This is a genomic window from Streptomyces sp. BK022 (genome assembly GCF_004217355.1).
Taxonomy (GTDB): Bacteria; Actinomycetota; Actinomycetes; order Streptomycetales; family Streptomycetaceae; genus Streptomyces; species Streptomyces griseoluteus.
Genome location: NZ_SHKU01000002.1, coordinates 1,082,420 through 1,140,090 on the forward strand (window position 1 = coordinate 1,082,420; position 57,671 = coordinate 1,140,090).

51 protein-coding genes, 2 pseudogenes and 1 riboswitch (2 of these 54 running past the window's edge) are annotated in these 57,671 nt (G+C 71.0%); of the genes and pseudogenes, 35 read left to right on the plus strand and 18 right to left on the minus strand.

Features of this window, described 5'->3' with window-relative positions:
- Together EV284_RS11070 and EV284_RS11075 are read left to right on the plus strand one after the other, a co-directional pair.
- A protein-coding gene (locus EV284_RS11070; protein ID WP_130332730.1) for a phosphatidate cytidylyltransferase crosses the window boundary here: on the plus strand, nt 1-1,021 show its 3' portion. It extends 20 nt beyond the left edge of the window; the window shows 1,021 of its 1,041 coding nt (coding positions 21-1,041); the start codon falls outside the window, past its left edge; the stop codon is at nt 1,019-1,021.
- A 411-nt stretch (nt 1,022-1,432) separates the two neighbouring features.
- On the plus strand, nt 1,433-1,861 hold the full coding sequence (locus EV284_RS11075) for a hypothetical protein (RefSeq protein ID WP_130332732.1): 429 nt from the start codon (nt 1,433-1,435) through the stop codon (nt 1,859-1,861).
- A 655-nt stretch (nt 1,862-2,516) separates the two neighbouring features.
- Here EV284_RS11075 and EV284_RS11085 read toward each other — a convergent pair.
- Nucleotides 2,517-2,879, minus strand: a pseudogene (locus tag EV284_RS11085) (tyrosine-type recombinase/integrase); the annotation flags it as partial.
- Between the two features lie 282 nt (nt 2,880-3,161).
- Between EV284_RS11085 and EV284_RS11090 the strand changes: the two are divergent.
- Nucleotides 3,162-3,539 (plus strand): hypothetical protein, encoded by a 378-nt coding sequence (locus EV284_RS11090; protein WP_242625637.1) that lies wholly within the window; start codon nt 3,162-3,164, stop codon nt 3,537-3,539.
- 919 nt (nt 3,540-4,458) lie between these two features.
- Here the strand turns inward: EV284_RS11090 and EV284_RS11095 are convergent.
- Nucleotides 4,459-4,680, minus strand: coding sequence for a hypothetical protein (locus tag EV284_RS11095; protein ID WP_130332737.1), 222 nt, complete (start codon nt 4,678-4,680; stop codon nt 4,459-4,461).
- Between the two features lie 159 nt (nt 4,681-4,839).
- Between EV284_RS11095 and rlmN the strand changes: the two genes are divergently transcribed.
- From rlmN to EV284_RS11115, 4 genes are all read left to right on the plus strand, one after another.
- Entirely contained in the window at nt 4,840-5,946 is a 1,107-nt protein-coding gene (rlmN, locus tag EV284_RS11100; protein ID WP_086693790.1) for a 23S rRNA (adenine(2503)-C(2))-methyltransferase RlmN, read from the plus strand.
- Nucleotides 5,947-5,988: 42 nt separating this feature from the next.
- Nucleotides 5,989-6,096, plus strand: a riboswitch (TPP riboswitch).
- Nucleotides 6,097-6,175: 79 nt separating this feature from the next.
- A complete protein-coding gene (locus EV284_RS11105; RefSeq protein WP_130332739.1) occupies nt 6,176-7,249 on the plus strand; it encodes a thiamine ABC transporter substrate-binding protein in 1,074 nt (357 codons plus the stop codon).
- A gap of 50 nt (nt 7,250-7,299) precedes the next feature.
- The gene (locus EV284_RS11110; RefSeq protein WP_130332741.1) at nt 7,300-8,901 is read left to right on the plus strand and encodes an iron ABC transporter permease; all 1,602 of its coding nucleotides are present in this window, start codon (nt 7,300-7,302) and stop codon (nt 8,899-8,901) included.
- Nucleotides 8,901-9,923, plus strand: a complete 1,023-nt coding sequence (locus EV284_RS11115; RefSeq protein ID WP_130332743.1) for an ABC transporter ATP-binding protein — start codon at nt 8,901-8,903, stop codon at nt 9,921-9,923. The genes EV284_RS11110 and EV284_RS11115 overlap by 1 nt, the downstream gene beginning before the upstream one ends.
- Nucleotides 9,924-9,997: 74 nt before the next feature.
- On the opposite strand, the gene EV284_RS11120 is transcribed toward EV284_RS11115, so the two are convergent.
- From EV284_RS11120 to EV284_RS11155, 8 genes are all read right to left on the minus strand, one after another.
- Nucleotides 9,998-10,693, minus strand: coding sequence for an LAETG motif-containing sortase-dependent surface protein (locus EV284_RS11120; protein WP_165425501.1), 696 nt, complete (start codon nt 10,691-10,693; stop codon nt 9,998-10,000).
- Between the two features lie 146 nt (nt 10,694-10,839).
- On the minus strand, nt 10,840-11,967 hold the full coding sequence (locus EV284_RS11125) for an LOG family protein (protein ID WP_130332745.1): 1,128 nt from the start codon (nt 11,965-11,967) through the stop codon (nt 10,840-10,842).
- A gap of 46 nt (nt 11,968-12,013) precedes the next feature.
- Entirely contained in the window at nt 12,014-12,571 is a 558-nt protein-coding gene (locus EV284_RS11130) for an AAA family ATPase (protein WP_130332747.1), read from the minus strand.
- A 10-nt stretch (nt 12,572-12,581) separates the two neighbouring features.
- Entirely contained in the window at nt 12,582-12,989 is a 408-nt protein-coding gene (locus EV284_RS11135) for a VOC family protein (protein WP_130332749.1), read from the minus strand.
- A gap of 105 nt (nt 12,990-13,094) precedes the next feature.
- Nucleotides 13,095-14,351 carry a hypothetical protein gene (locus tag EV284_RS11140; RefSeq protein WP_130332751.1) on the minus strand — a complete coding sequence of 419 codons (1,257 nt, stop codon included), beginning with the start codon at nt 14,349-14,351 and terminating at the stop codon, nt 13,095-13,097.
- The gene (locus EV284_RS11145) at nt 14,333-15,073 is read right to left on the minus strand and encodes an ATP-binding cassette domain-containing protein (RefSeq protein WP_130332753.1); all 741 of its coding nucleotides are present in this window, start codon (nt 15,071-15,073) and stop codon (nt 14,333-14,335) included. The genes EV284_RS11140 and EV284_RS11145 overlap by 19 nt, the downstream gene beginning before the upstream one ends.
- Nucleotides 15,074-15,253: 180 nt before the next feature.
- A complete protein-coding gene (locus tag EV284_RS11150) occupies nt 15,254-16,618 on the minus strand; it encodes an aspartate aminotransferase family protein (RefSeq protein ID WP_130332755.1) in 1,365 nt (454 codons plus the stop codon).
- Nucleotides 16,619-16,620: 2 nt separating this feature from the next.
- On the minus strand, nt 16,621-17,139 hold the full coding sequence (locus tag EV284_RS11155; RefSeq protein ID WP_165425502.1) for an Lrp/AsnC family transcriptional regulator: 519 nt from the start codon (nt 17,137-17,139) through the stop codon (nt 16,621-16,623).
- Nucleotides 17,140-17,345: 206 nt separating this feature from the next.
- Here EV284_RS11155 and EV284_RS11160 point away from each other — a divergent pair, with 206 nt between their 5' ends.
- From EV284_RS11160 to EV284_RS11195, 8 genes are all read left to right on the plus strand, one after another.
- Nucleotides 17,346-18,794: a gamma-aminobutyraldehyde dehydrogenase gene (locus EV284_RS11160; RefSeq protein WP_130332759.1), complete on the plus strand. Its 1,449-nt coding sequence runs from the start codon at nt 17,346-17,348 to the stop codon at nt 18,792-18,794.
- Nucleotides 18,795-18,849: 55 nt separating this feature from the next.
- On the plus strand, nt 18,850-20,043 hold the full coding sequence (locus EV284_RS11165; protein ID WP_130332761.1) for an extracellular solute-binding protein: 1,194 nt from the start codon (nt 18,850-18,852) through the stop codon (nt 20,041-20,043).
- Nucleotides 20,044-20,145: 102 nt separating this feature from the next.
- Nucleotides 20,146-20,766, plus strand: coding sequence for a DUF6308 family protein (locus tag EV284_RS11170; protein ID WP_242625638.1), 621 nt, complete (start codon nt 20,146-20,148; stop codon nt 20,764-20,766).
- A complete protein-coding gene (locus EV284_RS11175; RefSeq protein ID WP_130332765.1) occupies nt 20,763-21,206 on the plus strand; it encodes a helix-turn-helix transcriptional regulator in 444 nt (147 codons plus the stop codon). The genes EV284_RS11170 and EV284_RS11175 overlap by 4 nt, the downstream gene beginning before the upstream one ends.
- Before the next feature lie 10 nt (nt 21,207-21,216).
- On the plus strand, nt 21,217-21,627 hold the full coding sequence (locus EV284_RS11180) for a VOC family protein (protein WP_130332767.1): 411 nt from the start codon (nt 21,217-21,219) through the stop codon (nt 21,625-21,627).
- Between the two features lie 49 nt (nt 21,628-21,676).
- On the plus strand, nt 21,677-24,043 hold the full coding sequence (locus tag EV284_RS11185; RefSeq protein WP_130332769.1) for an excinuclease ABC subunit UvrA: 2,367 nt from the start codon (nt 21,677-21,679) through the stop codon (nt 24,041-24,043).
- 130 nt (nt 24,044-24,173) lie between these two features.
- On the plus strand, nt 24,174-24,623 hold the full coding sequence (locus tag EV284_RS11190) for a helix-turn-helix domain-containing protein (protein ID WP_130332771.1): 450 nt from the start codon (nt 24,174-24,176) through the stop codon (nt 24,621-24,623).
- A gap of 57 nt (nt 24,624-24,680) precedes the next feature.
- Nucleotides 24,681-25,235 carry a PIN domain-containing protein gene (locus EV284_RS11195; protein ID WP_207228996.1) on the plus strand — a complete coding sequence of 185 codons (555 nt, stop codon included), beginning with the start codon at nt 24,681-24,683 and terminating at the stop codon, nt 25,233-25,235.
- A 36-nt stretch (nt 25,236-25,271) separates the two neighbouring features.
- Here EV284_RS11195 and EV284_RS11200 read toward each other — a convergent pair whose 3' ends face one another.
- Together EV284_RS11200 and EV284_RS11205 are read right to left on the minus strand one after the other, a co-directional pair.
- On the minus strand, nt 25,272-25,961 hold the full coding sequence (locus EV284_RS11200; protein WP_130332773.1) for a glycerophosphodiester phosphodiesterase: 690 nt from the start codon (nt 25,959-25,961) through the stop codon (nt 25,272-25,274).
- A 36-nt stretch (nt 25,962-25,997) separates the two neighbouring features.
- The gene (locus EV284_RS11205) at nt 25,998-27,047 is read right to left on the minus strand and encodes an adenosine deaminase (protein ID WP_130332775.1); all 1,050 of its coding nucleotides are present in this window, start codon (nt 27,045-27,047) and stop codon (nt 25,998-26,000) included.
- Nucleotides 27,048-27,194: 147 nt separating this feature from the next.
- On the opposite strand from EV284_RS11205, the gene EV284_RS11210 reads away from it, so the two are divergent.
- Nucleotides 27,195-27,950 (plus strand): DUF4190 domain-containing protein, encoded by a 756-nt coding sequence (locus EV284_RS11210; protein ID WP_242625639.1) that lies wholly within the window; start codon nt 27,195-27,197, stop codon nt 27,948-27,950.
- Here EV284_RS11210 and EV284_RS11215 read toward each other — a convergent pair.
- Nucleotides 27,936-28,499 (minus strand): NADAR family protein, encoded by a 564-nt coding sequence (locus tag EV284_RS11215; RefSeq protein WP_130332777.1) that lies wholly within the window; start codon nt 28,497-28,499, stop codon nt 27,936-27,938. The two genes, EV284_RS11210 and EV284_RS11215, sit on opposite strands and share 15 nt — an antisense overlap.
- 207 nt (nt 28,500-28,706) lie before the next feature.
- Between EV284_RS11215 and EV284_RS11220 the strand changes: the two genes are divergently transcribed.
- The 8 genes from EV284_RS11220 (at nt 28,707) to EV284_RS11255 (ending at nt 38,368) form a co-directional block, all read left to right on the plus strand.
- A complete protein-coding gene (locus EV284_RS11220) occupies nt 28,707-30,245 on the plus strand; it encodes a gamma-aminobutyraldehyde dehydrogenase (protein ID WP_130332779.1) in 1,539 nt (512 codons plus the stop codon).
- Nucleotides 30,246-30,279: 34 nt separating this feature from the next.
- A complete protein-coding gene (locus EV284_RS11225) occupies nt 30,280-31,527 on the plus strand; it encodes a spermidine/putrescine ABC transporter substrate-binding protein (protein ID WP_130332781.1) in 1,248 nt (415 codons plus the stop codon).
- 5 nt (nt 31,528-31,532) lie between these two features.
- Entirely contained in the window at nt 31,533-32,684 is a 1,152-nt protein-coding gene (locus tag EV284_RS11230) for an ABC transporter ATP-binding protein (RefSeq protein WP_207228997.1), read from the plus strand.
- Nucleotides 32,684-33,610, plus strand: coding sequence for an ABC transporter permease (locus EV284_RS11235; RefSeq protein WP_130332785.1), 927 nt, complete (start codon nt 32,684-32,686; stop codon nt 33,608-33,610). Before EV284_RS11230 ends, EV284_RS11235 begins: the two co-directional genes overlap by 1 nt.
- A 1-nt stretch (nt 33,611) precedes the next feature.
- Nucleotides 33,612-34,412 (plus strand): ABC transporter permease, encoded by an 801-nt coding sequence (locus EV284_RS11240; protein ID WP_130332787.1) that lies wholly within the window; start codon nt 33,612-33,614, stop codon nt 34,410-34,412.
- 22 nt (nt 34,413-34,434) lie between these two features.
- Nucleotides 34,435-35,865, plus strand: coding sequence for an FAD-dependent oxidoreductase (locus EV284_RS11245; protein WP_130332789.1), 1,431 nt, complete (start codon nt 34,435-34,437; stop codon nt 35,863-35,865).
- A 125-nt stretch (nt 35,866-35,990) separates the two neighbouring features.
- On the plus strand, nt 35,991-36,452 hold the full coding sequence (locus EV284_RS11250; RefSeq protein ID WP_130332791.1) for a hypothetical protein: 462 nt from the start codon (nt 35,991-35,993) through the stop codon (nt 36,450-36,452).
- A gap of 152 nt (nt 36,453-36,604) precedes the next feature.
- Nucleotides 36,605-38,368: a glycoside hydrolase family 18 protein gene (locus tag EV284_RS11255; protein WP_242625640.1), complete on the plus strand. Its 1,764-nt coding sequence runs from the start codon at nt 36,605-36,607 to the stop codon at nt 38,366-38,368.
- On the opposite strand, the pseudogene EV284_RS11260 reads toward EV284_RS11255, so the two are convergent.
- Nucleotides 38,310-38,981: pseudogene (locus tag EV284_RS11260) on the minus strand (phosphatase PAP2 family protein); the annotation flags it as partial. The gene EV284_RS11255 and the pseudogene EV284_RS11260 overlap by 59 nt on opposite strands.
- Before the next feature lie 399 nt (nt 38,982-39,380).
- Nucleotides 39,381-40,715, minus strand: a complete 1,335-nt coding sequence (gene gabT / locus EV284_RS11265) for a 4-aminobutyrate--2-oxoglutarate transaminase (protein WP_130332795.1) — start codon at nt 40,713-40,715, stop codon at nt 39,381-39,383.
- Between the two features lie 246 nt (nt 40,716-40,961).
- Between gabT and EV284_RS11270 the strand changes: the two genes are divergently transcribed.
- From EV284_RS11270 to EV284_RS11285, 4 genes are all read left to right on the plus strand, one after another.
- On the plus strand, nt 40,962-43,088 hold the full coding sequence (locus EV284_RS11270) for an ATP-binding protein (RefSeq protein WP_130332797.1): 2,127 nt from the start codon (nt 40,962-40,964) through the stop codon (nt 43,086-43,088).
- A gap of 121 nt (nt 43,089-43,209) precedes the next feature.
- Nucleotides 43,210-44,793, plus strand: a complete 1,584-nt coding sequence (locus tag EV284_RS11275; RefSeq protein WP_130332799.1) for a PucR family transcriptional regulator — start codon at nt 43,210-43,212, stop codon at nt 44,791-44,793.
- 138 nt (nt 44,794-44,931) lie between these two features.
- Nucleotides 44,932-46,377, plus strand: a complete 1,446-nt coding sequence (locus EV284_RS11280; protein WP_130332801.1) for an aldehyde dehydrogenase family protein — start codon at nt 44,932-44,934, stop codon at nt 46,375-46,377.
- 255 nt (nt 46,378-46,632) lie between these two features.
- Nucleotides 46,633-47,499, plus strand: coding sequence for a formate/nitrite transporter family protein (locus tag EV284_RS11285; RefSeq protein ID WP_242625641.1), 867 nt, complete (start codon nt 46,633-46,635; stop codon nt 47,497-47,499).
- A gap of 66 nt (nt 47,500-47,565) precedes the next feature.
- On the opposite strand, the gene EV284_RS11290 is transcribed toward EV284_RS11285, so the two are convergent.
- Nucleotides 47,566-47,934, minus strand: a complete 369-nt coding sequence (locus EV284_RS11290; RefSeq protein ID WP_130332805.1) for a hypothetical protein — start codon at nt 47,932-47,934, stop codon at nt 47,566-47,568.
- A gap of 10 nt (nt 47,935-47,944) precedes the next feature.
- Entirely contained in the window at nt 47,945-48,373 is a 429-nt protein-coding gene (locus tag EV284_RS11295) for a hypothetical protein (protein ID WP_130332807.1), read from the minus strand.
- Between the two features lie 222 nt (nt 48,374-48,595).
- On the opposite strand from EV284_RS11295, the gene EV284_RS11300 reads away from it, so the two are divergent.
- Complete coding sequence (locus EV284_RS11300; RefSeq protein WP_130332809.1) at nt 48,596-50,533, plus strand: acyl-CoA dehydrogenase family protein; 1,938 nt, start codon at nt 48,596-48,598, stop codon at nt 50,531-50,533.
- Between the two features lie 3 nt (nt 50,534-50,536).
- Here the strand turns inward: EV284_RS11300 and EV284_RS11305 are convergent, their stop codons facing one another.
- Nucleotides 50,537-50,995 (minus strand): lamin tail domain-containing protein, encoded by a 459-nt coding sequence (locus EV284_RS11305; protein WP_130332811.1) that lies wholly within the window; start codon nt 50,993-50,995, stop codon nt 50,537-50,539.
- A gap of 199 nt (nt 50,996-51,194) precedes the next feature.
- On the opposite strand from EV284_RS11305, the gene dxr reads away from it, so the two are divergent.
- From dxr to EV284_RS11335, 6 genes are all read left to right on the plus strand, one after another.
- A complete protein-coding gene (dxr, locus tag EV284_RS11310; RefSeq protein ID WP_130332813.1) occupies nt 51,195-52,463 on the plus strand; it encodes a 1-deoxy-D-xylulose-5-phosphate reductoisomerase in 1,269 nt (422 codons plus the stop codon).
- Nucleotides 52,460-53,764 carry a site-2 protease family protein gene (locus tag EV284_RS11315; RefSeq protein ID WP_130332815.1) on the plus strand — a complete coding sequence of 435 codons (1,305 nt, stop codon included), beginning with the start codon at nt 52,460-52,462 and terminating at the stop codon, nt 53,762-53,764. The genes dxr and EV284_RS11315 overlap by 4 nt, the downstream gene beginning before the upstream one ends.
- Nucleotides 53,765-53,937: 173 nt before the next feature.
- Nucleotides 53,938-55,095, plus strand: coding sequence for a flavodoxin-dependent (E)-4-hydroxy-3-methylbut-2-enyl-diphosphate synthase (ispG, locus tag EV284_RS11320; RefSeq protein ID WP_130332817.1), 1,158 nt, complete (start codon nt 53,938-53,940; stop codon nt 55,093-55,095).
- A 195-nt stretch (nt 55,096-55,290) separates the two neighbouring features.
- The gene (locus EV284_RS11325) at nt 55,291-56,139 is read left to right on the plus strand and encodes a GNAT family N-acetyltransferase (protein ID WP_130332819.1); all 849 of its coding nucleotides are present in this window, start codon (nt 55,291-55,293) and stop codon (nt 56,137-56,139) included.
- A gap of 34 nt (nt 56,140-56,173) precedes the next feature.
- Nucleotides 56,174-56,704 (plus strand): GNAT family N-acetyltransferase, encoded by a 531-nt coding sequence (locus tag EV284_RS11330; protein ID WP_130332821.1) that lies wholly within the window; start codon nt 56,174-56,176, stop codon nt 56,702-56,704.
- A 75-nt stretch (nt 56,705-56,779) separates the two neighbouring features.
- Nucleotides 56,780-57,671 carry the 5' portion of a proline--tRNA ligase gene (locus tag EV284_RS11335; RefSeq protein ID WP_130332823.1) on the plus strand. 812 nt of this gene lie beyond the right edge of the window, so the window shows 892 of its 1,704 coding nt (coding positions 1-892); its start codon is at nt 56,780-56,782; its stop codon lies beyond the right edge, outside the window.

Genomic DNA, 57,671 nt, shown 5'->3' on the forward strand with positions numbered 1-57,671 from the left:
GGCGTCGCCGCAGGCGGGGCAGGCCGGGTACTGGGGGCCCACCGCGGGTGGGCCTGTCCAGGGGGCTGTCACGGCGGGTCCCGCATACGATGCGCCCGAGGCGCCGCAGACTCGCCCCATGCCCAGCGTGCCCGACGTACCCGCGTATGGCGGAGACCAGGACGACGACCCGATGCCCGACGCCCCTCAGCCGGTGCCCGTGCCGAAGAAGACCGCGGGCCGTGACCTGAGCGCGGCCATAGGCGTCGGCGTGGGGCTCGGCGTGGTCATCATCGCCTCGCTCTTCGTCGTCAAGGCCGTCTTCGTCGGTGTGGTCGCCGTCGCGGTGGCCGTCGGTCTGTGGGAGCTGACCAGCCGGCTCCAGGAGCGCAAGGGGATCAAGGCACCCCTGGTGCCGCTCGCGGTGGGCGGTGCGGCCATGGTCGTCGCCGGGTACGCGCGCGGCGCCGAGGGCGCCTGGGTCGCCATGGCGTTCACCGCGCTGGCCGTCCTGGTCTGGCGGATGACCCAGCCGCCGGAGGGTTACCTCAAGGACGTCACGGCCGGTGTCTTCGCCGCGTTCTACGTGCCGTTCCTGGCGACCTTCGTGGCGATGATGCTCACCGCCGACGACGGTGCCTGGCGGGTGCTGACGTTCCTGCTCCTCACCGTGGTCAGCGACACCGGCGCGTACGCGGTCGGCTGGCGCTTCGGCAAGCACAAGCTCGCTCCGCGCATCAGCCCCGGCAAGACCCGTGAGGGCCTTATGGGCGCGGTCGCCTTCGCCATGGTCGCGGGCGCGCTGTGCATGCAGTTCCTGATCGACGACGGCGCCTGGTGGGAGGGCCTGGTCCTCGGCCTCGCGGTCGCGTGCAGCGCCACGCTGGGCGACCTCGGCGAGTCCATGATCAAGCGCGACCTCGGGATCAAGGACATGGGCACCCTCCTCCCCGGCCACGGAGGAATCATGGACCGCCTGGACTCCTTGCTGCCGACGGCGCCGGTGGTATGGCTGCTTCTGGTGGCGTTCGTGGGGTCCTGACCCCGTCTTACGGCCCCCTGGGCCCCGCTCTCCCTCCGAGAGCGGGGCCCAGTGCGCTGTCCGCCCACTCCGGCTGCCGCTCCAGAGGTGCTGCCTCGCGGACGCCCGGTACCGAGCACCGGGACACCGGGCAGCTCAGTCCTCGCCCACCTGCAACAGCACCACCGTGATGTCGTTGCCGACGGCGAACTCCGTCCACGCCGGGCGTCTGCGCGGGCCCGCAGGGCCTCAGCCACCGACGGCGGCAGGCGTACCCCGCTCCTCGGTGCTGCCCAACGGCCGGCGGAAGCCTCGCGAGCCCGAGCGGCCGGGGATCGGCCGGCACGGGGTGGACATTGACCCGCCGGTACAACCAGAGCCGCCCGCGGAAACGGAGTAGGCACGCGGCGCAGGGGAAGGCAGCATGGCTGCGTGAGCCAGGAGCAAAGGGCAGGCGGATCGACGGCAGCACTCCGCGACGCCGAGTCGGAGTCATGGTCTTGCAGAGCTGCCGCAGGCAGGCAGCTTGCGGCGATCGCAGGCCAAGAAGAAGTCGCTCCGGTCCTTGAACGGCTTCTGCTGGACCCTCACGACACTGCAGTCACGCAAGAAACAGCGGAGGCACTGCTGCAACGACGGGACCTTGTTGGTCTGGGCACCGTTCTTGCGGCGCTGTCACGGGCTGAGGCGTGGTGGACCGCTGACCAGCTCGACGGCGAGGTGTTCAACTATCAAAGCTGGATGATCGCCGATGGCAGGCGGGACCAGTTCGTGCAGCAACTGGAAGCACTCGCAGCCGACGAGGACGCCGGCGTCCGCGGGGAGGCTTTGCGGTTCCTCGGGAAGGAGTCGATCGGCTGACACCAGCAGCCGGGAACAGTGTCGATCGGCGCCGGACCTCAGCGGACGATCGGTCCAAGCCCACCATGCCCAAGCCCGGAGAACTTGCAGTAGCCGGGCAGCAACAGGCCCTCTACCGGCGCGTTTGGCGTGGACAGAGGTCCTGCTGTGGGTTCACTGGGCCGTCTCTGGGCCGTGGGCCGCTCCTAAAAGGGTGCCCGACGGGTCGGCACAGTCCCTGCGACTCTTCCGGATGCGCGCGCGTGGGAACGCCCCGCAGCGCGTGGCTGCGGGGCGCCCATCGCAACAGGCCCTAGTGGGGTTTAGTCGACTGTCTGCCCGTCGTACTTACCGCCCCTGCAGGTCGGGAGCACGGGCGTCGACCGATCGATCGTTCCGCCGCCGTCCGTGCACTCACCTGGGGTGACGCTGCTGACGCTGCTGGCGGTGGCGGTGGTGGCGGCGCCTGTGAGGCCCACTCCGGCGAGGGCTGCCGTGGTGATGACGGCGGCGAGGCTTCGTCGAATGCGCATTTGGTTCGCCTTTCACAGATTATCTCTGTTGGGACACCAATCAGCCTGATATTCACCCATGTGGGTGGCATATCGTGTTGGGCCATTCGGGTGACGGTGCTGGCGGATGCGGGGCCGGTGACGCGACCACCTAGGACCCGGTCTTAGACCGTTCGTGGCGGGTCGGCGAGAAGTACGGCGTCCACAGCTTTGCGGGTGCGTTCCTGGCTGCTCGGCATCAGATGCACGTACACCCGCAGGGTCAACCCTGGGTCGGAGTGGCCCAGGTACTCGCTCACGGCCTTGGTGCTCTCGTCGGCGTCCAGGAGCACCGAGGCGTAGAAGTGCCTCAGGGCATGCATGCCGTGCTCACGAGCGGACTGGTGCTTGCCGTCCGTCCCGGCTTCCGGGATCAAGCCAGCCGCCGCGAGTGCGGGCTTCCACTCCTGGATGTTGAAGTTGCTGCGCCAGACGAGTCCGCTTGCGGTGTCGGTGAAGAGGAGGCGGGCCTAGACCTTCGGCCCATCTGAGGTTCGGTGATGTCGGAGCCGTCGCCGAACGCCTTCACGGGGCGGACGTCAAGCCGGCTGCGCTCCGCTCCCGCCGGGCGCGCTTTCTGCTCCGCTGCGGGCGCCGCTCCTGCCTTCGGCCCGCGCCATGAACCACGCCCGCTCCACGGTGTGTGGGTCGACGGCGGACGGGATGGGAGCTGGGATAGGTGGTGGGGTGCGGGTTGGGTGCCGGGTGTACGCGAGTATGACGGCAGGCTCAAGGCTGACAGAAGGGTGGGACCCGTGCAGATAGCGGGAGTGGACTTGTACGTCAATCATCCGATCATGGCCTTGGGGTCCCCAGACTGGATTCGTGACGACCTGGAGTTGGGGGGCGTCCCCGCCGCGTCTTCCGATACTCATGTCATTGTCCGTGTACGAGCACAGACTGTTCTGATCAAGGTGCGGCTGTTCCAGGACTATGGCGAGGGGATTGCCCCTGATCCGTCGTTCACCACGGTCTTTGACGGATCGCTCTACTTGGCAGACCGGCGGTTCGTGATCGGGGATGTGCTCGGAGAGAGCCGATTCGTCAAGTACATCGGGGGACCGCAACGGTGGCGAGTGCGGGTGGCAGTGGACGATCCGAAGGGGTACGCGCGTGCTGCTGACGTGGTTCTTTCCGCCGAGGAGTAGAGCCGCAGGCGCTGTCAAGCCTGCGTGCAACGGCTGACACCAGCGGCTGACACCAACAAGCGCCAACAGCAGCGATCGGTGCCGGACCTCAGTGGACGACCGGCACAGGCGCAGGACCGGTTGACCGACGTCGCCGATCCCCTGTGATCGACCTGATAGGGATGAGGCCAGAGTTCACAGCCTCCGTTCGGGGCGGGCACGGTCGGCAACGCATGAACGACGCCCCACCAGCCGGCCCCAGTCAGACTCCACTGACTCCGGGTCAATGGCGCCCCATATCAGAGACTTTCACGCATTACGGCCTGGAGGTCCGTACGCGCTTCGTGGAACTGATCAAGAGCTTCGATGTATTCCACAGAGGCCAGGGAGAGGTCCGGCCTCGTATCGAGCAGATCTCGCCACTGACGCAAGAGTCGGTACACGCGATCCGACTTCTCCTTGACTGCTGGCGGTGCCTGCAGATTGATCTCATAGCGCCGCGTGAGCACCGAGGAGTCTCGAAAGGCATCCAAAGCAGCCTGGTAGCGAACAGTCGGGTCAGTCTCCCGCAGGATGATCAGTCGTAGGGAAGACGAACTCTCGGTCAGGGCCGTGAGGTATTGGTGTAGAGATCTCGTCGTAAATCCTGGACACGACTCGCATGATCACGGCGGTACCGCACGCGATCGACAAGCAGGGTAGCGCCGATGCCCAGCATGGCGCCGATAACCGCGCTGATCTGTGTCCCCCAGTTCACGAGCGGCGCCGTAGTGCTACCGGATCGCTCAGGGAACCCCGCAAGGTGGAACGCGGGCTGCACCACCGCTGATTCAAGGGCTGGAGTGGTGGTCAGCGACCGTGCGGTACAGCACAGGATCGCTCGGGAGGCCCGAATCGCCGGAACTGCGAGCGGCAGCAACAGCTTCTGGGAACATCCTGATCATGTGAACGGCGACAGTCCCTTGCTCTCCAGATGGGCGAGCAACGAGTCAAGGCATGCGTCTGCCGTGGCCAGGTCGGCACGGAAGAACGAATCCTCGCCGAGTGGCCCACCGCTGACAATGACCATCCAGGCCGTCCGCCGTTCAATCATGCGGTCACCGTCGACCTTGAAGACGGTCGTGACTCCGCGCTCGGCCAGCCACTCCATCAGCTCCAGCATGTCCACTCGCACCCCTCCGGAGAGATCGTCTCGTTCCTGCAGCACGCATTCCTGGGCCGTCCGAGGCCGTCCAACGCCGACAGACGCCACCCACGGGTGACCACCCCCACCCCGCTCCGGCCTGGGCACCCCGAGTCGATCTGAGACACTGGTACCACCATGCCCAAGCCCGGAGAACTCACTTTCGTTGCCCCCCGCGGAGCCAAGAAGCCGCCGCGGCATCTCGCTGATCTTTCGCCCGCCGAGCGGAAGGACGCTGTCGCGGAGGCGGGGGAGAAGCCGTTTCGTGCCAAGCAGCTCTCGCAGCACTACTTCGCGCGGTACGCGCACGACCCCGAGCAGTGGACGGACATCCCGGCCGGCTCGCGGGAGAAGCTGCGGGAGGCGCTGTTCCCGGAGCTGATGTCGGTGGTCCGGCATCTGGCCACGGACCAGGGCACCACCCGTAAGACGCTGTGGCGGCTGTTCGACGGCACGCTCGTGGAGTCGGTGCTGATGCGGTACCCGGACCGGGTCACCATGTGCATCAGCAGCCAGGCCGGGTGCGGGATGAACTGCCCGTTCTGCGCGACCGGGCAGGCGGGCCTCGACCGGAACCTGTCCACCGCCGAGATCGTGCACCAGATCGTGGACGGCATGCGGGCGCTGAGGGACGGCGAGGTGCCCGGCGGCCCCGCGCGGCTCTCCAACATCGTCTTCATGGGCATGGGCGAGCCGCTCGCCAACTACAAGCGGGTCGTGGGGGCCATCCGGGCGCTCACCGACCCCGCCCCCGACGGCCTCGGGCTGTCCCAGCGCGGTATCACCGTGTCGACCGTCGGCCTCGTCCCCGCCATCCACCGCTTCGCCGACGAGGGCTTCAAGTGCCGGCTGGCGATCTCGCTGCACGCCCCCGACGACGAGCTGCGCGACACCCTCGTCCCCGTGAACACGCGGTGGAAGGTGCGCGAGGTGCTGGACGCCGGGTTCGAGTACGCGGAGAAGTCCGGCCGCCGGCTGTCCATCGAGTACGCCCTGATCCGGGACATCAACGACCAGGCGTGGCGCGGTGACCGGCTCGGCCGGATGCTCAAGGGCAGGCCCGTGCACGTCAACCTGATCCCGCTCAACCCCACCCCCGGCTCCAAGTGGACCGCCTCCCGTCCCGAGGACGAGAAGGCGTTCGTGGAGGCCATCGCCGCGCACGGCGTGCCGGTGACCGTCCGGGACACCCGCGGTCAGGAGATCGACGGGGCGTGTGGCCAGCTCGCGGCCACCGAGCGGTAACCTGGGCCGGTCAGTACAACGTCATACCAGTCATACATCTGCATATTCCGACAGGGGAGCGCCACAGCGCTGAGAGTGCGGCAACCAGGCCGCAGACCCTCTGAACCTCGCCCAGGTCATTCTGGGTAGGAAGTTCGGTCATCACTCAAGCTGTTGTGCCCTGCCCGGCCTCCCGCGCGGAGTCCGGGCAGGGCCGCGTCTCTTCCTGGCCCACCCAGGAGGACCACCAGTGCACACCAAGACCTTCGTGGCCGCGGCGGCCGGCCTCGGCCTGCTCACGCTCTCCGCGTGCGGGTCCGCCGACACCAAGGGGGCCGCGGACACCAAGACCGTGACCCTCGTCAGCCACGACTCGTGGGCCGCGTCGAAGAACGTGATCGCGGACTTCGAGAAGCAGTCCGGCTACAAAGTGCGCGTCCTCAAGGACGGCGACGCCGGGCAGGCCGTCAACAAGGCGATCCTCACCAAGGACAACCCGCAGGGCGACGTCTTCTTCGGCGTCGACAACACCCTGCTCTCCCGCGCCCTCGACAACGGCCTCTTCCAGCCGTACGCCGCCAAGGGCCTCGGGCAGGTCGACCCCGCCTTCCAGCTCGACGCGGCGGGGCACCGCGTCACCCCGGTCGACCAAGGCGACATCTGCGTCAACTACGACAAGGCCTACTTCACCGAGCACAAGCTGAAGCCGCCGCGCACCTTCGCCGACCTCGCGGACCCGAAATACAAGAACCTCCTGGTCACCGAGAACGCCGCCACCTCCTCGCCCGGCCTCGGCTTCCTGCTCGGCAGCGCGGCCGGATACGGCGACAAGGGCTGGGAGGGGTACTGGAAGAAGCTGAAGGCCAACGGCGTCAAGGTCGTCGACGGCTGGGAGCAGGCGTACTACCAGGAGTTCTCCGGCTCCTCCGAGGGCAGGAAGGCGGGCGGCGACCGGCCGCTCGTCGTGTCGTACGCCTCCTCGCCGCCCGCCGAGGTGATCTACGCCAAGAAGAAGCCGAAGACCGCCCCGACGGGTGTCTCGGACGGCACCTGCTTCCGGCAGGTCGAGTTCGCCGGCCTGCTGGACCACGCGAAGAACCCCGCGGGCGGCAAGGCGTTCCTCGACTTCCTGCTGTCGAAGCAGTTCCAGCAGGACATGCCGCTGAACATGTTCGTGTACCCCGTGATCAAGGACGCGAAGGTGCCCGCCGAGTTCACCGAGTACGGGCCCGCCGTCAAGAACCCGGCGACCATGGCGCCCCGGAAGATCGCCGCCAACCGCGACCAGTGGGTCAGCTCGTGGACGTCACTCGTTCTGAAGTAGCGCGAGCAGCCGGACGGCGAGGCCGCGGGAGCGCGGCGCGGCTGGGGCTCATGGCCCTGCCCGTCGCGTTCTTCGCGCTGTTCTTCGCCTGGCCCGTCGCCGCGATCACGGCGCGCGGGCTCAAGGCCGACGGCACCTGGCACCTCGGGCGGTTCGCCGAGGTGCTGGGCCGCTCCGACATCCGGCACGTGCTCTGGTTCACCACCTGGCAGGCCCTCGCCTCCACCGCGCTGACCCTGCTGATCGCGCTGCCCGCCGCCTGGGTCTTCGCCCGGCTGGAGTTCCCCGGCAAGCAGGCGCTGCGGGCCGTGGTCACCGTGCCGTTCGTGCTGCCCACGGTGGTCGTCGGCACCGCGTTCCTCGCCCTGGTCGGCCACGGCGGACTGCTGGACGAGCTGTGGGGCGTCCGCCTGGACACCACGGTGTGGGCGATCCTCCTCGCGCACGTCTTCTTCAACTACGCCGTCGTGGTCCGCACCGTCGGCGGGCTCTGGGGACAGCTCGACCCCCGGCAGGAGGAGGCCGCCCGGATGCTCGGCGCCTCCCCGCTGCGCGCCTGGCGCCAGGTGACCCTGCCCGCGCTGGCCCCCGCGGTGGCCGCCGCCGCGCTGATGGTCTTCCTGTTCACCTTCACCTCCTTCGGCGTGGTCCAGATCCTCGGCGGGCCCACCTTCTCCACCCTGGAGGTGGAGATCTACCGCCAGACCTCCGAGGTCTTCGACCTGACCACGGCCGCCGTCCTCACCCTGGTGCAGTTCGCCGCGGTGGGCGCGATCCTCGCCGTGCACGCCTGGACGGTACGGCGCCGGGAGACCGCGCTGCGCCTGGTCGACGCCTCCGGCACCGCCCGCCGTCCGCGCGGCGCCGGCCAGTGGGCGCTGCTCGGCGGGGTGCTCGCCACCGTCGCGGTGCTGCTGGTGCTGCCGCTCGGCGTGCTGGTGCGCCGCTCGCTGGACGCGCCGGGCCTCGGCTACTACCGGGCACTGACCGACGCCGACGGCGGTACGTTCCTGGTGGCGCCGCTGCACGCGGTGTGGACCTCGCTGGAGTACGCGGTCGCCGCCACCGGTATCGCCCTGGTGGTCGGTGCCCTGGCCGCCGCGGCACTGGCCCGCAGGGACGCGGGCCGGCTGATGCGCGGGTTCGACGCGCTGTTGATGCTGCCGCTCGGCGTCTCCGCCGTGACGGTCGGCTTCGGCTTCCTGATCGCGCTGGACGAGCCGCCGCTGGACCTGCGCCAGTCCTGGTTCCTGGTCCCGCTCGCCCAGGCGCTGGTCGGCGCCCCCTTCGTCGTACGGACCATGCTGCCGGTGCTGCGGGCGGTGGACACCCGGCTCAGGGAGGCGGCGGCGGTGCTCGGGGCGTCGCCCTGGCGGGTGTGGCGGGAGGTCGATCTTCCGCTGGTGCGGCGGGCGTTGCTGATCGCGGCGGGGTTCGCGTTCGCGGTGTCGCTCGGCGAGTTCGGGGCGACCGTGTTCATCGCCCGGCCGGACAACCCCACGCTGCCGGTCGCGGTGGCCCGGCTGCTGAGCCGGCCGGGGGAGCTGAACTATGGCCAGGCGATGGCCCTTTCCACGATTCTCATGGTGGTCTGCGCGGCCGCGCTGCTCCTGCTGGAGCGGCTGCGCACCGACCGGACGGGGGAGTTCTGATGCTGCTGAGCCTGAAGGAGGCGACCGTCCGTCTCGGCGGGCGGCCGGTGCTCGATGCGGTGAACCTCGGTGTCGCCGAGCACGAGGTGGTGTGCGTGCTCGGGCCCAGCGGCAGCGGCAAGTCGACGCTGCTGCGGAGCGTGGCCGGCCTCCAGCCCCTGTCCTCGGGGCGGGTGCTGCTCGACGGGCGGGACCAGACGGGGGTGCCCGCGCACCGGCGCGGGGTCGGGCTGATGTTCCAGGACCACCAGCTCTTCCCGCAGCGGGACGTGGGCGGCAACGTCGCCTTCGGGCTCCGCATGCACGGCATGCCCAAGGAACAACGGGAGTCGCGGGTAAGGGAGTTGCTGGAGCTGGTCGGGCTGCCCGGCGCGGCCCGGCGGGCGGTGGCCGGGCTGTCGGGCGGGGAGCAGCAGCGGGTCGCCCTCGCGCGGGCGCTCGCGCCCCGGCCGAGGCTGCTGATGCTGGACGAGCCGCTCGGGCAGTTGGACCGCTCGCTGCGGGAGCGGCTGGTGGTCGAACTCCGGGAGCTCTTCAGCCGGCTCGGCACCACCGTGCTCGCCGTCACCCACGATCAGGGCGAGGCGTTCGCGCTGGCCGACCGGGTGGTGGTGATGCGGGACGGGGGGATCGCGCAGTCCGGGACCCCGCTGGAGGTGTGGCGCAGGCCGGCCGACGCGTTCGTGGCCCGCTTCCTCGGCTTCGAGAACGTGGTACCGGCGCGTGTGACCGGGGCGGCCGCCGACACCCCCTGGGGCAAGCTGCCCGTGCCCGAGGGGTCACCGCAGGGCGCCGGTGAGCTGCTGGTCCGGCCCGCCGGGGTGCGGCTCGTGGGCGTCGGGGAGGGACTCGCCTGCACGGTGACCGCCCGCACCTTCAAGGGCACCCATGTGGCGCTCCGGCTCCAGCCCCGCGACGGCGGCCCGCACCTGGAGGCGGCCTGCCCGCTGCGCGACGCGCCCGGGACCGGCGCCGAGGTCGGGGTGGAGTTCGACGCGGCGGAGACCGTCGTCCTCGGCTGACCCGCGCACAAGGCAGCGGCCCGCCCCCGTACGAGAGGGGGACGGGCCGCTGTCGTGCTGGGTGGGCGAAGACGTCAGCTGCCGGTCTTCGCGCCACGGCGGCGCATGCCGAAGTACACCGCGCCACCGCCGACGACGACGAGGGCACCGGCGACACCGGCGATCAGGCCGGTGTTGGAGTTCGCACCGGTCTCGGCGAGGTTCGAGTCACCGATCGCCGCGGACGGCGCGTTGCTCGGAGCCTCGGACGCCGGAGCGGCGGCGCTGCTCTCGCTCGCGGACGGGGCGGCGCTGCCCTCGGCCGGGGCCGACGCGGACGGAGCGGCGGACTCGGAGGCGGGCGTGGTGGGGGAGGGGGACTCCTCCTTCTTGCACGCGGTCGCCGGAGCCGTCAGGTTGGGCTCGATGTTCTTGTTGTCGATGAAGCGGGGCACGTTGACGTTGACGCGGTAGACCGCGCCGGGCGCCCAGTCCTCGTCGAAGACGATCGTGGCGCCCTCCTTGGTGCCGGTCACCACCTGCTCGCCGATCTTCTTCTCGTCGGCGCCGTTGTTCTCCAGGAACACCGAGACGGTGGCCTTCTGGCCGGAGAAGTCGCGGTCGGTGACGGTGATCTGGCCCTTCTCACCCTTGCACGTGGCCTCGGCCTTGAACTCGCCGATGTTGCAGGCGAGAGCCTGACCGGAGACACCCAGGACCAGGGCGGCCGACGCGGAGGCCAGGCCCAGGATGCGCACGGAGCGGCGCGCGTTACGGCGGGATATGGACAAGTCATGTCCTTTGCTGAGTGCAGAACTGCGGGGGGTTGAAGGGGAGTTGGAGCGGAGCCCCAGCGTCCCCACAAGACACACAGGTTTATAAGCGCGCCATAAGCGTGTCAATGCGTAAGCAGTCAACGGGCGTTGACTTTACCTTCTTATTGCTCGGCGAGACGTTTCAACGCGTCGGAAGCCAGCTCGATCCGGCCAACCAGGGCGATACGGGACTCCATCGGCCGTTCCCGTGCCAACGCCCGCAGCAGGGGCCAGGTGGGGAGCTTCTCGGTCCAGTGCTCCTCGTCCACCAGCACCATGGGCGTCGGATTGCCGCGCGAGCCGTAGTAGTTGGGCGTGGCGTTGTCGAAGATCTCCTGCACCGTCCCCGCCGCGCCCGGCAGGAACACCACCCCGGCGTTGGAGCGGGCCAGAAGGCCGTCCTCACGCGTGGCGTTGGCGAAGTACTTGCCGAGGTGGGAGGCGAACGCGTTGGGCGGCTCGTGCCCGTAGAACCAGGTCGGGATGCCCACCGACCCGCCCCCGCCCGGCCAGCGTTCCCGCACCTCGAAGGCGGCCCGCGCCCAGTCCGTCACGGACGGGGTGAAGGAGGGTGCCTTGGCCAGAATCCGCAGGGCCTCGGTCAGCATCCCCTCCTCGAAGGGTGCCGCGTACGCCCCGAGGTTGGCCGCCTCCATCGCGCCCGGACCGCCTCCGGTCGCCACCGTGAAGCCGGCGCGGGCCAGTTCGCGGCCGAGCCGGGCCGCGCCCGCGTACTCCTCGGTGCCGCGGGCCATCGCGTGGCCGCCCATGACGCCCACCACCCGTGCGCCGGTGAGGAGTTCGTCCAGCGCGTCGGAGACGGAGTCGTCGTGGACCGCGCGCAGCATCGAGGCGAGGATGTCGCCGTCCGACTTGGTCCGCTGGAACCACGCGTACGCCAGCGCGTCCGGCGTCGCCTCGTATCCGTCGGCCAGCGAGGCGAACAGCTCCTCGGGGGTGTAGACGAAGCCGCGGTACGGGTCGAAGGGCAGGCCCGGCACCGGAGGGAACACCAGGGCGCCCCGGGCGGTGAGGTGCGCGGACGCGCCGAGGTGCATGGGGCACCCGAGGAAGACGGCGCCCGTGGTGTCCAGCCTCAGCAGGTCCTCCGTACGGCCGGTCAGGTCGACGGCCTGCACGCGGAACCCCGCGAGGGTGCCGTGCGCGGCGACGACGGCGTCGAACTCCGCCAGCGACTCGATCTCGTGGTCCGGGGCGACCTCTTCGGGCCGGGCGGGTATCGGAGGCATCCGCACATGCTAGTGCGGCCCCGCCTCACCTCCCGGCCCCGCCTCGTCACGCGACACGGTGCCGGGCCCGTAGCCGGGTGAAGGCGGTCGGGGTCGGCCGGTGGGGGAGGAAGTCGCGGATGCGCTCGGCGCAGGCGCGGGGGGACTCGGCCCCGGTGTCGCACTCCAGGTCGTAGTCGCCGTGGGCGTGGACGAGGTCGTACTGGAGGGCGGCGAGGCCCGGCTCCCGGTCGCCGCGGGCCCGCTCGCGCCGCTCCAGCTCCTCCAGCGGGCAGTGGACGCCCACGAAGAGCACGTCCTCGGGGCGCAGTACGGTCAGGCAGTCGGTCAGCCGCCACGGCTCGCTGAGCACGTGGTCCACCACCAGGTCGTTACCCACCTCCGCCATGGCCGCGACCGAGCGGTGGAAGCCGAGCCGGGTCCGGCGCAGCGCGGCATCGAACTCCTTCTGCGACAGCTCCCGTCGGGCCCGCATCGCGTTGAAGGCGTCCACCGAGAGGTGGGAGTACACGCCGTCGTCCAGGAGACCGAGCAGCTCGCGCGCGATGCTCGACTTCCCGGAACTCGACGTGCCGTTGAGAAAGATGATCCGGCCGGGTGTCATGCGGGCATGATCAGCCCTGGACCGCGGCGGGGTCCATCCACATGACCTCCCAGGTGTGGCCGTCCAGGTCGTCGAAGGCGCGGCCGTACATGAAGCCGTGGTCCTGCGTCGCCCCGTGCGCGGTGCCGCCCGCCGCGATGGCCTTCTCCACCAGCTCGTCCACCTTCTCCCGGCTCTCCGCGCTCAGACAGAGCAGGGTCTCGCTGGAGGTGCGGGAGTCCACGATCTTCTTCTGGGTGAACTGGGCGTAGTGCGCCGGCGAGAGGAACATCGCCACGATGGTGTCGCTGATCATCACGCTGACCACTTCGTCCGTGCTGAACTGCTCGTTGATGCCGTAACCCAGGTCGCTGTAGAACTTCCGGGTGGCGGGCACGTCGGCGGTGACCAGGTTCACGAAGATCATCTGCTGGTACATCGGTTCTCCCCTGCTACAAGTGCGCGAGCTGCGTTCGCCGGTATAGACGACGGGCCGCCGGAAAACTCATCGGCGGCCCGCGGACTTTCCTTCTTCGCTCGTCCCTCAGCGCGTCGGCGGCAGTGCCGACAGGTAGGCGATCAGCAGGGTGAGCGGGACGAACAGGGTGATCAGCGCGGCGGCCCGCAGGGCGGCGGAGCCCCGCAGCATGGTGGCCGGGGCACCGAGGCGGAGCAGCGCGGCGGTGGTGCCGGCGCGGTTCTGGCGGGTCTCGACGGCGGCGGTCAGCAGCGTGGCCAGTGTGCAGCCGCCGACCACCAGGGTGGCCACGGTCGACAACGGGCCGAAGGCGGCGGCCGGCTGGTCGTACAAGGCGGTCGTGGCGAGCGCCGCCGACGTCACCGCGCAGACCACCCCCAGCGGGCGTCCGATCCGGGTGGCCTCCGACATCAGCACCCGCCCCGCCAGCAGCCGCAGCGCGCCGGGCTGCGCCGACTGGAGCACCCGCCCGCACAGGTAGGTGAGGCCCGGCGCGGCCAGGACCAGTCCGAGCGCGGTGAGCAGCCAGCCGCCCAGTACCGCCGCGCCCTCCACGGGCAGCGCCAGCACGGACGCCGGGGCGGCCCGGTTCGCGTACGCCTGCACGGCGAGGCCCGCCGCCAGCGCGGCGACACCCCAGGGAAAGCCCGCCGGTGCCTCGCGGGGCGGCGGCGCGACGGTCAGTACGTCCGACCACCCTTCGGCCCCGGCCTCCACCGGAGCTTCGGCCGAAGCGGGTGCCTCCGCCTTGTGCAGGACGGCGTGCCAGCGGGCGCCGATGGACGCCGTGCCCTTCGAGGCGGGCCGGCGCGGGTCCCGGGGGCGCAGGCTGAGCGCCACCGCGGCCGACGCGGCGAGCGGCAGCAGCGCCAGCAGCGTCAGCGCGGCCGGTACCGGAAGCGGCCGGCCGGCCGCGAGGAACTGCGCGCCCTTCCCGTCGATGGGCAGCCCCGACAGGTCGCCGCGCAGGTGCAGGAAGAACAGCAGGGCGACCAGTGAGCCCAGCGTGCAGGCGAGCAGCGTGGTCAGCGCGGAGACCGCCATCAGCCGGCCCGGCCCGAGTCCCACCGCCGACAGCCCCGGCCGGGGCCGGGTGCCGGGGTCGGTACGGGCCACCGCGAGCGCCAGGTAGACCGTCGCGGCGAGCGGCACCACGCACCAGGCCAGGCGCAGCGCGGCCGCGCCCGGTGTCTGGGGGTGGCCCATCGCGTAGCCGAGGGAACCGAGCAGCAGGAAGCCGGTGCCCGCCGAGGCGGCCGCCACCAGCAGGCGGCGCAACTGGACGGCGGGCCGGGCCGCGCGGGTCAGACGGAGAGCGAGCACGCCGCCCGGCCTTCCGTGTCCGGGGAGTCGGGGAGGTGCACGGTCTTCACCCGGCGCCCGTCCAGCAGCGAGACCGAGCGGTCGGCGAGCGCCGCCGTCTCCGGGTCGTGGGTGGCGAGCACCACCGTGATGCCGTGCGAGCGGGCCGCCGTGGTCAGCGTGCGCAGGACGTGCCCCCGGTCGGCGCGGTGCAGCGGCGCGGTCGGCTCGTCGGCGAACAGCACGGTCGGTCCGGGGGCCAGCGCGCGGGCGATGGCGACGCGCTGCCGCTCCGCCTGGAGCAGTTCGTGCGGGCGCTTCCGCGACTTGTCACCCACGTCCAGCCGCTCCAGCCACTCCATCGCGGCCACCTTGGCGCGGCGGCGGCCGGTGCCGCGCAGCATCAGCGGCAGCGCCGCGTTCTCCCAGACGTTCAGCTCCGGCACGAGCGCCGGGGCCGGGTCGATCCAGCCGAACCGGTCGCGGCGCAGCTTCTCGCGGGCCATCGGGCCGAGGGTGTGCACGGGGGAGCTGTTGAACCACACCTCGCCCCCGTCCACCCGGACCTGCCCGGACAGGCAGCGCAGCAGGGTCGTCTTGCCGCTGCCGCGCGGGCCGCCGACCGCGAGGATCTCGCTCTCCCGGACGCCCAGCGAGATGCCGGCGATGCCGGGGGAGCCGTCGGGATGCTTGAAGTGCAGGGAGCGTGCCCACAGCACGTCGTTGTCCGGCGGAGCCTCCATGGCGTACACCTCGGTTCTGATCCGTTTTCCCGTGTCCTGTGCCCTGTTCGGGGGAACGAAGACCGGGCCGATCGGTCACTGGGCACGCTAGGCAGGCACCGAGGGGGAGGCGGTACAGCACACGGCCCCGGGCCGCCGTTCTCACTCGAACGGGCGGAGCCGGGGCCGGGGCGGCGGGGGTCAGAGCTTGGCCCACGCCTCCGTCAGGGTCGCGCGCAGGATCTGCTCGATCTCGTCGAACGTCTCCTGGTTGGCGATCAGCGGCGGGGCCAGCTGGATCACCGGGTCACCGCGGTCGTCGGCACGGCAGTACAGGCCGTTCTCGAACAGGGCCTTGGAGAGGAAGCCGTACAGGACGCGCTCGATCTCGTCGGCGTCGAAGGACTCCTTGGTGTTCTTGTCCTTCACCAGCTCGATGCCGTAGAAGAAGCCGTTGCCGCGTACGTCGCCGACGATCGGCAGGTCGTGCAGCTTCTGCAGGGTGCGCAGGAAGGCGCCCTCGTTGTCCAGGACGTGCTGGTTCAGGCCCTCGCGCTCGAACAGGTCGAGGTTGGCGAGGCCGACCGCGGCGGAGACCGGGTGGCCGCCGAAGGTGTAGCCGTGCAGGAAGACGTTGTCGCCGCGGTAGAACGGCTCGGCGATCCGGTCGGACACGACGGTCGCGCCGATCGGGGAGTAGCCCGAGGTCATGCCCTTGGCGCAGGTGATGATGTCGGGGACGTAGCCGAACTTGTCGCAGGCGAACATCGTGCCCAGGCGGCCGAAGGCGCAGATGACCTCGTCCGAGACGAGCAGCACGTCGTACTGGTCGCAGATCTCGCGCACCCGCTGGAAGTAGCCGGGCGGCGGCGGGAAGCAGCCGCCGGCGTTCTGCACCGGCTCCACGAAGACCGCGGCGACCGTGTCCGGGCCCTCGAAGAGGATCTGCTGCTCGATCTGGTCGGCGGCCCAGCGGCCGAACGCCTCCGGGTCCTCACCGTGGATCGGGGCGCGGTAGATGTTGGTGTTCGCCACCTTGTGCGCGCCCGGCACCAGCGGCTCGAAGGGCGCCTTCAGCGCGGGCAGGCCGGTGATGGACAGGGCGCCCTGCGGGGTGCCGTGGTAGGCCAGCGAGCGGGATATCACCTTGTGCTTGGCGGGCTTGCCGACCAGCTTGAAGTACTGCTTGGCCAGCTTCCACGCGGTCTCCACGGCCTCGCCGCCGCCGGTGGTGAAGAAGACCTTGTTGAGGTCGCCGGGGGCGTAGCCGGCCAGCCGTTCGGCCAGCTCGATCGCCTTCGGGTGGGCGTAGGACCACACCGGGAAGAAGGCCAGTTCCTGCGCCTGCTTCAGCGCGGTCTCGGCCAGCTCGACCCGGCCGTGCCCGGCCTGGACCACGAACAGGCCCGCCAGGCCGTCGAGGTAGCGCTTGCCCTTGTCGTCGAAGACGTGGGTGCCCTCGCCCCGCACGATGGTGGGGACGGGCGAGTTCTCGTAGGACGACATGCGGGTGAAGTGCATCCACAGGTGGTCGTACGCGGTGCGGCTGAGGTCCTTCTGCGTCACGGTTATCGGGTTCCCCACATGTAGGTCTGCTTCTTGAGCTTGAGATAGACGAAGCTCTCGGTGGAGCGGACGCCGGGCAGGGCCCGGATACGCCGGTTGATCACGTCCAGCAGGTGGTCGTCGTCCTCGCAGACGATCTCGGCGAGGACGTCGAAGGAGCCTGCGGTCATCACCACGTACTCGACCTCCGACATGGCGCTCAGCGCGTCCGCGACGCCGTCCACATCGCCCTCGACGTGCACCCCGACCATCGCCTGGCGGCGGAAGCCCACGGTGAGCGGGTCGGTGACCGCCACGATCTGCATCACGCCCTGGTCGAGCAGCTTCTGCACCCGCTGGCGCACCGCCGCCTCGGAGAGGCCGACCGCCTTGCCGATCGCGGCGTAGGGCCTGCGGCCGTCCTCCTGGAGCTGCTCGATGATGGCGAGGGAGACGGCGTCCAACTGCGGAGGGCCGCTCCTGGACTCGCGGGCGGAGTCCCTGTGTTCTGTGCTTCGACTGGCCACGCCCTCACTGTGCACGACACCTCGACAGTTTCGCAAGGTTCGATCGATGAAATTCGTTGTTTACGAGCGTGCAGTGTGCGGATTTCGCAGGACGGGTGGGAGTGGGGGTGTTGAAAACGTGGGTCTCCCGACTAGGGTTGGCTTGTCTCAGCCACCGGACAGCCGTGCGCCTTCCGGGGCGGGGACAGCTCGAACCCTCGAACCAGATCAGGAGGCCGGCAGTGAGCACCGAGCCGCGTGGGCTGCGCAAACTCCGGAACTATGTCGCCGGTGAGTTCCGGGACGCCGCCGACGGACGGACCACCGAGGTGGTCAACCCCGCCACCGGTGAGGTGTACGCGACCGCGCCGCTGTCCGGGCAGGCGGACGTGGACGCCGCCATGGACGCCGCCGCCAAGGCGTTCCCGGCGTGGCGCGACAGCACCCCCGCCGAGCGGCAGAAGGCCCTGCTGAAGATCGCCGACGCGTTCGAGGAGCGGGCCGAGGAACTCATCGCGGCCGAGGTGGAGAACACGGGCAAGCCCGTCGGGCTCACCCGCTCCGAGGAGATCCCGCCGATGGTCGACCAGATCCGCTTCTTCGCGGGCGCGGCCCGGATGCTGGAGGGGCGCTCGGCCGGCGAGTACATGGACGGCCTGACCTCGATCATCCGCCGCGAGCCGATCGGCGTCTGCGCGCAGGTCGCGCCGTGGAACTACCCGATGATGATGGCCGTGTGGAAGTTCGCCCCGGCGCTCGCCGCGGGCAACACGGTCGTCCTCAAGCCCTCGGACACCACCCCGGCCTCCACCGTCCTCATCGCGGAGATCATCGGCTCGGTCCTGCCGGCCGGTGTCTTCAACGTCATCTGCGGCGACCGCGACACCGGCCGCATGATGGTCGAGCACCCGACCCCGGCGATGGCCTCCATCACCGGCTCGGTGCGCGCGGGCATGTCGGTCGCCGAGTCGGCCTCCAAGGACCTCAAGCGGGTCCACCTGGAGCTGGGCGGCAAGGCGCCGGTCGTCGTCTTCGAGGACACCGACATCCCCAAGGCCGTCGAGGACATCTCGGTGGCGGGATTCTTCAACGCCGGCCAGGACTGCACGGCCGCGACGCGTGTCCTCGTCCAGGAGTCCATCCACGACGAGTTCGTGGCCGCGCTCGCCAAGGCCGCGTCCGAGACGAAGACCGGCCAGCCGGACGACGAGGACGTGCTCTACGGCCCGCTGAACAACCCGAACCAGCTCAAGCAGGTCGCCGGCTTCATCGAGCGGCTGCCCGCGCACGCCAAGGTCGAGTCGGGCGGCCACCAGGTCGGTGACAAGGGGTACTTCTACGCCCCGACCGTGGTCTCCGGCCTGAAGCAGGACGACGAGATCATCCAGAACGAGGTGTTCGGGCCGGTCATCACCGTCCAGTCCTTCACCGACGAGGACCAGGCCGTCGAGTGGGCCAACGGCGTCGACTACGCGCTGGCCTCCTCGGTGTGGACCAAGGACCACGGGCGCGCCATGCGCATGTCCAAGAAGCTGGACTTCGGCTGCGTGTGGATCAACACCCACATCCCGCTGGTCGCGGAGATGCCGCACGGCGGCTTCAAGAAGTCGGGCTACGGCAAGGACCTGTCGGCCTACGGGTTCGACGACTACACGCGGATCAAGCACGTCATGACGTCGCTGGACTCCTGACCCCCCTTGCCGGGTCGGATTGTCCCCGCGGGGGACGGGGCGGCACACTTTCGGGGTGCTTCACACCTCTGTTCGTGGTTCCGCCCCCTCCCGCCGGTCCGTCCTGCGGGCCCTCGGGGGCACCGCCGCGCTCGGCGCGCTCGCCGGGTGCGGGGTGCCCTCGGCATACGTCCGTCCCGGTGACCGCTCCGCCCCCGACCGGTCCGCCACCGACCACCGGCTGACCTGGTCGAACTGGCCGCTGTACATCGACACCGATGACGACGACGCGAACAGGCGGCCCACGCTCGACGCTTTCGAGAAGCGCACCGGGATCTCCGTCGACTACGTCGAGGAGATCAACGACAACGACGAGTTCTTCGGCAAGATCAGCCCCGCCCTGATGAACCACCGGCCCACCGGCCGGGACCTGATCGTCATCAGCGACTGGATGTGCGCGCGGTACGTCCGCCTCGGCTGGGTCCAGCGGATGGACCGGGCCGGGCAGCCGAACGTCGAGAAGTATCTGGACCCGCTGCTGCGCCGGCCCGCCTTCGACCCGGGCCGCATGTTCACCGTCCCCTGGCAGTCCGGGATCACCGGCATCGCGTACGACCGCCGCCGGCTCGGCCGCGAGATCCGGCACGTGAAGGACCTCTGGGCGAGCGACCTCAAGGGCCGGGTGACGCTGCTGTCCGGGCTCGACGAGGCGTTCGCGCTGCTGATGCAGGGCGACGGCGTGGACATCACCCGCTGGACGGCGGCCGACTTCCACACCATGTGCGACGAGGTGGAACGCCAGGTCCGCCGGGGCCAGATCCGCCGCTTCACCGGCAACGACTACACCAAGGACCTGGTCAGCGGCGACGTCCTCGCCTGCCAGGCGTACTCGGGCGACGTCATCCAGCTCCAGGCCGACAACCCGCACATCCGCTTCGTCGTCCCCGAGGAGGGCGCCGAGCTCTGGTCGGACTCCCTGATGATCCCCGACCGCGCCGCCCACAAGGCCGACGCCGAGCGCCTGATCGACTACTACTACACCCCCTCGGTTGCCGCCGAACTCGCCACCTGGGTCAACTACGTCTGCCCGGTCCCGGCAGCCCGGCGCATCCTCGCCGACAGCCCCGACCGGGAGACGGCCGCCCTCGCCGCGAACCCCCTGATCTTCCCCGACGGCCCGATGCGCGAGCGCCTCGCCATAGCCCGCGACATCAAGCCGACGGAACGGCCGGAGTTCGCGCGGCGGTGGAACTCGATCGCGGGGTTGTAGGGGTCTAGGGTTTCTCCCCAGCGATCAGGGGGGCTGGACATGTCGGGGCAGTCGTCGCCTCTTGGCGGCATAGTGCGGGGTCACCTGGGTTCCGAGCGGGCTGTGACCAGTCTGCGGAGCTACTTCGGGCTGGGGAGCGAGGCGGCTTATACCGGCGCTCGGTTCGAGCACCTGGGGGGTGGGGGTGATCGGGTCGGGGTCGCGGACGTGGTGACCGCCGAGGATCTGGTCGCGGTGCAGATGCTGTCGGTCACGGTGCCTGCCCAGGTCTCCCTGGACCTGCTGGAAGGGCCTCCGGGCCGGGCGCTGAGCGAGCTGCTCAGCCGTATCCCGGCGGATGCCGACATGGTCGAGGTCGATGCCGCGCAACTGGACACCGGCTCGGCTGCTGATCAGGCATGGAGACTCCTGCGTCGCGCGGACGGCGTCGGCTGGGTCAAGGCGGGCAAGCTGCTGGCCCGCAAGCGGCCCCGGCTGATCCCCGTCTATGACAACGTCGTGAAGTGCCTGCTGGGCTGGCCGCCGCACTTCTGGCTCCCCCTCCACACCGCCCTGCGAGCCGACGACCACGCCCTGCACCACACCCTCCTCGACCTGCGAAAACGTGCCGGGGTTCCCGAGACGGTCAGCGCTCTCCGGGTCTGCGACATCGTCCTCTGGATGGCGCACGCGAAAGATCACAAGGCCGGCCGCTGTGCCGCCCGTGGCACGCTGTCGGTATGACCAGCTCACCCGGTGACCCGCGCCGCCTGCGGGAGCTCAGGCTGTTGCGGCGGGTGCGGGACCGGATCGACCGGGAGTACGCGCGGCCGCTGGACGTGGAGGCGTTGGCTCGCGGGGTGCACATGTCGGCCGGGCATCTGAGCCGGCAGTTCCGGGCCGCGTACGGGGAGTCGCCGTACAGCTATCTCATGACGCGGCGGATCGAGCGGGCGATGGCCCTGCTGCGGCGGGGGGACCTGAGTGTGACCGAGGTGTGCTTCGAGGTCGGGTGCTCGTCGCTCGGGACGTTCAGTACGCGGTTCAGCGAGCTGGTCGGGATGGCGCCGAGCGTGTACCGGACCGAGGCGGCGCGGGCGACGGAAGGGCTGCCGACCTGCGTGGTCAAGGTGGTGACCAGACCGGTCAGGAATCGAGAAGCGCGGGTCCCGGGCCACGGCTAGCGTGACGGCCATGGACATCAGCATTCACGCCAGCTTCCTTCCGCAGGACGACCCGGAGGCGGCCCTCGCCTTCTACCGGGACACCCTCGGCTTCGAGCTGCGCAACGACGTGGGCCACAACAACCTGCGCTGGCTCACCGTGGGCCCCAAGGGCCAGCCGGACACGAACATCGTGCTGAGCCCGCCCGCCATGGACCCCGGCATCACCGACGAAGAGCGGCGCGTCATCGCGGAGATGATGGCCAAGGGCACCTACGCCAGCATGGTGCTGGCCACCCCGGACCTGGACGGTACCTTCGACCGGCTGGTGGCGGCCGGCGCCGACATCGTCCAGGAGCCCGCCGACCAGCCGTACGGCATCCGGGACTGCGCGGTACGGGACCCCGCGGGCAACATGCTCCGCATCCAGGAGCACCGCTGAGCCTGCCCGGCGCACGGCAGGAAAGCCAGTACGTGAAGAGGGAGACGGGATGACCAAGGGCGCGGACGTGCACGCCGCCGACAGCCACGAGATGATCCGGGTCCACGGCGCGCGGGTGAACAACCTGAAGGACGTCAGCGTCGAGATCCCCAAGCGCCGGCTGACGGTGTTCACCGGCGTCTCCGGCTCCGGCAAGAGCTCGCTGGTGTTCGGCACCATCGCCGCCGAGTCGCAGCGGCTGATCAACGAGACGTACAGCGCGTTCGTCCAGGGCTTCATGCCGACGCTCGCCCGGCCCGAGGTGGACGTCCTCGACGGGCTGACCACCGCGATCATCGTGGACCAGCAGCGCCTGGGCGCCGACCCCCGCTCCACCGTCGGCACCGCCACCGACGCCAACGCGATGCTGCGCATCCTGTTCAGCCGGCTCGCCGCCCCGCACCTCGGCCCACCCAGCGCGTACGCCTTCAACGTCGCGTCGGTACAGGCCAGCGGCGCGATCAAGGTCGACAAGGGGGCGCGCAGGGCGGAGAAGGTCACCTTCAGCCGCACCGGCGGGATGTGCCCGCGCTGCGAGGGCCGGGGCGCGGTCACCGACATCGACCTCACCCAGCTCTACGACGACACCAAGTCGCTGCGCGAGGGCGCGCTCACCATCCCCGGTTACAGCGTGGACGGCTGGTACGGCCGTATCTACACCGGCTGCGGCTTCTTCGACCCGGACAAGCCGATCGCCAAGTTCACCAAGCGGGAGCTGCACGACCTGCTCCACAAGGAGCCCACCAAGATCAAGGTGGAGGGTGTCAACCTCACGTACGAGGGCCTGATCCCGAAGATCCAGAAGTCGTTCCTCGCCAAGGACGTCGACTCGCTCCAGCCGCACATCCGCGCCTTCGTGGAGCGGGCCGTCACCTTCACCGTCTGCCCCGACTGCGCGGGCACCCGGCTGAGCGAGGGCGCCCGCACCTCGACGATCGACGGCGTGAGCATCGCCGACGCCTGCGCGATGCAGATCACCGACCTCGCCGAATGGGTGCGCGGCCTCGACGACCCCTCGGTCGCCCCGCTGCTCACCGCGCTGGGTCACAGTCTCGACTCGTTCGTGGAGATCGGCCTCGGCTATCTCTCCCTCGACCGTCCCTCGGGCACGCTGTCCGGAGGCGAGGCGCAGCGGGTGAAGATGATCCGCCACCTCGGCTCCTCGCTCACCGACGTCACCTACGTCTTCGACGAGCCCACCACCGGACTGCACCCGCACGACATCCAGCGGATGAACGGCCTGCTGCTGCGCCTGCGCGACAAGGGCAACACCGTGCTGGTCGTGGAGCACAAGCCGGAGACCATCGCCATCGCCGACCATGTGGTCGACCTCGGTCCGGGCGCCGGTACGGGTGGCGGCGCCGTCTGCTTCGAGGGCACGGTCGAGGGGCTGCGGGCCTCGGACACCGTCACCGGGCGCCACCTGGACGACCGGGCCTCGCTGAAGAAGAGCGTCCGCAAGGCGACCGGTGCGCTTCAGATCCGGGGCGCCGACACCAACAACCTGCGCGGGGTCGACGTGGACATCCCGCTCGGGGTGCTGGTCGCGGTGACCGGGGTCGCCGGTTCCGGCAAGAGCTCGCTGGTGCACGGGTCGGTGCCGGAGGGGGAGGGGGTCGTCTCCGTCGACCAGGGGGGGATCCGGGGGTCGCGGCGGAGCAACCCCGCCACCTACACAGGGCTGCTGGACCCGATCCGCAAGGCGTTCGCCAAGGCCAACGGGGTCAAGCCCGCGCTGTTCAGCGCCAACTCCGAGGGCGCCTGCCCCACGTGCAACGGCGTCGGGGTGGTCTACACCGACCTCGCCATGATGGCGGGCGTCGCCACGACGTGCGAGGAGTGCGAGGGGCGGCGCTTCCAGGCGGCGGTGCTGGAGTACCGGCTCGGGGGTCGCGACATCAGCGAGGTGCTGGCGATGCCGGTCAGCGAGGCGGAGGCGTTCTTCGCCGAGGGCGACGCGCGTCTTCCGGCCGCGCACCGCATCCTGACCCGCCTCTCGGACGTGGGCCTCGGCTACCTCACCCTCGGCCAGCCGCTCACCACCCTCTCCGGCGGAGAACGCCAACGGCTCAAGCTGGCCACGCACATGGGGGACAAGGGCGGCATCTACGTCCTGGACGAGCCGACCGCCGGCCTCCACCTCGCCGATGTCGAGCAACTCCTCGGTCTGCTCGACCGGTTGGTGGACTCCGGCAAGTCCGTCATCGTCGTCGAGCACCACCAGGCGGTGATGGCCCACGCGGACTGGATCATCGACCTCGGCCCGGGCGCGGGACACGACGGCGGACAGGTGGTGTTCGAAGGCACACCGGCCGACCTGATCGCGGACGGATCGACGCTGACTGGGCGGCACTTGGGGGAGTACGTGGGGGAGTGAGGGGCGCCGTTCCGCCGGGTCGGTGCCCACAGGGTTTTCGAGTCAGGGCCTTGTGCTTGTCCGCCCCGACCCCCTCGGTTACAGTTATTGCAGATGAATTTCTGTCCGGGTCGGTGATCGGAGGGTGGCCATGGCTCGTACGAGCGTTCTTGCCCGTGCCGAGAAGGTCCAACCGGATCCCTCGCATCAGCGCGCGCTCGCCGCGGCTGCCCGGATGGCGCCGGAGCAGGTTCAGGTCCTGCTGCGCACATCTGATGGCGGCGAGCTGGCGCTGCCCCGGGAACTCGTCCGCATTCTCCTTGCCTCCGCCGGCGAGCTGTCCCGCGGGCACGCGGTCACCGTCCTGGCCTCCGAGGCTCAGCTGTCGCCTGCTGAGACCGCTGAGCTTCTGGGCCTGTCCCGGCCGTTTGTCACCCGCCTGCTGGACGCGGGCGACATCCCGTCGACGAACCTGCCCGGAAGCAGCCACCGTGTGGTGCGTCTTGCCGACGTGCTGGCGTTTCAGCAGCGGCGTGAGCGCCGCAGGGAGGGGCGGCGGCAGATCGCCGACGCGTTGGACGACACCGAATCGGCCGGTTGATCCCGGTCTCGGTGCCGGTGGCGAAGCACAGGGGGAAGCGTGGCACCGCGGGTCTTCGTGGACACCAACGTCTTGTTTCCGTTCTCGGTGATGGACGTGATGCTGGCCCTCACGGAGGACTCCGTCCACGAGATCGTGTGGTCCGAGCGACTCCTCGCGGAGTGGGAGCGGGTCATCGTCCGCGAGGGCAGGCGTTCGGCGGAGTCGGCTGCCGCGGTCGGCCGTGCGGTTCGACGCTTCTTCGCCGACTGCGAGATCGCAGCGGAGTCCTACGAGCATCTCGTGGACGCGATGCCGGGCGATGACCCCGACGACCGGCACCATGCGGCGGCGGCCGTGGCTTCAGGCGCCTCCACGCTGGTCACCTGGAACCTTGCCGACTTTCCTGCCGGTGAATTGGCTGAGCGCGGAGTCCGAGTGATCGACCCGGACGCCTACTTGTGCGAGCTCTACGGCGATCTGCCCGACGAGGTGACGGACACGGTGGTCGGACTTGCCGCAGAGAAGCGCAACCCGCCCGTCACGACCTCTGATGCCGTCGCCCGACTCGCTAAGGCCGGGCTGCCGGGCTTCGCCGTACTGCTGACGCAGCATCTGAGTCCAGGGGGCTGAACTCAGGTACCGCGATGGCGGTTCACGACCGTGCTCCTAGGCCGACTTGGTCCGCAGAGCGGCAAGCGTGTCGATCCGGTTCGTCGTGATCGAGTCCGCGCCCAGGGTCAGCAGCTTGCGCATGGAGCGGGTGGTGTCCGGGGTCCAGACCGACAGCAGGTAGCCCTCCTTGTGGACGCGGTGGGCCAAGTCCCCGTCGACCAGTGAGAAGCGGTAGTTGAGGTAGCGGGGGCGCAGGGCCTGCAGGAGGGCGGGGCGGGGGCGGGCCGAGGTGGTCCAGGTGAGGGCCAACTCGGCTGTGGGGGCGGCCTCGCGGAGGGTCAGGAGGGATTCGGCGCCCGCTGAGTAGTAGACGCGGTCCTCGGCGTCGGACTGGCGGACCACGTCCAGGACTCGGTCCGCCACCCGGGGGGTCACCCCGCCGCACAGGTCCGCCATGACCCGCGCGCCCTCCGTCGCCGACAAGGCCTCCGCGAGGGTCGGGACGCCGCCCGCCGTCAACTCCGTGACCTGGGCCGCCGTCAGCGCGGACAGGGGGCGGTCGACCTCCCACAGGCGCTTCAGGGTGTCGTCGTGCAGGAGGACGGGGACGCCGTCGCGGGTGAGGCGTACGTCGATCTCCACCGCGTCCGCGCCCCGGTCCAGCGCGGAGCGCAGCGAGGCGAGGGTGTTCTCGCGGAAACGGTAGGGGTCGCCCCGGTGTGCGACGGCGGTCCAGGTCTGCATGGTCGACATTCTGGCAGCCAGGAGGGGGCCAGGAGGTCAGCCCGCCAGCCACGCCTCCGTGTACGCGTCGATCTCCGCGGCGATCCGCTTCTTCCCCGCCGCGTCCAGGAACGACGCCTCCACCGCGTTCTTCGCCAGGGCGGCCAGACCCCGCTCGTCCAGGTCGAGCAGGCGGGCCGCGATCGCGTACTCCTTGTTCAGGTCCGTGCCGAACATCGGGGGATCGTCGGAGTTGATGGTGACGAGGACGCCCGCGTCGGCGAACTGCTTCAAGGGGTGTTCGTCGAGGGTGCGGACGGCGCGGGTGGCGATGTTGGAGGTGGGGCAGACCTCGAGGGCGATGCGGTGCTCGGCCAGGTGGGCCAGCAGCTGGGGGTCCTGGGCGGAGCTGGTGCCGTGGCCGATGCGTTCCGCGCCCAGCGTGGTCAGCGCGTCCCAGACCGTCTGGGGGCCCGTGGTCTCGCCGGCGTGGGGGACCGAGTGGAGGCCGGCGGCCCGCGCGCGGTCGAAGTACGGCTTGAACTGCGGGCGGGGGACGCCGATCTCCGGGCCGCCGAGGCCGAAGGAGACGAGGCCCTCGGGGCGTACGCGGTCGTCCGTCGCCATCCGGGCCGTCTCCTCCGCCGACACCAGCCCGGCCTCGCCGGGGATGTCGAAGCACCAGCGCAGCACGGTCCCGAAGTCGGCCTCGGCGGACTTGCGGGCGTCCTCGATCGCGTCCATGAAGGCCCGGTCCTCTATGCCGCGCCGCACGGAGGAGAACGGGGTGACGGTCAGCTCGGCGTACCGCACCTGCTGCCGGGACATGTCGCGCGCGATCTCGTACGTCAGCAGCCGGACGTCCTCCGGGGTGCGGACCAGGTCCACGACCGACAGGTACACCTGGATGAAGTGCGCGAAGTCGGTGAAGGAGAAGTAGTCCGCCAGTGCCTCGGGGTCGGCCGGGACCTTGGAGTCGGGGTGCCGGGCGGCCAGTTCGGAGACGATGCGGGGGGAGGCGGAGCCCACGTGGTGGACGTGCAGTTCGGCCTTGGGCAGGCCGGCGATGAAGTCGTGCGGATCGCGGGCGGCGCTGCGCTCGGTCAAGGGAGCCTCCCCAGGCTGGTCGGACGGTGCGCAGACATCCTAGGACGGGGCGGCAGACCCCTGCGGTCGCTCAGGGAAGGGGCAGCTCCGTACGGCCCGCGCGGCGGCCCTAACATGGGCTGACAAGCTACGTGGGGGGATGAGGACGTGACGGAGCAGACGCAGCCCGACGGCGGCCGAGGGACCAGTGGGCAGGAGCCGGGCTCCGACCCGTGGGCACCGCCGCAGGGACCCTCACTGCAGAAGCAGCAGCAGAACCCCTCCTCGGTCCACGACCAGGCGACCATGGCCTCCATGCCCGCCGTCGGCCCGGGCCCGCAGGCCGGCCCCGCCGTGCCCCCGCAGCACGGCGGCCCCACCGTCCCGCCGCCGCCCCTCGGCCCGCACGGCCCCGGCGTCCCGCCCTACGCCCCGGCCGGCTACGGCTACCCGAGCCACCCCGGCCCCCAGGGCTACCCGGGTCCGCAGGGCTACCCCGGCTACCCCCAGCCCCCGGCCTACGGCTGGCCCGGCGCCCCCATGGGCCCCGCCCCGCAGAACAACGCCGGCACCGCCGCCCTGGTGCTGGGCATCCTCTCCATCGTGCTGTTCTGTCTCTACGGAGTCGTCTCCCTGATCCTCGGTGTCATCGCCGTGATCCTCGGGGTCCAGGGCCGCAGGCGTGCCGACCGGGGAGAGGCCTCCAACCGCGGGCAGGCCCAGGCGGGCTTCGTGCTCGGCATCATCGGCATCATCGTGGGCGTGGCCGCACTGGCGCTCTTCATCGGCATCTTCGTGTTCGCCACACACAAGGAGGACAGCCGGCCGGACGACGATCCCTTCGGCTCCTCCTACAACTCCGCGCCGCAGCACCCCGGCTCCTCCTACTCCACGCCGAGGATCCCCGCCTCAGCCCGCCTCTGAACGCAGCCGGTCCCGAGCCTCCATCAGCGCGAAGCCCAGGAGGTTCGGCCCCTTCCAGCGGGCCGGGTCCCACGCGGCCTCGTCCTGGACACTCAGCCCGATCCCCCACACGCGGTCCACCGGGCTCGCTTCCACCAGCACCCGCTCGCCGGTGCCGAGCAGGTACGCGCGCAGGCCGGGGTCGGCGGCGAACTTGTGCACGCTGCCCTCGACGACGATCCGGAACCGCTCACGGCGCCATATCTCCTCGTCGAAGCCCCGGACCAGGCGACCCGCCTTCTTCGCCCCGGCCGGATGCCCCGAGGCAAGCACCAGCCGCTCGGCGTCCGGGTCGGCGAAGAGGCGCGCCTTGCCCGCCATCATCCAGTGCTCGGCGGTCGCGTACACGATCCCGTCCACCGTGAACGGCGCCGGCCACCACTGGCTCAGGCACCCCGCGCCCACGCTCCCGTCCCGCTGCGGACGGTGCCCCCAGAAGTGCAGGTACTTCACGGGTACCCCGGCCCCGACCGCGCCGATCAGTGCTTCCATCCCGTCGATCTTCCCCATGCACGCGAGTGTGGCAGCCACCACTGACAACCCGTCCCTGCTTTTCTCTGGCGACTCGACAGCCCGCCGACAGATTCCGTCGCGTAACCAAAAGGCAACAACGGAATCCCTTGTTGCACTGCCGCTCCTCTGTCAGGATCGGCACTCAAATCGAGCTGGAGCCACGCCACCCGGCCCTTCCAGGGGTGTCCGGCGGAGGAGAGCGACATGCACAAACCGGGCACCGACACCCCGGAACGATTTCCCGCGCGTGACCGCTTCGCAGAGGGTGCGCAGTTCGTCGCGGGCCGCCCCGCGCCGGGCACCTCGGGCCGTACCCACGCGGTGACCGACCCCGCGACCGGCGAGGAGGTGTACCGCTACGAACTCGCCGGGGAGAGCGACGTCGACGCGGCCGTGGCCGCCGCGCGCGCGGCCTTCCCCGGCTGGGCCGCCGCCACGCCGGGCGAGCGCTCGGATGCGCTGAACCGTTTCGCCGCGGTGCTGGCGGACCGCGCCGAGGACTTCGCCCGTGCCGAATCGCTCCAGTGCGGCAAGCCGCTGAAGCTCACCCGCGAGTTCGACGTCCCCGGCACCATCGACAACACCGCCTTCTTCGCGGGCGCCGCCCGGCAGCTCCAGGGGCAGTCGGCGGGGGAGTACTCCGGTGACCACACCTCGTACGTCCGCCGGGAGCCCATCGGGGTGGTGGGGTCGATCGCGCCCTGGAACTACCCGCTCCAGATGGCCGCGTGGAAGGTCCTCCCGGCCGTGGCCGCGGGCAACACCATCGTGCTCAAGCCCGCCGAGCTGACCCCGCTCACCTCGCTGCTGTTCGCGCGGGCGGCCGTCGACGCGGGCATCCCGGACGGCGTGATCAACATCGTCAGCGGGACCGGGCCCGGCGCGGGGGAGCACCTGGTCGGACATCCGGACGTGGCGATGACGTCGTTCACCGGTTCCACCGCCGTCGGCCGCAGGGTCGCGGAGATCGCCACGGCCACCGTCAAGCGGCTCCACCTGGAACTGGGCGGCAAGGCGCCCTTCGTGGTGTTCGACGACGCCGACCTGGAGGCCGCCGCCAACGGCGCGGTGGCCGGCGCGCTCATCAACACCGGCCAGGACTGCACGGCCGCGACCCGCGCCTATGTGCAGCGCCCGCTGTACGAGGCGTTCGTGGAGCGGACCGCCGCGCTGATGGAGACCGTGCGGCTCGGCGACCCCTTCGCGCCCGGCACCGACCTCGGCCCGCTGGTCTCGCACGCCCACCGCGACCGCGTCGCCGGCTTCGTGGACCGCGCCCGCGCCTACGCGACCGTGGTCACCGGCGGCGAGGCCCCCGGCGGCGACCTCAGGAGCGGCGCCTACTACCGGCCCACCCTGGTCACCGGTGCCGCCCAGGACAGCGAGATCGTCCGGTCGGAGATCTTCGGGCCCGTCCTCGTCGTCCTCCCCTTCGACACCGACGACGAGGGCCTGCGGCTGGCCAACGACACCCCGTACGGCCTCGCCGCCTCGGCGTGGACCGGCAACGTCTACCGCGCCCAGCGAGCCACCCGCGAGCTGCGCGCCGGGTGCGTGTGGATCAACGACCACATCCCGATCATCAGCGAGATGCCGCACGGCGGATACAAGGCGTCCGGCTTCGGCAAGGACATGTCGGCGTACTCCTTCGAGGAGTACACGCAGGTCAAGCACGTCATGTTCGACAACACGGCCGTCGTCCGCAAGGACTGGCACCGCACGGTCTTCGGGGACCGCCACTAGGGCCCCGCCCGCTTTCCGAAAGGGCACCACGCGTATGGATCAGTACGAGCCCGGCCGCCTCACCCCGCCCCAGCTGGCCGCCGTGCGGCGCAGTCTGCGGAGCGGGCGGGCGGCGCTGACCCGCCGGTCGCTGCTGCGGGCGTCGGCCGGAGGCGTGCTCACGGCGGGGGGCCTGGGCGCCCTCAGCGCCTGTGGCATTCCGGCGGCCGGACAAACCCCGGGCGGCACCCCGGCGGACGACCGCTCGGCCCGGGAGAAGACCGTCGACTTCTCCAACTGGACCGAGTACATCGACGTGGACGACAGCGGCAAACGTCATCCCACGCTCGCCGCCTTCCAGCGGAAGACCGGGATCACGGTCCGGTACACCGAGGACATCAACGACAACAACGAGTTCTTCGGCAAGATCAAGCCGCAGCTCGCCGCGGGCCAGGAGACCGGCCGCGACCTGATCGTCCTCACCGACTGGCTGGCCGCCCGGCTGATCCGGCTCGGCTGGGTGCAGAAGCTGGACGCGGCGAACCTGCCGCACGCCTACGCCAACCTCTCGCCGCAGTTCCGCACCCCCGACTGGGACCCGGGCCGCGCCTACTCCTACCCCTGGCAGGGCATCTCCACGGTCATCGCCTACAACAAGAAGGCGCTGGACGGGATCGAGGTGAGATCCGTCTCCGACCTGCTCGACAACCCGAAGCTGAAGGGGCGGGTCGGCTTCCTCTCGGAGATGCGGGACAGCGTCGGGATGACCCTGCTCGACATGGGCAAGGACCCGGCCGACTTCACCGACGACGACTACGACGCGGCCATAGCCCGGCTGCAGAGGGCCGTCGACAAGGGCCAGATACGCCGGTTCACCGGCAACGACTACACCGCCGACCTCGCCAAGGGCGACTTCGCGGCCTGTGTCGCCTGGGCCGGTGACGTGGTCCAGCTCAAGGCGGACAGCCCCGATGTGGACTTCATCATTCCGGACAGCGGTTATGTCACCTCGACGGACAATATGCTGATCCCCAACAAGGCACGTCACAAGACGAACGCCGAGCGGCTGATCGACTTCTTCTACGAACCCGAGCCGGCCGCCGAGCTCGCCGCCTACATCAACTACGTCACTCCGGTCGACAACGTGAAGCCCTGGCTTGCGAAGATCGACCGGGACGCGGCGGACAATCCGCTGATCGTCCCCGACAAGGCCATGCAGGCGAAGTCCCACGCCTTCCGCTCCCTGAGCCAGAAGGAAGAGACGGCCTACGAAGAGAAGTTCGCGAAGCTCACAGGGGCGTGACGAGGATGAAGACGACGACAGACGGCAGCGGCGACGTCCGCCTCTCCGGCATCGGCAAGACCTACGGCTCGTTCACAGCCGTGCACCCGCTGGACCTCACCGTGCCCCAGGGCTCCTTCTTCGCGCTGCTCGGCGCCTCCGGCTGCGGCAAGACCACCACCCTGCGCATGATCGCCGGGCTGGAGGAGCCGACCTCCGGGACCGTGCACCTCGGTGACCTGGACGTCACCGGGCTGCCCCCGTACAAGCGGCCGGTCAACACGGTCTTCCAGTCCTACGCCCTCTTCCCGCACCTCGACATCTTCGAGAACGTCGCCTTCGGCCTGCGCCGGCGCGGCATCAAGAGCGTCAGGAAGCAGGTCGAGGAGATGCTGGAGCTGGTCCAGCTCGGCGAGCAGGCGCGCAAGAAACCGCACCAGCTCTCCGGCGGCCAGCAGCAGCGTGTCGCGGTCGCCCGCGCCCTGATCAACCACCCCAAGGTGCTCCTGCTGGACGAACCCCTCGGCGCCCTCGACCTCAAGCTGCGCCGCCAGATGCAGCTGGAGCTCAAGCGCATCCAGACCGAGGTCGGCATCACCTTCGTCCATGTCACGCACGACCAGGAGGAGGCCATGACCATGGCCGACACGGTCGCCGTGATGAACGCGGGCCGCGTGGAGCAGCTCGGCTCGCCCACCGAGCTGTACGAGAACCCGGGCACCACCTTCGTCGCCAACTTCCTCGGCACCTCCAACCTGATCGAGGCCGAGGTCGACTCCCGCAGCGGCGGCGACATCGTGCTGCGCGCCGGGGACGGCAAGCTGCTGCTGCCCGAGGCGCGCTGTTCCGCGCCCGCCCCGGCCGGCGGCAAGCTGCTGGTCGGCATCCGCCCCGAGAAGATCGCGCTCACCCACGCCGACGACGCGGGCTCGGTGCCCGAGGGCCGCAACCGCCTCACCGGCACCGTCGCGGACGCCGGCTTCATCGGCGTCTCCACCCAGTACGTGATCGACAGCCCGGTTGCGGGCGCGCTCGCGGTGTACGCGCAGAACGTCGAGCGGGACACCCGTCTGGTGCCCGGCGCCGAGGTCGTCCTGCACTGGAACCCGGCGCACACCTTCGCCCTCGACGCCGCCCAGGACATCGACGCGGGCACCGAGGAAGAGGCGGCCGTCTGATGCCGACGCTCGCCGAGGCGCCCCCGCCGCTCGCCCCGCCGGAGCCCGCGCGGCCACCCCGCGCGCGCGGCCGGTTCACCCCGTACTGGCTGCTGCTGCCCGGCATCCTGTGGCTGATCGTGTTCTTCGCGCTGCCGCTGGTCTACCAGGCGTCGACCTCGGTGCAGACCGGGTCGCTCGAGCAGGGCTACAAGGTCACCTGGCACTTCGCCACCTACTGGCACGCGCTCGCCGAGTACTGGCCGCAGTTCGTCCGCTCGGTGCTGTACGCGGCCGCCGCGACCGTGCTCTGTCTGCTGCTGGGCTACCCGCTGGCGTATCTGATCGCGTTCCGCGCCGGGCGCTGGCGCAACCTGATCATGATTCTGGTGATCGCGCCGTTCTTCACCAGCTTCCTGATCCGCACCCTCGCCTGGAAGACGATCCTCGCGGACAACGGGCCCGCGGTGCACGCGCTGAACACCCTGCACGTGCTGGACGTGACCGGCTGGCTCGGCTGGACCACGGGCGACCGGGTGCTGGCCACCCCGCTGGCGGTGGTGTGCGGACTGACGTACAACTTCCTGCCGTTCATGATCCTGCCGCTGTACAGCTCGCTGGAGCGGATCGACGGACGGCTGCACGAGGCGGCCGGGGACCTGTACGCCCGGCCCTGGACCACCTTCCGCAGGGTGACCTTCCCGCTGTCGATGCCCGGCGTGGTCTCCGGCACCCTGCTGACCTTCATCCCGGCGGCCGGCGACTACGTCAACGCCGAGCTGCTCGGCTCCACCGACACCCGCATGATCGGCAACGTCATCCAGACCCAGTTCCTGCGGGTGCTGGACTATCCGACGGCCGCCGCGCTCTCCTTCATCCTCATGGCCGCGATCCTGGCCATGGTCACGATCTACATCCGCCGGGCCGGGACGGAGGACCTCGTCTGACATGGCCGTCTTCACCTGGCTCAAGCGCCGTCTCGTCGTCATCGCGGGACTGCTGACGCTCGCCTACCTGCTGCTGCCGAACATCGTCGTGACGGTGTTCTCCTTCAACAAGCCCAAGGGCCGCTTCAACTACGAGTGGCAGCACTTCTCCACCGACGCCTGGCAGGACCCGTGCGGGGTGGCCGACATGTGCGGCTCGCTCGGGCTCAGCCTCCAGATCGCCCTGTGGGCCACCATCGGCGCCACCGCGCTGGGCACGATGATCGCGTTCGCCCTGGTCCGGTACCGGTTCCGGGCGCGCGGCGCGGTCAACTCGCTGATCTTCCTGCCGATGGCGATGCCCGAGGTCGTCATGGCCGCCTCGCTGCTCACCCTGTTCCTCAACATGGGCGCCCAGCTCGGCTTCTGGACGATCCTGATCGCCCACATCATGTTCTGCCTGAGCTTCGTCGTCACCGCGGTCAAGGCGCGCGTGATGTCGATGGACCCGCGCCTGGAGGAGGCCGCCCGCGATCTCTACGCGGGACCGGTGCAGACCTTCTGGCGGGTCACCCTGCCCATCGCGGCACCCGGAATCGCCGCGGGCGCGCTGCTGTCCTTCGCGCTCTCCTTCGACGATTTCATCATCACCAATTTCAACGCGGGCTCGACCGTCACCTTCCCCATGTTCGTCTGGGGCTCGGCACAGCGCGGAACGCCCGTTCAGATCAATGTCATCGGGACGGCCATGTTCCTCATCGCCGTACTGTTCGTGCTGGTCTCGATGCTCGTCACCCGTAGACGCGGTCACCAGAAGGCATAAAGCCCCGTAGGGAGTTGAAATCATGGCCCCTAGCGCCATGAGCCGTGGAAAAGACAACTGGATCGCTTCCCTCTCCGAAGCCCAGCCGGTCCCCTACTGGCTGGAGGACCCCGGCAGGCCCCGCCCCGAGCCCGCGCTCACCGGCGCCGACACCTGCGACCTCCTCGTGGTCGGCGGCGGCTACAGCGGACTGTGGACGGCGCTCAACGCCAAGGAGCGCGACCCCGGCCGGGACGTGGTGCTGCTGGAGGGGCGCGAGGTGGGCTGGGCCGCCTCGGGCCGCAACGGCGGGTTCTGCGCCGCCTCCCTCACCCACGGCCTGGCCAACGGCCTGGCCCGCTGGCCGGACGAGATCGGCACGCTGCACGAACTCGGCGCCCGCAACCTGGACGGCATCGAGGACGCGCTCGCCCGGCACGGCGTCGACTGCGACTTCGAGCGCACCGGCGAGATCGACGTGGCCACCGAGACCTACCAGGCGTGGGAGCTGCGCGACTGGCACCGGGAACTCCAGGACAAGGGCCTCGCGGACGGCATGGAGTTCCTCGACCGCGACGCCCTGCGCGCCGAGGTCGGTTCGCCCACCTTCGAGGCCGGTCTGTGGGACCGCCGGGGCGTGGCCCTGCTGCACCCCGCCAAACTGGCCTGGGGACTGAAGCGGGCCTGCCTCGCCCTCGGAGTCCGGGTGTACGAGCACACCCCGGCCCTGACCCTGAAGCAGTACGGCGCGGGCATGGAGGCCGGCACCCCGTACGGCACGGTCCGGGCCCGCAAGGTCGCGCTCGGCACCAACGTCTTCCCGAGCCTCCTGCGCCGGGTCCGCTCCTACACGGTGCCGGTCTACGACTACGCGCTGACGACCGAACCGCTGAGCCCTGAGCAGCTCGGCTCGCTCGGCTGGAAGAACCGCCAGGGTCTCGGGGACGCGGCCAACCAGTTCCACTACTTCCGGCTGACCCCGGACAACCGGGTGCTGTGGGGCGGCTACGACGCGATCTACCCTTACGGGGGCCGGGTGCGCGCGGAGTACGACGACCGGCCGGAGACCTACGCCAAGCTGGCCGGGCACTTCTTCACCTGCTTCCCGCAGCTGGAGGGGGTCCGCTTCACCCACGCCTGGGGCGGCGCGATCGACACCTGCTCCCGCTTCTCGGCGTTCTTCGGCACCGGCCATCAGGGCCGGGTCGCCTACGCGGCGGGCTACACCGGGCTCGGTGTGGGGGCCACCCGCTTCGGCGCCGACGTGATGCTGGACCTGCTGGACGGCGCGGACACCGAGCGCACCCGGCTGGAGATGGTCCGCAAGAAGCCGCTGCCGTTCCCGCCCGAGCCGTTCGCCTGGACCGGGATCGCCCTGACCCGCTGGTCGCTGGCGCGGGCCGACGCGCAGGGCGGGCGGCGGAACCTGTGGCTGCGGGCCATGGACCGGCTGGGGCTCGGCTTCGACAGTTAGCCCCCCGACCGCCTCGTGTGATCCAGGTCACTCGAAAGAGCCCGGTGAACTCGCGTAATGCGAGCGGCCCGACCTCCCTCTCCTTCGCAGACGCGCGTGTCCGCGAAGGAGAGGGAGGTCTTTTCATGACAGGGGCGAAGACTGCGGTGGAGTGGCTGGCGTCCGTCGCGCCGGACCCGGAAGCCTGCCGGTGGGAGTGGGAGCGGAGCCCGCTCGGGGTCGCCCTGCTGCCGGCCGGGAAGGGCTGGGACGTGCTCGTCCTGCCGGGGGAGCTGGGATATCCGACGCTGGACGTGCTCACCCGTGTCCTCGATCAGCCCGGCCCGGTGCTGGTCGACTTCGGGGACGACCGGGTGGGCTTCTTCGTGCCGCCCGGCACGGCCACCCGCTGGCTGGGCACCGGCATCCGCACCGCCGGGGCCGGCACCTGGATCGTCGTGCCGTACCCCGGCCGGGCGACCCAGGGGGTGCGCTGGCTGGTGCCGCCGGACGGGTCGGGCACGCTCACCGACCCGGCGCTGCTGGAGCTGGCGATGCACGAGGCTGCGGCCGCGCTGGCGAGCGAGGGGGACGGGCGCCGCCCGTGACTCCCTGACGGGCCCCTGGGGGTTCTTCGGCGGAGACTCCTTGACAACAGAATTGGTCTGGACCAAGTTGGGTGCACCCTCGACCTCCAACTCCCCCATGCCTGGAGGCATTTGTGGACCGTTCCCGACCCCTGGTCGCATTCCTCACGGTCATGGCTCTCGCCGTGCCCGGCAGTGCCGCGCTCTCGTCGGCCGCCCGCGCGGCCGACGCGGACGCCGCGGTCAACGGCGGCTTCGAATCCGGACTCTCCCCCTGGACCTGCACCGCCGGCACCACCGTCACCTCCCCGGTGCACAGCGGCTCCTCGGCGCTGCAGGCCACGCCACAGGGCAGCGACAACGCCCAGTGCGCCCAGACGGTGTCCGTCAGACCCAACTCCCAGTACACACTGGCCGCATGGGTGCGCGGCTCCTACGTCTACCTCGGCGCGAGCGGCACCGGCACCACCGACGTCTCCACCTGGACCCAGTCCGCGCCCGACTGGCAGAAGCTCACCACGACCTTCACCACCGGCGCCGACACCACCAAGGTCACCCTCTACACCCACGGCTGGTACGGCACCGGCGCCTACTACGCCGACGACGTCTCCCTCACCGGCCCCGGCGGCGGCACCACCACCCAGCCGCCCACCGTGCCGACCGGCCTGAGGACGGGCACCGTCACCGCCACCTCCGTCGCCCTGTCCTGGACCCCGGTGACCGGCGCGACCGGCTACGCGGTCTACCGGGACGGCGTCAGAGTCCAGAGCCCGAGCGGCACTTCGGCCACGGTGAGCGGCCTGAACCCCTCGACCGCGTACGCCTTCCAGGTCACCGCCGTCAACGGCGCGGGGGAGTCCGCCCGGTCCGCCACGGTGACCGCGACCACCCCGCCCCGCAGTGACGGCGGAGGCTCGTCCGACCTCCCCGCCCACGCCCTGGTCGGCTACCTCCACGCGAGCTTCGCCAACGGTTCCGGGTACACGCGGATGGCCGACGTGCCCGACAGCTGGGACGTCATCGACCTGGCCTTCGGTGAGCCGACCTCGGTCACCTCCGGGGACATCCGCTTCAACCGCTGTCCCGTCTCCGAGTGCCCGAACGTGGAGAGCGACGCCGACTTCAAGGCGGCCATCAAGGCCAAGCAGGCCGCCGGCAAGAAGGTGCTGATCTCCATCGGCGGCCAGAACGGCCAGGTCCAGCTCACCACCACGGCCGCCCGCGACGCCTTCGTCTCGTCCGTCTCGAAGATCATCGACCAGTACGGCCTGGACGGCCTCGACATCGACTTCGAGGGCCACTCGCTCTCCCTGAACACCGGCGACACCGACTTCAGGAACCCGACCACCCCGGTGATCGTCAACCTGATCTCCGCGCTGAAGACCCTCAAGGCCAAGTACGGCGCCAAGTTCGTGCTCACCATGGCCCCGGAGACGTTCTTCGTGCAGAACGGCTACCAGTTCTACGGCAGCGGCAAGTGGGGCGGGCAGGACCCGCGCTGCGGCGCCTACCTCCCGGTCATCCACGCCCTGCGCGACGACCTCACCCTGCTGCACGTCCAGGACTACAACTCCGGCCCGATCATGGGTCTGGACAACCAGTACCACTCCATGGGCGGCGCCGACTTCCACATCGCCATGACCGACATGCTGCTCACCGGCTTCCCGGTCGCGGGCGACGCGAACAACGTCTTCCCGCCGCTGCGCCCCGACCAGGTCGCCATCGGCATGCCCGCCTCGGTCAACGCGGGCAACGGCTACGTCGCCCCGGCCGAGGTCACCAAGGCCCTGGACTGCCTCACGAAGAAGACGAACTGCGGCTCGTACCCGACCCACGGGACCTGGCCCGCGCTACGGGGTCTGATGACCTGGTCGGTGAACTGGGACCGGTTCGCGGGCTGGGAGTTCCAGCGGACCTTCGACTCCTACTTCGGCTGAGCACCAGGCTCAGGCCGGTCAGCAGCACCGCGCCCAGGCACCAGGACGCCAGCACGTCCAGCGGCCAGTGGTAGCCCCGCCGCACCAGCCCGTACGACACCGCGAGCACCAGCGCGGCCGGGACACCGACCGCCGCGAGGCGTGCGGCGCGGGTGCGGCACCAGGGGAGCAGGAGCAGCGCCGAGGCGCCGTAGGCCACGGCCGCCGTCGCGGTGTGGCCGGAGGGGAAGTAGCCGGTGGCCGGGGGCACCACGGGGGTCCCCGGCCGCGCGGTCCACAGCTTCAGCGGGACCACGATCGCCGGGAGCACCGCCATCAGCAGCGCGGCCGCGCCGGGCGGAAGCCACCAGCGGGGCATCCTGGCGCTCCGGCCCCGCCAGGCCGCGTAGCCGAGGGCGAGCACCAGCACCGGTACGGCCACCGGGATGCCGCCGAGGTCGGAGAGGTGTTCGGAGAAGCGGTCCGGGTGGACCAGTCCCCGGCTGAGCCGGGCGTCCAGTGCCAGCAGCGGGCCGTGTGCCAGGACCTGCCAGGTGAGCAGCGCGAACAACAGCGCCGGGAGACCGGTCAGCAGGGCGGCGGCGAGGGCGAGGCGACGGGCGGGAGTGGACACCGGGCCAGCTTCGCATGTGCGCGGGCGGCGAGAAGGAGGTCGGCCGCCCCGGAACAGGGGGGGTGGTTCCGGGGCGGCCGACCGGACCGGGATGTCGCGCGCCCCGGGGGGTTTGGGGCGGCGACCGTCCGATCGGTGTGGAGATCCCGGAGCCGTCAGGCCCCGGTTGTGTGCGCGAGGGCACGACCAGGTCGAAGCTGGGGAGGCCCCGGCCTGAGCTCGCCCGCAGTCCCCTGCGAGCGGGGTGTATCTCTCATCGGGACCGAACTTACGGCAGGCGGAGGCGGTCGGACAGACGCAATCGCGTCCTGTCATCCACCTCGCACACGTTCTTCACACGGCCTGCCGCTGTCGCCCGCCAGAGGTACGGACCACTCGCTGAACGAGCGGTCCGGTCGCTCAGATGCGCGAGAAAGCCTGCTCGATGATGTCCAGGCCCTCGTTCAGCAGGTCCTCGCCGATGACCAGCGGGGGCAGGAAGCGCAGCACGTTGCCGTAGGTGCCGCAGGTCAGGACCAGCAGGCCCTCCTGGTGGCACGCCTTGGCCAGCGCGGCGGTGGCCTCGGCGTTCGGCTCCTTGGTGTCGCGGTCCTTGACCAGCTCGATGGCGATCATCGCGCCCCGGCCCCGGATGTCACCGATGATGTCGAACTTCTCGGCCATGGTGGCCAGGCGGCCCTTCATGACCTCCTCGATGTGCTTGGCCTTGCCGTTGAGGTCCTGCTCCTTCATCGTCTCGATCGCGCCGAGCGCGGCCGCGCAGGCCACCGGGTTGCCGCCGTAGGTGCCGCCGAGGCCACCCGCGTGCGGGGCGTCCATGATCTCGGCGCGGCCCGTCACGGCGGCGAGCGGCATACCGCCCGCGATGCCCTTGGCGGTGGTGATCAGGTCCGGGACGATGCCCTCGTCCTCGCACGCGAACCACTGGCCGGTGCGGCAGAAGCCGGACTGGATCTCGTCGGCCACGAACACGATGCCGTTGTCGCGCGCGAACTTCGCGATCTCGGGCAGGAAGCCCTTGGCCGGCTCGATGAAGCCGCCCTCGCCGAGCACCGGCTCGATGATGATCGCGGCCACGTTGTCCGCGCCGACCTGCTTGGTGATCTGGTCGATCGCCTGCTTGGCGGCCTCCGGACCCGCGTTCTCGGGACCGGTGGGCCAGCGGTAGCCGTAGGCCACCGGCACCCGGTAGACCTCGGGCGCGAACGGGCCGAAGCCGTCCTTGTACGGCATGTTCTTCGCCGTCAGCGCCATCGTGAGGTTCGTGCGGCCGTGGTAGCCGTGGTCGAAGACGACGACCGCCTGGCGCTTGGTGTACGCGCGGGCGATCTTCACCGCGTTCTCGACGGCCTCGGCGCCGGAGTTGAACAGCGCGGACTTCTTGGCGTGGTCACCCGGGGTGAGCTCGGCCAGCGCCTCGGCGACGGCGACGTAGCCCTCGTAGGGGGTGACCATGAAACAGGTGTGGGTGAAGTCGGCGAGCTGGGCGCTCGCGCGGCGCACCACGGCCTCGGCGGAGGCGCCCACCGAGGTCACGGCGATGCCGGAGCCGAAGTCGATCAGGCTGTTGCCGTCGACGTCCTCGATGACACCGCCGCCCGCGCGCGCGACGAAGACCGGCAGCGTGGAGCCCACGCCCTGGGCGACGACCGCGGTGCGGCGGGCCTGAAGCTCCTGCGACTTCGGGCCGGGAATGGCGGTGACGACGCGGCGCTCCTGCGGAAGTGCGGTCATGCGGGGCTCCTGGGGGTATTACGGACGCTTGCCTTGTTTTCCCGCAGGCTAAGACGGGTGCCGTGGGGTGGGCATGCTCCATGTGGGCGTTGTCGGCGCGGCCCATTGTCCGTGGTGGACATGGCGGGCCGGGCCCTCGGTGCGGCCGGACACCGGACGTCGGCCGCGTAAACCGTGAACTCCCCTTGCGGGGGCGTTAGATTGACTCGCTGACGGTGACGGACCGGCTGGTCAGGGGGCAGGGCGATGGACAGCGAAGGTACGCGGGACACGCGGGCCACCCGAACGGGCCCGGTGCCGCGCCCGACGCGGCCCCCGGAAGGGTCCCCGCCGCCCATGCCCACGATGCCACCCGGAGCCCCGCCCCGCCCGGACGGCTCGGCCTTCCTCGCCTGGCTGCGCGCCGCCCGGCCCGCCGCCGCGCCCGGTGTGTGGCGCCTCGGGCACCGGCCGAGGCCGGAGACCGAGCCCGAGCTGACCCCGGCCCGGCAGCTGCTCAGCGGGGCGGTGATCGCGTTCCTGGTGGGCTGGCTGGTGTGGTCGCTGCTGTGGAACGGCTACCTCGGCAGCTGGTGGGTGCTCCCGCTGGAGCTGTTCACCCCGGACTCCTGGCGCGAGGGCAACGACCGCGTCGGCAACGCCGTCCTCTGGTACTCGTACTACACCCTCATCGCCCTCGCCATCCTCTTCGTGGTCGCCCGGATCGGGCGCTGGGGCGAGGTCTGGCGGCGGTTCGGGCCGCCCGCCTGGGTCAGGTCCGCCACCCCCGCCGAACCACCGCCGCCCGTGCCCGGCGAGGACCCCGCCGACTGGCCCGAGCTGCGCGCCCACGGTGCCCGCGAGGCCGCCGAACGGCTCGCCGCCGAAGCACGCACCGGGCTCATGCGGGACGTCGACCACGCCCGGATCGACCGCGCCTGGCAGGGCGTGCGCTCCGGGACGAACACGCTGGCCGCCTTCACCGGCGCCGTCCTGCGCGACGGCTCCGCCGCCTGCCCGCACCCCTCCGGCGACCGGGACCTGCCCGCCCGGCAGGCCCGGCACGACCTGCTCACCGGCCAGGTCCGGCTCGGCACCGCCGCCGACGACCCCCGCAACCCCTACCAGTACCGGGGAGCCGGACTCGCCCTCGGCACCGATCTGCTCGGCACCTCCCTGGTCGCCGTCGGCCCGGCCGGCTCCGGCAAGACCGGCAGCCTCGTGCAGCCGCTCGCGGAGTCCCTCTGCCTGCACGCCCTCGCCGGCCGCGCCGCCGTGGTGAGCGTCGGCGCGGCCGGCGCCGGGATCGGTCCGGCCGAGGCGTACGACGTGGTGGTCCGCGTCGGCCACCCCGACTCGGTGTACGACCTCGACCTCTACGGCGGCACCACCGACCCCGACGAGGCGGCCGCGATACTCGCCGAGGCCCTCGTCGGCGACCTCGCCGACCCGCACCCCGGCTCCGACAGCCGCCGCTCCACCACCGTCCTCGCGCAGTTGCTCGGCCCCTTCCGCGCCGTCCACCAGCGCTTCCCCTCCGTGCCGGAGCTGCGCCAGCTCCTCGACGGCGCCCCCGGCCCGATCGCCGCGCTGCGCAAGGCGCTCACCGAGACCGGGCACGCCTCGCTGCTGCGCGAACTCGACGCACGGGAGCGGCAGCAGGCGCACCCCGGTGACGTGGCCGCCGTGCTGGCGGACCGGGTCGCGCTGCTGGACCGGCCCGCGTTCGCCGCCTTCTTCGACACCTCCGGCACGTCACGGCCCTTCACCCTGAAGGCCCTCGACCACCCGGTCCGCGTTCGCATCGACCTGCCCCAGCGGGGCCACGCCGACGCCTCCCGCATCCTGGCCCGCCTGGTGCTGGCCCAGTTCACGGCCGCCGTCACCGCCCGCGAGGACCGCTCCCTCTTCGCCTGCCTGCTGCTCGACGAGGCGGCCGGGGTCGTCACCCCCGAGTCCGTGCGCGGCGTCCAGCGGCTGCGCTCGGCCAACGCGGGCGTCGTCCTCACCCTGCGCACCCTGGACGACGTCCCCCGCCCGCTGCGCGGTCCGCTGCTCGGCGCCACCGGGTGCCGCATGGCGTTCTCCGGGCTCACCCCCTGGGACGGCCAGGACTTCGCCGAGGTCTGGGGCAAGGAGTGGATCGAGACCCGCGACGTCACCGATCGCCAGATCATCGCGGAGACCCCGGCCGGGAAGGCCGTCCACATGCTCCGCCGCGTCATCACCGGCCAGGCCCCCACCGCCCGCGCGGTCACCGTCCGCCAGGTGGAGCGCGAGCGGTGGTCCGCCTCCGAACTGGCCCACGCCGTGCCCCCGGGGCACGCGGTCCTCTCCCTCACGACCGTGCGGGGTGAGCACGCGCCGCCCCTGCTGGTGGACCTGAGGAGCTGAACGGAGGTCCGCGACCGTACGGTGAGGCAGAATCGGGATGGGCCGTTCATACGTGGCGGCCAAGAGATGACTGCTCCAGGCCGGCGCGACGGTGCGCCGGCCGCCCCGACCTGAAGGTCCCATGCCGCCGACGCTCGCCTCGCTCGTCCACCACTCCGCGCTGAAGCTGACGGTCCGCGCGGGGGAGGACCGGCTCGACGTGCCCGTGCGCTGGGCGCATGTCAGCGAGCTGGCCGACCCCGTGCCGTACATGGAGGGCGGGGAGCTGCTGCTGATCACCGCGCTCAAGCTGGACGCGGAGGACCCCGAGGCGATGCGGCGGTATGTGAAGCGGCTGGCCGGCGCGGGCGTCGTCGGCCTGGGCTTCGCGGTCGGCGTCAACTACGACGACATCCCCGAGGCGCTGGTGCAGGCCGCCCGGCTGGAGGGGCTGCCCCTGCTGGAGGTGCCCCGGCGCACCCCGTTCATCGCCATCAGCAAGGCCGTCTCCGCCGCCATCGCCGCCGACCAGTACCGCGCCGTCACCGCGGGCTTCGCCGCCCAGCGCGAGCTGACCCGGCAGGCGCTCACCACCGGCCCGGAGGGCCTGCTCGCCGCGCTCGCCGCGCAGGTCGACGGCTGGGCCGCGCTGTACGACGCGTCCGGTGCCGTCGTCGCCGCGGCGCCCGAGTGGGCGGGGCGCCGGGCCGCCCGGCTCACCGCCGAGGTCGAGCGGCTGCGGGAACGCCCCGCCCCCGCCTCCTCGGTGGTCGCCGCCCCCGACACCGAGGACCGCGTCGAGCTGCACTCGCTGGGCACCGGCCGCCGCCCCCGCGCGGCACTCGCCGTCGGCACCGCGGCCGCCCCCGGCACCGCCGAGCGCTACGCCGTGCACTCCGCCATCGCCCTGCTCACCCTCACCACCGAGCGTTCCCGCTCCCTGCATGCCGCCGAACAGCGGGTCGGCGCGGCCGTCCTGCGGATGCTGCTCGCGGGCGAGCCCGACCACGCCCGCGCGGTCGCCGGCGACCTGTACGGCGGCCTGCTGGATGCGCCGTTCCGGCTGCTGGTCGCCGAGTCCGCGCCGCGACAGGGAACGGACGGCGACCCGCTGGACGCGCTCGCGGAGGCCGCCGAGTCCGCCGCCGCCCGCTCCGGCGAAGCCGTGCTGGTGGTACCCGAACGGGACCGGCTGGTGGTGCTGGCCACCGACGGGGGCGCGGCCGTCACCGCCTGCACGGCCTACGCGGGCGCGCTGGAGGCGGCCCGCCTCGTCCCGGAGTCCAAGGGCGGTGACGACGACGCGCTCGTGGTCGGCCTCTCCGCCCCGGCCGGCCCCATCGCGGCCGCCTCCGCCTACCGCCAGGCCGAGCAGGCGCTCTCGGTGGCCCGGCGGCGCGGCCGGGTCCTGGTCGAGCACGAACACGTGGCGGCCGGCTCGGTCCTCCCCCTGCTGGCCGACGACGCGGTACGGGCCTTCGCCGACGGCCTGCTGCGGGCGCTGCGCGACCACGACGCCACGGGGCGCGGGGACCTCGTCGCCTCGCTGCGGGCGTGGCTGTCCCGGCACGGGCAGTGGGACGCGGCCGCCGCCGACCTCGGCGTGCACCGCCACACCCTGCGCTACCGGATGCGCCGGGTCGAGGAGATCCTCGGCCGCTCCCTGGACGACCCGGACGTCCGGATGGAGCTGTGGCTGGCGCTGAAGGCGACCTCGGGGGAGTAGCCGCCCCCGCGCCCACCCCGCCGAACCGGCACATCGGCCGCCCGTTTCCGTACGACTCGGACAAGCGACCGCCGCGTCCGCCCGCCCTACCGTGGATCACGCACATCACCCCCCGACGCGGAAGGGCCGGACCCGCACATGACCTCCACCCACGCCTTCTGGCTGGCCGGCCGCCAGGCCACCGGCGAGGACAGCTTCGACGTCTCCTCCCCGTGGGACGGCCGCGTCGTCGGCCGGGCCAGCGTGCCCACCGACGCCCAGGTCGAAGAGGCCGTGGCCGCCGCGTACGCGGTCCGCGACGAGTTCGCCGCCGTCCCCGCGCACGTCCGCGCCACCGCCCTCGACCATGTCGCGAGGCGGCTGACCGAGCGCACCGAGGAGATCGCCCAGCTGATCTCCGGCGAGAACGGCAAGCCCATCAAGTGGGCGCGCGGCGAGGTCGCCCGTGCCGTCTCCGTGTTCCGGCTCGCGGCCGAGGAGGCCCGGCGGTTCAACGGCGGCGAGGCCCAGCGGCTCGACACCGACGCGGGCGGCCAGGGCCGCATGGCGCTGATCCGCCGCTTCCCCAAGGGTGTCGTCCTCGGCATCGCGCCGTTCAACTTCCCGCTGAACCTGTGCGCGCACAAGGTCGCCCCGGCCATCGCCGCGGGTGTCCCGATCATCCTCAAGCCCGCCCCGGCCACCCCGCTGTCCGGCCTGGTCATCGGCGAACTGCTGGCCGAGACCGACCTGCCCGCCGGCTCCTGGAGCGTCCTGCCGGTCGCCAACGACAAGATGCCCGCGCTGGTCCAGGACGAGCGCCTCCCGGTGATCTCCTTCACCGGCTCCGAGCAGGTCGGTTACGCGATCATGGACTCGGTGCCGCGCAAGCACTGCACGCTGGAGCTGGGCGGCAACGGCGCGGCCGTCGTCCTCGGCGACTGGGCGAGCGACGCCGACCTGGACTGGGCCGCGAGCCGCATCGCCACCTTCTCCAACTACCAGGGCGGCCAGTCCTGCATCTCGGTGCAGCGCGTGATCGTGGACGGCGCGGTGTACGAGCGGCTGCTGCCGCGCATCGTCGCCGCCGTCGAGGCCCAGGTCACCGGTGACCCGGCCGACGACAAGACCGAGGTCGGCCCGCTGGTCAGCGAGGCGGCCGCCGAGCGCGTCGAGTCCTGGGTGAAGGAGGCCGTCGAGCTGGGCGCCACCCTGCTCACCGGCGGCGAGCGCGACGGCGCCACCTACGCGCCGACCGTCCTCACCGGCGTGCCGGCCGGTGCCACCCTCGCCACCGAGGAGGTCTTCGGACCGGTCCTCACCGTCACCAAGGTCGACGGCGAGGCCGAGGCGTTCGCCGCGGTCAACGACTCCAAGTACGGCCTCCAGGCGGGCGTGTTCACCCACGACATCCAGGCCGCCTTCCGCGCCCACCGCGCTCTCGAGGTCGGTGGCGTCGTCATCGGCGACGTCCCGTCCTACCGCGCGGACCAGATGCCGTACGGCGGCGCCAAGCAGTCCGGCGTCGGCCGCGAGGGCGTCCGCTCCGCGATGGACGACTACACCTACGAGCGCGTCCTGGTCCTCACGGGCCTCGCACTCTGACCTGCCACGGACAGGTCACCACCGGAACGGCCGGAGCCCGCTGTGCGGGGGCTCCGGCCGTTCTGTTGTGCCCGCGGTGATAAGCGGTACCGATGACGCGATCGGTTTCGCCTCTTAAGTCCGATAAACAGTGCCTATCGAGTCATTGATTGCGCTTTTGACTTTTTCGTACCCACGGGCGCACACTTCCCTCCGCATGGAGCCGCAGTCGGAGCGGTCATTCGCGGAAAGTGAGAGGGCATCGTGCCGATACCCATGGAAGACGCCCTGGACGAGCAGGTCGCCACCGCCCGGAGCAAGGCGAAGCTGCTCCGTTCCCCCGGCCGCTACCTGGTCCTCTCGGCGCTCGCCGGGGCCTTCATCGGCATGGGCGTCGTGCTGATGGTCAGCGTGTCCGGCCCGCTCAGCGCCGCGCACTCGCCCTGGGTCAAGCTGGTCCAGGGCCTGGTCTTCGGGGTCGCGCTGACGCTGGTGATCTTCGCCGGCGGCGAGCTGGCGACCAGCAACATGATGACGATGGTCCAGGGCGCGATCCGCCGGGTCATCTCGCCCGTCAACGCGCTCGCCGTGATCGTCGGCTCCTTCGTCGGCAACCTGGTCGGCTCGGTCGCCCTCGCCTGGCTGGTCCACGCCGCCGGGGTGCTGGACGTCGTCGCCGCCCCCGGAGCGCCCGCCCCGGGCCTGGCCGGTCTGACCGGCATGCTCACCGCCAAGATGGCCGAGAGCGGCGAGGCGATGTTCTTCCGCGGCGTGCTCTGCAACTTCCTGGTCTGCCTGACCGTGTGGATGGGCGTGCGCACCCGCTCCGACGCCGCGAAGATTATGCTGATCTTCGCGGGCATCCTGGCCTTCGTCGCCTCCGGCTTCGAGCACGTCGTCGCCAACATGACGACCTTCTCGCTCGGCCTCTTCGAGCACGTCCCCGGCGACACCCTCGCCGCCTTCGGCCACAACCTCCTCCTGGTCGGCCTCGGCAACCTCGTCGGCGGCGGCCTGCTGGTCGGTGTCGCCTACGCCTTCACCGGCCGCCGCACGGCGCCGCCGGTCACCGGCGCCGACAGCGTCCCGGCCCCCCGTGCCGGCGAGGCGCCTCTCGCGGCCCCGGCGGCCGGCAACGCCTGAGCCGGTACGACCAACGACCGCCCGGCCCCTCCTCAGGGCCGGGCGGTCGTCCATGCGCGGAGAGGATCACGGCGTACCCGGGATCGGGCCGAAGGCGGAGGGGACGCGGAACCCTTCTCCGTCCTCGTGCCGTCGCAGCGGACCACCGACGATGAACCCGCGCATGCGGTCCTCCCCGATCACATGCACATGCGACGCCTCGGCGACGGGAACTCCGTAGTCGAGCTCCACCGCCCGGATCTCCTCGGGCGTGCCTTCGCGGATGACCAGGCCGCGGTAGACCGTCTCCAGCAGGAGCCCCTGGACGCTCTCCACGTAGAGGTCGATCCGGGGGAGACGGTTCTCGGCGGTCGCCCGCAGCAGCAGTCGGTCGCCGTGCGCGGCCGTGTAGTGCCACGTCTCGAAGACGCGCTCGGAGCGGAAGATCCCGGTCATGGGCGCTCCCTCACGCGGTCTCGGGCATCGGCAGGAAACCGGAAGGCTCGTCGTTGGCGGCGCAGGTCTCACGGACCTGGAGCGGACCGCCCACGATGAACCCGGTCATGCGGTCCTCCCCGATCACATGGAGACGCCCTCCCCGGTCGAACACCTCCGGGCCCAGAACCGAAACCACCCGTGCCCTGTCCGCGTCCGTGCCCGGGCGGATCGTGATTCCCTCATAGGACGGCCGCAAGAGCATCGCCCTCACACCCGCGTGCAGATCGATGCGCGTGTCCGACGCCGTCCGGCGGGGGCTGCGCAGCAGCATCCTCTGGTGGTGGGCGACCGTGTACTGCCACACCGTGAAGGTGCGCGGAGACCGGAAGGTCTCGACGACTCGCAGCTCCTCGGTCCCGCCGCACTCCATGTCCTCTGTTCCCGGTATGTCGGTCACCTCTTCCGTCCCGGGCGTGGGGCGGGAAACGTGATCTCCCTCCCGTCGTCGCCGAATGGTACGGCGTGTCAAGACCGCCTCCCCCTGGGTCCCGATACACCCCGATGGAGCGCGATGACTGGTGGGAGTACCCGGATTCAGGTACCACTGATCTGATCCCGCAGCACGACCGGTCTCAGGTGACCGGCCCCCGACATCCCTCTTCGCGGCGAGGTGAGCCTCATGTCCGCCCCCACCACTCAACGCACCAACGTCTCCGAGCGCGAGGCCCGGCAGGTGGCGGAGGCCGCCCGCGAGCAGAACTGGCGCAAGCCCAGCTTCGCCAAGGAGCTGTTCCTCGGGCGCTTCCGGCTCGACCTCATCCATCCCCACCCGCTCCCCGACGCCGAGAGCGTCCGGCGTGGCGAGACCTTCCTCGCCGAGCTGCGCGCCTTCTGCGAGACGGAGATCGACGCGGCCCGCATCGAGCGCGAGGCCCGCATCCCCGACGAGGTCGTGGCCGGCCTGAAGCGGCTCGGCGCCCTCGGTATGAAGATCGACACCAAGTACGGCGGCCTGGGCCTCTCCCAGCTCTACTACAACAAGGCCCTCGCCCTGGTCGGCTCGGTCAGCCCCGCCGTCGGCGCGCTGCTCTCCGCGCACCAGTCGATCGGCGTGCCGCAGCCGCTGAAGATCTTCGGCACCCAGGAGCAGAAGGACGCCTTCCTGCCCCGCTGCGCCACCGACGCCATCTCCGCCTTCCTGCTCACCGAGCCGGACGTCGGCTCGGACCCCGCGCGGCTGGCCACCTCGGCAGTCCCGGAAGGCGACGACTACGTCCTGGACGGCGTGAAGCTGTGGACCACCAACGGGGTCGTCGCCGACCTGCTGGTCGTCATGGCACGGGTGCCGAAGTCCGAGGGGCACCCCGGCGGTATCACCGCGTTCGTGGTGGAGGCCGACGCCGAGGGCATCACGGTGGAGAACCGCAACGCCTTCATGGGCCTGCGCGGCATCGAGAACGGCGTCACCCGCTTCCACCGGGTGCGGGTCCCGGCCGCCAACCGGATCGGCCCCGAGGGCGCCGGTCTGAAGATCGCGCTCACCACCCTCAACACCGGCCGCCTTTCGCTGCCCGCGATGTGCGCCGGCGCCGGCAAGTGGTGCCTGAAGATCGCCCGCGAGTGGGCCGCCGAGCGCGAGCAGTGGGGCAAGCCGGTCGCGCTGCACGAGGCCGTCGGCTCCAAGATCAGCTTCATCGCGGCGACCACCTTCGCGCTGGAGGCCGTGGTCGACCTGGCCTCCCAGATGGCCGACGAGGACCGCAACGACATCCGCATCGAGGCCGCCCTCGCCAAGCTGTACGGCTCGGAGATGTCCTGGCTGATGGCGGACGAGCTGGTCCAGATCCGGGGCGGCCGGGGCTATGAGACCGCCGAGTCGCTCGGGGCGCGCGGCGAGCGGGCCGTACCGGCCGAGCAGATGCTGCGCGACCTGCGGATCAACCGCATCTTCGAGGGCTCCACCGAGATCATGCACCTGCTGATCGCACGCGAGGCCGTCGACGCCCACCTCTCCGTCGCCGGTGACCTCATCGACCCCGAGAAGTCCCTCCAGGAGAAGGCGAAGGCCGGTGCGGGCGCGGGCGCCTTCTACGCCAGGTGGCTGCCGAAACTGGTCGCGGGTCCGGGGCAACTCCCCACCTCGTACGCCGAGTTCAAGCACGGCATCGACCTGTCCGGGCATCTGCGGTTCGTCGAGCGGCACGCCCGCAAGCTGGCCCGCGCGACCTTCTACGGGATGTCCCGCTGGCAGGGCCGGATGGAGACCAAGCAGGGCTTCCTGGGCCGGATCGTGGACATCGGCGCGGAGCTGTTCGCCATGAGCGCGGCCTGTGTGCGGGCCGAGCGGCTGCGGCGGGAGGGCGAGCACGGCCGCGAGGCGTACCAGCTCGCCGACGCCTTCTGCCGCCAGGCCCGCGTCCGGGTGGACGAGCTGTTCGCCCGCCTGTGGCACAACACCGACGGCACCGACCGCAAGGTGGTCAAGAACGTCCTCGGCGGGGCCTACACGTGGCTGGAGGAGGGCATCCTCGACCCCTCGGGCGACGGCGTCTGGATCGCGGACGCCACCCCGGGAGCGAGCGAGCGCGTCAACGCCCGCCGCCCCTACGGCGGTTAGCCGCTAGCAGTACGTGTCGCTGCCGTCCCGGGTCGTCCACGAGCAGGTGTCCACCTTGGAGCCGTTCGACTTGGTCAGGGTCGCCGTGTCGCTGGTGTTGTTCCAGACGTAGGCACGGCGGCCCTGGTACTTGTCCGACGTGGTGTCGCGGCCGCTGCCGGTGTGGACCTTGAGGTACTTCCCTGCGCCGATCTTGACGTTCGGGAAGGAGTACCTGTGGTTCGAGGCGTCCTTCAGGACCCACCCCTTCAGCGAGACCGCCGAGCGGCTGGTGTTCTTGAGCTGCACCCACTCGCCGTTGAGGCTGGAGTTGGAGCGGGTGTCCTTGCCGGGGCTGTCGAAGTAGACCCGGTGGATCTGGACGGTGCCGGCCGCCTGGGCCGGGGTGCTCAGCAGGGTGCCGGTGAGCAGGGCCGCGCCGGCGAGAGCGGGCAGGGCGGCGCGAAGGCGCACGGTACGCACGAAGAGATCCCCCCAAGGATGTCGTCCACGAAACGCTGCACGGGCGAGAAGTTCACCCGTTCAACTGAATAGTTATCACAGGATCTTCACCTTGGTTTCACAAAGGGAGAAACCTTCCCGCGCTACGGGGCCCCGGTCCGGCCACCCGGCCATGGGACGCGCGGTCCGGGCGGCCGCCGGGTGCGGCCACAATGGGGGGATGACCGACAGCCCCGCCAGCCCCGCCCCGCTCGCCGACCCGCACCTCGTGTTCGACCCCGTCGCGGGCGACGGCCCGAAGGACGTGGTGATCCTCGGCTCCACCGGGTCCATCGGCACCCAGGCCATCGACCTGGTGCTGCGCAACCCCGACCGCTTCCGGGTCACCGCCCTCTCCGCGAACGGCGGCCGGGTGGACCTCCTCGCCGAGCAGGCGCGCAGGCTCGGGGTACGTACCGTCGCGGTGGCCCGCGAGGACGCGGCACCGGCGCTGCGCGAGGCCCTGGCCGCGCGGTACGGCACGGAGCCGCTCCCCGAGATCCTGGTGGGTCCGGACGCCGCCGCGCAGGTCGCCGCCTCCGACTGCCACACCGTCCTGAACGGGATCACCGGCTCCATCGGCCTCGCGCCGACCCTGGCCGCCCTGGAGGCCGGCCGCACCCTGGCACTGGCCAACAAGGAGTCGCTGATCGTCGGCGGCCCGCTGGTCAAGGCGCTGGCCAAGCCCGGCCAGATCATCCCGGTCGACTCCGAGCACGCGGCCCTCTTCCAGGCCCTCGCCTCCGGTACCCGCGCCGATGTGCGCAAGCTGGTCGTCACCGCCTCCGGCGGCCCCTTCCGCGGCCGGACCAAGGCCGAGCTGGCGGACGTCACCGTCGCCGACGCCCTCGCGCACCCCACCTGGGCGATGGGCCCGGTGATCACGGTCAACTCCGCGACCCTGGTCAACAAGGGCCTGGAGGTCATCGAGGCCCACCTGCTCTACGACATTCCCTTCGACCGCATTGAGGTGGTCGTGCATCCCCAGTCGTATGTCCACTCGATGGTCGAGTTCACCGACGGTTCCACGATCGCCCAGGCGACGCCCCCCGACATGGGTGGGCCGATCGCCATCGGTCTGGGCTGGCCCGAGCGCGTCCCGGACGCCGCCCCGGCCTTCGACTGGAGCAAGGCGTCCACCTGGGAGTTCTTCCCGCTGGACAACGACGCCTTCCCCTCGGTGAACCTCGCCCGGCACGTGGGCCGGCTCGCGGGCACCGCCCCGGCGGTGTTCAATGCGGCCAACGAGGAGTGCGTCGAAGCCTTCCTGGGCGGCGCTCTGCCCTTCAACGGGATCATGGAGACCGTCATCCGGGTGGTCGAGGAACACGACACCCCGGTCACGGGAACTTCGCTCACGGTGTCGGACGTCCTCGAAGCGGAGACCTGGGCCAGGGCCAGGGCCCGCGAACTGACCAACCGGACGGCTACCGCGGAGGCGCGTGCATGACGACCTTGATGTTCATCCTCGGCATAGTGGTCTTCGCGGTCGGTCTGCTGGTCTCGATCGCCTGGCACGAGCTGGGGCACCTGTCCACGGCCAAGCTCTTCGGCATCCGCGTCCCGCAGTACATGGTCGGATTCGGTCCGACCATCTGGTCACGGCACAAGGGCGAGACCGAGTACGGCATCAAGGCCGTCCCGCTCGGCGGCTACATCCGCATGATCGGCATGTTCCCGCCGGACGACGCGGGCCGGGTCTCCGCCCGCTCCACCTCTCCGTGGCGCGGCATGATCGAGGACGCCCGCTCGGCGGCGTACGAGGAACTGAAGCCGGGCGACGAGACGCGGATGTTCTACACGCGCAAGCCGTGGAAGCGCGTCATCGTCATGTTCGCCGGGCCGTTCATGAACCTGATCCTGGCGGTCGGGCTCTTCCTCACCGTGCTGATGGGCTTCGGTGTCCAGCAGGAGACCAACACCGTCTCCTCGGTCTCCGCCTGCGTCATCGCGCAGAACCAGAACCGCGACGACTGCAAGAAGTCCGACCCGGCCTCCCCGGCCGCCGCCGCCGGCATCAAGGCGGGCGACAAGATCGTCTCCTTCGACGGCAAGCCCACCGCGAAGTGGAACACGCTGTCCGACCTCATCCGGGACAGCGCGGGCCGCAACGTACCGATCGTGGTGGAGCGGGACGGCGAAAAGCTCACCCTGCACGCCACCATCGCCACCAACCAGGTGGCCAAGAAGGACGCCAGCGGCACCTACGTCCAGGGCCAGTACGTCACGGCCGGCTTCCTCGGCTTCAGCCCGGCGCGCGGGGTCGTCAAGCTCGGCTTCGGCGACTCGGTGGTCTGGATGGGCGACCAGGTCGGCCACGCCGTGGAGTCCCTCGTCGACCTGCCCGGCAAGATCCCGGCCCTGTGGAACGCCGCCTTCGGCGACGGCCCCCGCGAGCCGGACTCCCCGATGGGCATCGTCGGCGCCGCCCGCGTCACCGGCGAGATCGCCACGCTGGACATCCCGGCCTCCCAGCAGGTGGCCATGGCCGTCTTCGTGGTCGCCGGGTTCAACCTGTCGCTGTTCCTCTTCAACATGCTCCCGCTGCTCCCGCTCGACGGCGGTCACATCGCGGGCGCCCTGTGGGAGTCGCTGCGGCGCCAGGTGGCCCGGGTGCTGCGCCGTCCGGACCCCGGCCCGTTCGACGTGGCGAAGCTGATGCCGGTCGCCTACGTGGTGGCCGGGATCTTCGTCTGCTTCACCGTGCTCGTGTTCATCGCGGACGTGGTGAACCCGGTCCGGATCTCCTGACCTCGCACGACCAGGAGAAGCGGCCCGGAACCTAAGGTTCCGGGCCGCCGCCCATTGGGTGGGTTTGCCGGGTGGGATGTGCTGGGGGACAGCGCCGTGTCGTAATCTCAAAGCCTGGGTGCCCGCGGTTCACGGGACCGGATCTTGATCCACGACTTGGGGTTGCACAGCAGATGACTGCGATTTCTCTCGGCATGCCGTCCGTACCGACCAAGATCGCCGAGCGGCGCAAGAGCCGGCAGATCCAGGTCGGCACCGTCGCGGTCGGCGGCGATGCCCCCGTGTCGGTGCAGTCGATGACCACCACCCGGACCTCGGACATCGGGTCGACGTTGCAGCAGATCGCGGAGCTGACGGCGTCCGGCTGCCAGATCGTGCGGGTGGCGTGTCCGACGCAGGACGACGCGGACGCGCTGGCCACCATCGCGGGTAAGTCGCAGATCCCGGTGATCGCGGACATCCACTTCCAGCCGAAGTACGTGTTCGCGGCGATCGAGGCGGGCTGCGCGGCGGTCCGTGTGAACCCGGGCAACATCAAGCAGTTCGACGACAAGGTCCGTGAGATCGCCAGGGCGGCCAGGGACCACGGCACCCCGATCCGGATCGGCGTGAACGCCGGTTCGCTGGACCGCCGTCTGCTGCAGAAGTACGGCAAGGCCACCCCCGAGGCGCTGGTGGAGTCGGCGCTGTGGGAGGCGTCGCTGTTCGAGGAGCACGACTTCCGCGACATCAAGATCTCGGTGAAGCACAACGACCCGGTCGTGATGATCGAGGCGTACCGCCAGCTCGCCGCGCAGTGCGACTACCCGCTCCACCTGGGTGTGACGGAGGCGGGCCCGGCGTTCCAGGGCACGATCAAGTCGGCGGTGGCCTTCGGCGCGCTGCTCTCCGAGGGCATCGGTGACACCATCCGGGTCTCCCTGTCGGCTCCGCCGGTGGAAGAGGTCAAGGTCGGCAACCAGATCCTGGAGTCCCTGAACCTCAAGCAGCGTGGCCTGGAGATCGTCTCCTGCCCCTCCTGCGGCCGCGCCCAGGTGGACGTCTACAAGCTGGCCGAGGAGGTCACCGCCGGTCTGACCGGCATGGAGGTCCCGCTCCGTGTCGCGGTCATGGGCTGTGTGGTGAACGGGCCCGGCGAGGCCCGCGAGGCGGACCTGGGAGTCGCTTCCGGCAACGGCAAGGGGCAGATCTTCGTCAAGGGCGAGGTCATCAAGACCGTCCCGGAGTCGAAGATCGTGGAGACCCTCATCGAGGAGGCCATGAAGCTGGCCGAACAGATGGAAGCCGACGGCATCACCTCGGGCGAGCCGACGGTGGCGGTAGCGGGCTGAGAATGCTTTGGAGGGCGGGCAGGGGCCGCAGGCCCCGTCCCCGCCCTCCAGGGGCGCGGGGAACTGCGCGAAAGGCCACGACGAACCCGCACCCGCCGCACAGACACCAGGCACCCGAGCTCAAGAGCGCACCCCCGAAGCAGCGCAGCTATAGTGCGGGGACCACAGCAGAACCCCCAGGGTGAGGCCCCGCACGTGTTGACCCAGACCACCTCACGGGTGCTCGAACCGAGCGACCTCGACGCGGCGCTCGCGGTCCTCGACCGCGAGCCCGTCGCCAACGCCTTCGTGACCGCCCGCGTCCAGGTGGCCGGCCTCGATCCCTGGCGCCTCGGCGGAGAGATGTGGGGCTGGTACGAGGACGGCATGCTCACGTCCCTGTGCTACGCGGGCGCCAACCTCGTCCCCGTCTGCGCCACCCCCCGCGCCGTCCGTGCCTTCGCCGACCGCGCCCGCCGGGCCGGCCGCCGCTGTTCCTCCATAGTCGGCCCCGCCGGACCCACCTCCGAGCTGTGGCGCCTGCTGGAACCGCACTGGGGCCCCGCCCGCGAGGTCCGGGCCCGCCAGCCCCTCATGGTCACCGACCACATGCCCGAGGACATCCAGCCCGACCCCTATGTCCGGCGCGTCCGCAAGGACGAGATGGACACGATCATGCCGGCGTGCGTGGCCATGTTCACCGAGGAGGTCGGCGTCTCCCCGACGGCCGGCGACGGCGGACTGCTCTACCAGGCCCGCGTCGCCGAACTCGTCGGCTCCGGGCGCTCCTTCGCCCGCCTCGACAGCAGCGGCACCGTGGTCTTCAAGGCCGAGATCGGCGCCGCGACCGCCCAGGCGTGCCAGATCCAGGGCGTCTGGGTCGCCCCCGAGTACCGGGGCAAGGGCCTCGCCGCCCCCGGCATGGCCGCCGTGCTGCGCTACGCCCTCACCGACATCGCGCCCGTCGCCAGCCTCTACGTCAACGACTTCAACACCGCCGCCCGCGCCACCTACCGCAGGGTGGGGTTCCAGGAGGTCGGCGAGTTCATGAGCATCCTCTTCTGACGGGCACGCCGGGCCACCCCTGTACGCTCCCCGCATGGACCTCGTGATCGGCACCCTGGACCTCGAAGCCCACGTCGACGAGGCCCTCGCCGTCCAGGCCCTCGCCTTCGGGCTCGGCCCCGACGAGGTCGCCGTACGCCGCCAGATCGTCCAGCGCCACATGCGCATGCCCGGCGCCCGCGCGCTCGGCGCCACCAGCCGGGGCGCACTGATCGGCTTCGTGTACGGGATGCCCAACTCCCGCGCCCACTGGTGGTCCACCATCGTGGAGCCCTACCTGCGCGCCGAGGGCAACGACGGCTGGCTCGACGACTCCTTCGTCATCACCGAGCTGCACGTCCACCCCGGGCACCAGAACCGGGGCGTCGGCCGCCGCCTGATCACCCGCATCACCGACAGCGCCGCCGAACCCCGCTCGATCCTCTCCGCCATCGACACCGACAGCCCCGCCCGCGGCCTCTACCACTCGCTCGGCTACACCGACCTGGCCCGCCAGGTCCACTTCCCGAGCGCCCCCAAGCCGTACGCGGTCATGGGCGCCCCCCTCCCGCTGCGGCGTCCATAACCGATTTCCACCCGTGCGGGCGGCCCGGCTAACCTCCTAGCCATCACCTACATTTCCGGCAGGAGTACGAGAACAATGGCGAACGTACCGGTCCAGCGCATGTCCAAGTTGTTGGCGAAGACGCTGCGCGACGACCCGGCGGACGCCGAGGTCCTCAGCCACAAGCTCCTCGTCCGCGCCGGTTACGTCCGCCGCACCGCCGCCGGCATCTGGTCCTGGCTGCCGCTGGGCACCAAGGTCCTCGCCAACGTCGAGCGGATCGTGCGCGAGGAGATGGACGCCATCGGCGCCCAGGAGGTCGTCCTCCCCGTCCTGCTGCCCCGCGAGCCCTACGAGGCCACCGGCCGCTGGGACGAGTACGGCGCCGAGCTGTTCCGCCTCCAGGACCGCAAGGGCGGCGACTACCTCCTCGGCCCCACCCACGAGGAGATCTTCACCCTGCTGGTGAAGGACCAGGCGTCCTCCTACAAGGACCTGCCGGTGATCCTGTACCAGATCCAGTCCAAGTTCCGGGACGAGGCGCGCCCCCGCGCCGGCATCCTGCGCGGCCGCGAGTTCCTGATGAAGGACTCGTACTCCTTCGACACCGAGGACGAGGGCCTGGCCTCCTCCTACGCCCTGCACCGTGCCGCCTACCAGCGGATCTACGAGCGCCTCGGCCTCGACTACCGCATCGTCGCGGCCACCGCCGGTGCCATGGGCGGCTCCCGGTCGGAGGAGTTCCTCGCCCCCGCCGAGGCCGGCGAGGACACCTTCGCCGACTGCCCCAACTGCGACTTCGCCGCCAACACCGAGGCCGTGCACTACGAGCTGGCCCCGGTCGACGGCTCGGCCGTGCCCGCGCTGGAGGAGATCCCCACCCCGGACACCCCGACCATCGAGACCCTCGCCGCCTCCCTCGGCGTCCCCGCCTCCGCCACCCTGAAGAACCTTCTGGTCAAGGTGGACGGCGAGATCGTCGCCGTGG

Coding starts and splice junctions, on each gene's coding strand:
- EV284_RS11095 (WP_130332737.1), bottom strand. CDS start 4,680: ATGCTGGAGCTGATGGAGTGGCTGGCCGAGCGCGGAGTCACGACCGTC.
- rlmN (WP_086693790.1), top strand. CDS start 4,840: ATGCCCAAGCCCGGAGAACTCACTTTCGTTGCCCCCCGCGGAGCCAAG.
- EV284_RS11110 (WP_130332741.1), top strand. CDS start 7,300: ATGGCCCTGCCCGTCGCGTTCTTCGCGCTGTTCTTCGCCTGGCCCGTC.
- EV284_RS11115 (WP_130332743.1), top strand. CDS start 8,901: ATGCTGCTGAGCCTGAAGGAGGCGACCGTCCGTCTCGGCGGGCGGCCG.
- EV284_RS11125 (WP_130332745.1), bottom strand. CDS start 11,967: ATGCCTCCGATACCCGCCCGGCCCGAAGAGGTCGCCCCGGACCACGAG.
- EV284_RS11130 (WP_130332747.1), bottom strand. CDS start 12,571: ATGACACCCGGCCGGATCATCTTTCTCAACGGCACGTCGAGTTCCGGG.
- EV284_RS11135 (WP_130332749.1), bottom strand. CDS start 12,989: ATGTACCAGCAGATGATCTTCGTGAACCTGGTCACCGCCGACGTGCCC.
- EV284_RS11145 (WP_130332753.1), bottom strand. CDS start 15,073: ATGGAGGCTCCGCCGGACAACGACGTGCTGTGGGCACGCTCCCTGCAC.
- EV284_RS11175 (WP_130332765.1), top strand. CDS start 20,763: ATGACCAGCTCACCCGGTGACCCGCGCCGCCTGCGGGAGCTCAGGCTG.
- EV284_RS11180 (WP_130332767.1), top strand. CDS start 21,217: ATGGACATCAGCATTCACGCCAGCTTCCTTCCGCAGGACGACCCGGAG.
- EV284_RS11185 (WP_130332769.1), top strand. CDS start 21,677: ATGACCAAGGGCGCGGACGTGCACGCCGCCGACAGCCACGAGATGATC.
- EV284_RS11190 (WP_130332771.1), top strand. CDS start 24,174: ATGGCTCGTACGAGCGTTCTTGCCCGTGCCGAGAAGGTCCAACCGGAT.
- EV284_RS11200 (WP_130332773.1), bottom strand. CDS start 25,961: ATGCAGACCTGGACCGCCGTCGCACACCGGGGCGACCCCTACCGTTTC.
- EV284_RS11215 (WP_130332777.1), bottom strand. CDS start 28,499: ATGGGGAAGATCGACGGGATGGAAGCACTGATCGGCGCGGTCGGGGCC.
- EV284_RS11220 (WP_130332779.1), top strand. CDS start 28,707: ATGCACAAACCGGGCACCGACACCCCGGAACGATTTCCCGCGCGTGAC.
- EV284_RS11225 (WP_130332781.1), top strand. CDS start 30,280: ATGGATCAGTACGAGCCCGGCCGCCTCACCCCGCCCCAGCTGGCCGCC.
- EV284_RS11230 (WP_207228997.1), top strand. CDS start 31,533: ATGAAGACGACGACAGACGGCAGCGGCGACGTCCGCCTCTCCGGCATC.
- EV284_RS11235 (WP_130332785.1), top strand. CDS start 32,684: ATGCCGACGCTCGCCGAGGCGCCCCCGCCGCTCGCCCCGCCGGAGCCC.
- EV284_RS11240 (WP_130332787.1), top strand. CDS start 33,612: ATGGCCGTCTTCACCTGGCTCAAGCGCCGTCTCGTCGTCATCGCGGGA.
- EV284_RS11245 (WP_130332789.1), top strand. CDS start 34,435: ATGGCCCCTAGCGCCATGAGCCGTGGAAAAGACAACTGGATCGCTTCC.
- EV284_RS11250 (WP_130332791.1), top strand. CDS start 35,991: ATGACAGGGGCGAAGACTGCGGTGGAGTGGCTGGCGTCCGTCGCGCCG.
- EV284_RS11255 (WP_242625640.1), top strand. CDS start 36,605: ATGGCTCTCGCCGTGCCCGGCAGTGCCGCGCTCTCGTCGGCCGCCCGC.
- gabT (WP_130332795.1), bottom strand. CDS start 40,715: ATGACCGCACTTCCGCAGGAGCGCCGCGTCGTCACCGCCATTCCCGGC.
- EV284_RS11270 (WP_130332797.1), top strand. CDS start 40,962: ATGGACAGCGAAGGTACGCGGGACACGCGGGCCACCCGAACGGGCCCG.
- EV284_RS11275 (WP_130332799.1), top strand. CDS start 43,210: ATGCCGCCGACGCTCGCCTCGCTCGTCCACCACTCCGCGCTGAAGCTG.
- EV284_RS11280 (WP_130332801.1), top strand. CDS start 44,932: ATGACCTCCACCCACGCCTTCTGGCTGGCCGGCCGCCAGGCCACCGGC.
- EV284_RS11285 (WP_242625641.1), top strand. CDS start 46,633: ATGGAAGACGCCCTGGACGAGCAGGTCGCCACCGCCCGGAGCAAGGCG.
- EV284_RS11290 (WP_130332805.1), bottom strand. CDS start 47,934: ATGACCGGGATCTTCCGCTCCGAGCGCGTCTTCGAGACGTGGCACTAC.
- EV284_RS11300 (WP_130332809.1), top strand. CDS start 48,596: ATGTCCGCCCCCACCACTCAACGCACCAACGTCTCCGAGCGCGAGGCC.
- dxr (WP_130332813.1), top strand. CDS start 51,195: ATGACCGACAGCCCCGCCAGCCCCGCCCCGCTCGCCGACCCGCACCTC.
- EV284_RS11315 (WP_130332815.1), top strand. CDS start 52,460: ATGACGACCTTGATGTTCATCCTCGGCATAGTGGTCTTCGCGGTCGGT.
- ispG (WP_130332817.1), top strand. CDS start 53,938: ATGACTGCGATTTCTCTCGGCATGCCGTCCGTACCGACCAAGATCGCC.
- EV284_RS11330 (WP_130332821.1), top strand. CDS start 56,174: ATGGACCTCGTGATCGGCACCCTGGACCTCGAAGCCCACGTCGACGAG.